Here is a 57,671-nt window from a genome sequence, read left to right as displayed (position 1 = left end):
TGGAAGGCAGTGTCGGCCTGTACATCGACAACGTTTACCTCGGCCGCCCCGGCATGGCCGTATTCGACCTGATGGACATCGAGCAGCTCGAAGTGCTGCGCGGTCCGCAGGGCACCTTGTTCGGCAAGAACACCACCGCCGGCGTGATCAACATCAGCACCCGCGCGCCGACCTTTACCCCTGAACGCAGCATCGAATCTTCGGTGGGCGAGGATGGCTACTTCCAGACCAAGGGCACGATTTCCGGCCCGCTGAATGACGAACTGGCGGGACGTTTTTCCGCGTATCGCACCCGCAGCGACGGTGACATCAAGAATGAATTCGACGGCCACGATTTGAACGGTGGCTCCCGCGAAGGCTTCCGTGGGCAGTTGCTGTTCAAGCCTAACGAGTCGTTCAACTTGCGCTGGATCGGCGACTACAACGAGGAAGACTCCAGCGCCGGCACACGTGTGTTGTACAACACCGGCCCAACCATCAATGGCACCAACCTGTATCAGACCCGGGCCAACGCAGCGGGCGCGACACTGGTCGACGGCACGCACCGCAAGGTCAACCTGAACAACGAACAGCACGTCACCGTGCATCAGGGCGGTACTTCGGTCGAGGCCAACTGGACGCTGCCAAGCGACTTCACCTTGACCTCTATCAGCTCCTATCGCTGGTGGAATTTCACCCCGCGCAACGATGATGGTCTGAACGTATCCGCCTTCCACAACGCTGGCGTTTCGGTGGAGGATAAGCAGTACTCTCAGGAGTTTCGCCTGGCGTCGCCTACCGGTGGATTCTTCGATTACGTGCTCGGCGCCTACTACTTCGGTTCCGACCTGGACAACAAATCCTTCACCTTCTACGGACCGCAAGCGGACATCTGGAGCGGTACACCTAACGGTGCGCTGAACAACATCGACAGCGTCGGCAACGGTCATATCGAAACCAACAGCTTTGCGCTGTTCGCCCAAGGCACCTGGCACCTGACCGAACGCCTGGATTTCACCGCCGGGCTACGTGGCACCTATGAAGAGAAAAACGCCAATGTCACGCGCGAGGCACCGGTCGGTGGCGTTGCGGTAACCGGTGCGGCCGCCGCAGCACGGCGCGGTCGTGCCGGCGCTTTCGATTCCGGCGATCTGAATCAGTACAGCTCCAGCCCTTCGGGTCTGTTGAACCTCAGCTACCGCATCACCGACGACCTGCTCACATACGCCACCTTGTCCCATGGCGAAAAGTCCGGCGGGGTCAATCTGGCGGTAGGTACGGCAGCGGTTGCCGGCGCCGACTCGCTGCTGATCGGCACCGAGCGCGCCAATAACGCCGAGCTCGGTTTCAAGAGCACCCTGTGGGACCGTCGCCTGCAACTCAATGCCAACCTGTTCTGGACCCAGGTCAACGGCTATCAGACCAACGCCTACGACGCCGTCAATCGCGTGCAATACCTGACGAACGCCGGCTCCGTGCGCTCCCGTGGCGTGGAGTTCGAAAGCACCCTGATCCCGCTGCGTGGCCTGACGCTGAACATCAACGGCTCGTACAACGACGTCAGCTACCTCTCCTACAAGGACGCGCCTTGCCCGCCGGAAGTCAGCCTGGCGCCGGGCGCTCCAGCGTCCTGCGACCTCAGCGGCCATCAAGTGGTCGGTGCTTCGAAATGGATCGGCAACGCCAATGGCGAATACAAATGGAACCTGAGCAACGGCTTCGAAGAGTACGTCACCGCCAGCTATGCGTTCCGCTCCAAAGCGGTGGGCACGGTGGAAGATTCCGACTTCGGGCAGATCCCGAGTTATGCGGTGGTCAACCTGTCCACCGGCCTTCGCGGCGACTTCAACCAGGGGCAGTGGGACGTTTCGCTGTGGCTGAAAAACGCCTTCGACAAAACCTACTACACGACGCTGTGGACGGCCGCCAATGGAGGTTATGAAGGCCTGCTCGGCACACCGCGGACGCTGGGCGTGACCGGTCGATACGACTTCTGACGGCGAAAAACCATGCCTTGGATGAATACTTTCAATGCGGGCAAGGCATCGGTTTTTTTCCACTACGCCGGAGCCCTTGAACGGCGGGCTCTGGCGGTGGGTTGATGGTTTTATATATTCGCTTAAGGTCTAAACATAAGTTTAAACATTACTTTCAGAGCTAAGCGTTCAAGCCAATGATTGCTCTACCAGGACGTCGTCGGGGGATGTTCAGCACGACGTTCCGGTAATCCGCAAAGAGACCGCAGGGAGTTAAACAATGGGCAATGTCCAGACCGCCGCCGGTGCACATGAAGTGCTGTGGCGCCAGGCACCCGGTGGTGAGCTGGTCGACCTCGGCCGACCGCACCGGGTGCCCTTGGGTCAGTTGCGTTTGCAGCGCGCGCCAAAAGGCGTCCTTCGCCGACGGGAAACGATCGTGCTGGGCTTTCTGGCGTTGCTGGTGCATGGCGCGGTGATCTATTGGGTCAATCAGCAACCGACCACCGTGCTGCCCATCGTGCCACCGCAGATTCCGCCGATGACCATCGAGTTTTCGCGTCCGGCGCCACCGGTGGTCGAGCCGCCGCCACCGCAACCTGTCCAGCCAGTGGTTGAGCCGCCTGCGCCCGTGGAAGACGAACTGGCTGTGAAGCCGCCGCCACCGAAGCCGGTTCCCAAGCCCAAACCGGTTGCCAAGCCGATACCGAAACCGGCGCCCAAGGCCGTTGAGCAACCACCCGCGCCGCCGAAACCGGCAGCGCCCGTAGCGGCTCCTGCGCCACCTGCTCCCCCGGCTCCAGCTCCCGTGACACCTGCTTCAGCGAACGCGGGCTATTTGAAAAACCCGGCACCGCAATACCCCTCGCTGGCCCAGCGTCGTGGCTGGGAAGGCACGGTGTTGTTGCGCGTGCATGTGCTGGCCAGCGGCAAGCCCGGCGAGGTCCAGATCCAGAAAAGCAGCGGCCGCGAGGCGTTGGACGAAGCAGCGCTGAACGCGGTGAAGCGCTGGAGTTTCGTGCCGGCCAAGCAGGGTGATGTCGCCCAGGACGGTTGGGTCAGCGTGCCCATCGATTTCAAAATTCATTAAACCGAAACCAAATTCGCGCGAAACGTTTACACGAGGAATACATCATGACGTTACTGGCATCTCCACTTGAATCCATCGAAAGCGCGGTGATCTGGCTGCTGGTGGTTTTTTCCGTCGCGACCTGGGGTCTGGCATTGCTCAAGGGCGTGCAGTTCGGTCGCCTCAAGGCACAGGATCGAAAGTTTCATCAACAGTTCTGGGCCGCTTCGAGTCTCGACTCGGCGGCCGAGCTGAGCGAAACCCGGCCCGGAGCGGCAGCCCGGGTTGCACAGGCCGGTTATGCGGCCATCCAGGTGGGCGAGGCGCCGCAGGCGGCGGACCTGAGCCAGGCGATCAATCATCAGGATCGTCTGGAGCGTGCCTTGCGACAGCAGATCGTGCGCGAGCGCCGGTCGCTGGAAACCGGGTTGGCGGTACTCGCGAGCATTGGCAGCACCTCGCCGTTCATTGGTCTGTTCGGCACGGTGTGGGGAATCATGGAAGCGTTGAAAGGCATCAGCGCGGCGGGCTCGGCAAGCCTTGAAACGGTCGCCGGGCCGATTGGTGCGGCACTGGTCGCCACCGGCGTAGGGATCGCCGTCGCGGTGCCGGCGGTGCTGGTTTACAACTATTTTTTGCGTCGTTTGAAACTGACGGCGGCGGACCTGGATGACTTCGCCCACGACTTCTACAGCCTGGCGCAGAAGAGTTCGTTCCGTGTGCTGATCCACCCGACGGCGCACAAAGTGGCGGCCCAGGGCAGCGTGCAGAAAGTGAAGGAGGCGTCCTGATATGGCCTTCTCCACGCAAGACACCGATGAGGTGCTCAGTGAGATCAACGTGACGCCGCTGGTGGATGTGATGCTGGTGTTGCTGGTGGTGTTCATCGTCACCGCACCGCTGCTGACCAACGCCATTCCGATCAACCTGCCCAAGACCGAAGCGGTGGCGCCGGTGGAGCAGAAAGACCCGTTGGTGGTGAGCATCGACGGTGCCGGCAAACTGTTTATCAACAAGGACGAGATACAGCCGGACTTGCTGGAGTTCAACCTCAAGTCGGCGAAGGCCAAGGACCCCGAGGTGCGCGTGCAGTTGCAGGCGGACGATGGGGTGAATTACGGCGAAGTGGCACGGGCCATGGCGTCGATTGAACGGGCAGGGATTACCAGGTTGTCGGTGATTACTGCGCGTTAACGGATTTTCGTTTTCCGGGGCCGTCTCCTTGGCAGGGTGCGGCCCTTTTTTTATGCCTCGATTTTCGCAACGCCGCGGTACCCCTGTGGGAGCGAGCTTGCTCGCGATGGCGGTGGATCAAACGACATCGATGTTGAATGTCCGGACCCTATCGCGAGCAAGCTCGCTCCCACTAGGATAAGTGTTTTATATTCGATATAGATCTTAATAAATAGCTTCTTATTCCTTAACGAATATAAATCCTCTCCCTATACTCGACCTGGAACAGACACGCAGCAGGAGAGCTCCCCCATGCGCAACGAATCAATTCGCTACCTGATTGTGCCGGGCTGGCAAGGATCGCCAGAAGATCATTGGCAAAGCCACTGGCAGAACAGCCTGCCGAATAGCGCACGGGTGGAACAGGCCGACTGGTTGACGCCGCGCCGTGAAGACTGGGTTGCGGCGCTAGCCGAGGCGATTGCCGCCGACAGCACGCCGGTGATTCTCATTGCCCACAGCCTGGGTTGCATCACCGTCGCCCATTGGGCCGCGAGTGCTCCCGTGCAGTTTTTGCGTCAAGTGCGCGGCGCCTTGCTCGTCGCACCGGCAGATGTCGAACGCCCGGCTTGCGCGCCGGCGTTGCGCAACTTCGCACCGATACCGACGGATCTGCTGCCGTTCCCCAGCCAAGTTGTCAGCTCCGACAACGACAGCGCCGTCAGTGCACCGCGGGCCCTGGAGCTGGCGCGTAACTGGGGCGCCGAGGCGGGGATTCTGGCGGGGGCAGGGCACATCAACGTGAAGTCCGGTCACCAGCGTTGGGAGCAAGGTTTTGCCTACCTCTATCGACTGCAAAACCGCATGGAACACCACGCCCTGCGCCGCGCTTGAACACTTTCTTTATTTAACGCCCCCGTCTCCCGGCGGTTTTGGGCGGGAGTCTGCCATGAGCTTTGAAACCTTCGGCCAGCCGCTGCTGACCTTTCCCGATGCGGAAAAAAGTCCCCTGAGCATCCGCGCCAAGGCGCTGGTGTTTGTCGATCCGCGTTCACGACAATTACGTGAAGACCTTGAGCAACTGGCCACGCGTTCAGTGTCAGTGCTTATCCGTGGCGAAACCGGCACCGGCAAGGAGTTGCTGGCCCGCCATATCCACCGTGCCAGTGATCGCGGCGGGTTGTTCGTGTCGGTCAATTGCGGCGCCATCAGCCCGACCTACGCCGACGCCGAATTGTTCGGCTATGCGGCGGGCAGCTACAGCGGCTCGGCGAGCAGCCGCGCCGGGTGGTTCGGTTCGGCCAATGGCGGCACGCTGTACCTGGACGAAATCGGCGACCTGCCGCTGCCGATCCAGACCAAATTGCTCGCTGCCCTGGAGAACCACGAAGTCACCCGCGTCGGAGCCCTTCAGCCGAGCCCGGTGGATGTGCGTCTGGTGGCGGCCACCAGCATCGATCTGGCCCAGGCGGTTGCCGCCGGAAAATTCCATGAACGCCTTTATCACTACCTCAGCGAAGGCCAACTCGAGTTGCCGGCACTGCGCGAACGCACAGGTGACATCCTGCCGCTGGCCGAATACTTCCTCGGTATCTACAGCCAGCGTCTCGACTTGCCAGTGCCGCTGATCAGCGAAGCGGCGCAGCTTGTGCTGGAACGGCACAGTTGGCCGGGCAATACCAGGGAACTGGAGAACGTCATTCACTTTGCATTACTGGTCAGTACGGGTGACGAAATCTTGCCGGAGCATTTGAATCTGCCGGTTGTCCGTCCATCTGCGGTTCTTGTACGAGGATGGATAGATCAACTTATTCAACAAGGGGATGTCGCTGAAGTCCGGGCGCTGAAAGAATATTTCACAAGCATCAATATATAAGCACGTTTGTTGGCGTTATAACGAAACCGGGCAATTGATGGTTGCCTGGTTTTTTTATGGGCGCTGATTGTTGCTGTTATATTTTGTACTATTTGCACTGTGGCTGTAACAATTTTCTGTTTTGTGGGTTGATAGGTTTTGACATATCTTCTTATTTCTCCCTGGATACATTGATATCCGTCATTGTTAAATATCATATGAAAAAGGATTTTTCTGTGAAGTTTGTTGGAAATAATGCTGCGATAGCTCCAGGTGTCGACGATGAGTTGAAAGATATCAATCTCCTTGTCGACGGTTATATGCCTGCTGACCCGGAGATGGCGCCCCAGTCTTTTCAAGAGGCTGATTCTCCTGAGTGGATAGATCTCAAACGACTTCAGGTTTTCTCGACTTCGGGCGGAAACATAATTTACGCCAACGGATACCAGCAGTTGAGATTGATGGTAGTTGTACAAGCTGTCGACGAAGGGCAAAAGGTAGTTGGAATTTCCGAAAGCGAGCTCGACAGCATTCAATTGCTGGATGCCTATTCCGGAAAAGCCCTGCCGATAGACACCATTCGAGACGGCGAGGAACCAGTATGGAAGTGCATGCTGGAGCGAAGTTTGCCGTACGCGCCGTTTCCTCACACGGGTGAACTGCATGGCCCGGTTGTGCGGGGGAAAGGCATCTTTCTCAAGGAGTTCTACGTCAGCAGCAACTCACCCGACCCCGTCAAGCTGATTGCGGCCATTACCCGTTCGGACGGTGAGGTGTTCTATTCGGAAGAAACCTCGGAATTCGGTGAAATAAGCCTGAGGACCGTGCCACCGCCGATCTATCGAAAAGAACAGTTCAGGGTCAAACACCTGTCCGCCAACTGGAAGCCGACAGAGAACGTTGCCAAGGTTGATCGATATGTCCTGGACCTGTTAGTGGACCAGCAGCATATAAAATTCGTCGATTGCTCGATTACCGGCGTGTTGCGGGCACGCAGTGAACATCCTGACTATCTCGGGTACTACGCCGTTGGCTATTTTAATGGGCTCAAGTCTAATGACGGCGCGGAGGCATTGTGGGAAACAGCCGATCAAATTGCGACCTACCATGATGAGCAAGGCAAAATAACTTTTTTGATGCACTTTGCCAGAAAGGGCGGAGAGTCCACAGTTCGATATGATCAATTGTCGGTGAAGATGTTTGTTCGGGATATGTATGGGAACGGGCATGAAGTCGACGTCGCAATGAACACCCAAAGCCCTTCGATGATCGAAGTTGTTTAACTTTACTGTATCTGCAGCGTCAAGGAATGATGATGAGTACAGCTATGCCAGAAGTGGAATCCAGCGCGTTCAATTTTTCTGAGTTTATACAGTCTGGAGTGGACGTCCGTACCGGCTCTTATAGTACCAGCATTAATCTCGCGGGGTGGGTGGCCAACAATATCAACGGTCCGCTGATACCCTTCAGTATTTCATTCGATAGTTTCCGCACAACGGATTTCGGTTGGGGACGCGGTTGGTCATTGGGCTTGAGCTCCTACAATCGAAAGACCCGTAAGCTGACCCTTGCAAGCGGTGTTTCTTACCGTGTCTACATCAGCAGAGGGCAGCTCATCGTCCGGGATAAAAAGCTTCAAGACACTCGGGTCACGCTCGACGGCGACAACCTGGTTGTCAGCCATAAAAACGGTCTGATCGAGAGGTTGGTCAGGCCGGATGAAACTTATGATGAATGGTTGCCCGAACATGTCTTCTCCAACGAAGGGCGCTCGATCAATCTGAAATACATGTTGGTGCGGGGCCGTCGCGTCCTGCACGAAATTCACGATCAGCAACAACGCGTCGTGGCCCTGAGTCATGAAACGAAAGATCAACCCGCCAGCATTACCGTATGGCCTGATCATCCGCCAAGACGCTTGAATTTTGTTTTGCGGGTTCGTGATGGTTGGCTTCGGCAGATAACCCTTGATCACGGTTCTGCCGAGCACCTTGCATGGTCATTCGATTACCAGTTACTCGATGGTTTTCTGGTCATGACGGATGTCCGCGCGCCGGGCGGCAGTGTCGAGCGTATCGAGTACGCTCCTCAGAAGCATCGGTTGCCGCTCGGGGCACCGATCAATGCCTTGCCGGCGGTGCGGCGCAGTGTTCTGGTGCCGGGTACAGGGTTGCCGACGATCACCCGTGTCTATGAATACTCCGACAAAAATTTCCTCGGCTATCAATCGGGACTTCGTTGGGTGCAGAACGGGGACCATCTGCATGGGCACAAAGGACCTTACACCTACTCCTGCACCGAACGCCTGGTTGCGGGGGAGGGTGTTAATGCGGTTGAACTGAGTCGCATCGAAAGAACCTACAACCGCTTTCACCTGATGATCTCGGAAAAGTCCATTGCCAACGGCAAGGTGCAGCACAAAACGATTGTCTATCACGATGTTGACGGTCTGGATTTCTCCGGTCAGCCCGCCCATTTCCAACTGCAGAAAACAGCTGTCGTCAGTTATGTCGATACTTCCGCGAGCGCCACGCGCCGAACCGAAACCACCCATACGACCTATGATGAATTCGGCAATCTGCTAACGCAGATCAATCCGAGCGGAGCCCGGGAGGACTACGTCTATTATCCGGCCGAAGGTGCCGAGGGTTGCCCCCCCAATCCACTGGGCTTCATCACGGCATTGAAGGAGCGATCGGTCACGCCTTCACCTGATTTTGCCCCGGCGCCGACAGTCATTGTCCGTTTTTCCTACATCGATTTGCCCTCCATGCGCGAAGGTGGTCATCGGTTTTTGTTGCCTCAAAGCGAAAGGCTGTTTGACGGCGGGAACAACAAGCCATGCGTGGATACTCGATTCGAGTACATCGATGATGCCAGCGATGAATTTTACGGACGCCTCAAGAGTCGCTCGCAAACCGGGCACAACGGTCACCGCCGTCTCGAATTCAAATATTCAATTGATGGAGATTGGGTAAAAACCCTTCAACGATTGTTCGTGGGTAGTGAAAGGCATGATCGCAATGTCTGGCATGACCGATTTATCGGACAGGAAGTCAAGCTTCGGGATGGGGGCGGCAATGAGTTGTTGAAGAAGTACGACAATCTGAACCGTGTCGTTCGCGAGACAGCGGCATTCGATGGAACGGATATCGCGTCACGCATCACTGAATTCTTCGGCGAAAGCCAGTCAGAGGACGGCGCAACCATCGGCATCACCAACATACGGGGAGTGCTGAGCAAGATTTGGCTCGACGGGGTCGGGCGCACGACCAAGGTCAAGGTTCAGGATTTCGATTCAGCCGACAGACCATTACGTCTGACCTATGAGGCCCACTACGACAATTTTGGGCGACTGGTGAGCGAAGTCAGCCAGGACTGGTCCGAGGGCAAGGCCACCGAGTCAACCACGACCTACAGCCACGACGGCTGGGGGCGCGTATGCAGAACGGTAGGTCCTGACGGTGTCCCGGTAAACGATGTGTTTGACCCGGTTTCATTGACTCGAACTTGCTGGCTCGACGGCGCTGGAAAAACCCGTTCTGTATTGAACGTGTTCGGTAAGCCGGACCGGGAAGAACGCATCGACTCCGAAGGTGCGGTCACTATCACCGCGACTTTTACCTACGACGGACTTGGGCGTTGCCTGACGCAAACCAACGAGGCGGGATTCGAAACGAGCTTCCGTTATGACCTTTACGGGCGTCTGATCGAGACGATTCTGCCGGATGGCACTTCGATAAAAAAAAAGTATGACCCCCTGAGCACGGGTGATCATCCAATCGAAATCAGTGCCGATGACTACGTATTGGGCACCCGGACTTACGACGGTTTGTTGCGTGTCACTCGTACGACCGTCGGCGGCAGAACCGAAACCAGGACCTATGAGGGGGGTGGTGCTCAAGCTTTGCAGCAAGTGACGGCGGCGGGCGATGTTTTCAGGTTCGCCCTTGATCCCATGCTCAACGGGGCAGTGACCGCGCGGATGGGCGGCCACGCGGAATCAGCCAGGCATCGATTTGATCCATTGACCGGGCAACTCGTCGAAACTTCCAGCCCTGCCATTCAGCGCCGGTTTGAGTACTCCAGGTCGGGCAAAGAAAAGTCCCGGGAGTGGATCTCCAGCGAAGGCCGCTTCGGCACTGCCACTACCCGTTCATTGAATGGGCGGCCCATCAGCTTTATCGATGTCAACGATGTAGAAACTGCTTACATCCATGACGCTGCGGCGCGGCCCGTGGAAATACGGCAGGGACCGGTTCTGGCGAAGTACGCCTACGGTGCCCAGGGCCAGTTGCTGACATTGAGTGTCGAGGACACCGCCTCGAAACGTTCGCTGACGACCACCTTGGTTCACGATGAGTTCGGTCGTGAGATTCAGCGTATTTCGCAGTTCGGCGACGGATCTCGCCTGGAGGTCATTCAAGCGTTTGGGGCCGATGACAAACTTCAGCAACGATCGCTGGTGTCCGGTGCGCAGTCACGTACAGAAACCTTCGCCTACGACAGCCGCGGGCGTCTGACGCGCTATGACTGTGAAGGCACGCAGGCACCGATCGATGCCTGGGGAAAACGCATTGATTTTCAGGCGTTCACCTACGACTACCTCGACAACCTGTTGACGGTGCGTACGGGGTTCGATGGGGAGGAGAACCTGTGCAGGTTTTCCTACGATCGTCCTGACAAAACCCAGTTGAGTTCAATGACTCACAGTCACGCGCACTATCAGCCCGGGCAAGTGAGTTTCGAATACGATGCCAACGGTAATCTGCTCAATGATAACCAGGGGCGCACGTTCAGGTATGACACGCTGAGTCGGCTCGAGAGTGTCGCCAGCGCTGGCGGTCGCACGCACTATCAATTCGACGGCGAAGATCAATTGCATGCGGTGGCTGCCGAATCCGCAGAGTTGATCAGGCTTTTCCATAGCGAACATGCGCTGTGCAGCGAAGTGGCGGGTAACCATCGACGCAGTCTGTTGTCAGGCGACGGCAAGTACTTGGCCGAGCAGCAAGGTGACGATGTTGTCTTGTTTGTCACGGATGGTCAGGGCACCGCCCTTGCTCGCCTTGGATCTCAAGACGAATCTGTTTTGTCCTGCCTTCCTTATGGTGATCGCCCCGCATCGAGCGGACTTGGCGCCCTGCTGGGGTTTCAGGGTGAGCGACTGGACCCTTCAACCGGGTGTTACCTGCTCGGCAGGGGGTATCGGGCCTACAACCCCCGATTGATGCGATTTCACAGCCCCGACAGTTGGAGCCCCTTTGAGGGTGGCGGCCTCAATGCCTATGCCTATTGTCTGGGGGATCCGGTCAATCTCAAGGATCCCACCGGGCATATCCCGACCCTGGGATGGGTGAAAATCGGAGTGACTGCCGCCCTGGCCGCCGCCGCGATTGCCCTCACCGTCGTGACCATGGGCGCAACCGCACCACTCGTGCCGATCTCGGCCAACGCCTTGGCCTTTTTAACCCTGGAGGTCATTTCCGCGACAGTTTCAATTGCCTCCGCGGTTGTCGATGAACTGGCCCCGGATAGCCTTGGCGCCCAGATATTGACCTACTCGTCGCTGGCGCTGGGAGTGGTGTCGTTGGGGGCCACCGCGGTTGCAAAAATTGGCAGTAAAGGCATTGGCTTTGCGTTGACGAAAAGTGTCGGCTCCCTGGCAGACGTGGTGGCTGCACAGCGAGGGGCAGCGCGGGTGGCGGTGGGGCGGCGTCTACACGGCGCTGTTTCCACGGCAAATGAGGCATTGAGAAGTACGGTCAAATTACAAAGCCGGCTAAACAACGTGTTGACGGCAAAAACGGTCACCAGTGGGGTGGGTATCGCTGCCAAATCAGCATTCGTGGTCGCGAATTCGGAAAAGTACGCTGCCAAAGCCGACGCATTGCTTCAAGACTACTGGCCATCACTGACTGAGGGTTTCAGTGCCCAGAAATTTCGAAGCGATGCGCTGGACGCTCTGGAGTCATTCACCCATGAGATTGGCGAGCAGATCATCAAGCTGCGCGGTGTTTGAACAACGATGAGCAGAGATCTAGATTATTTCAAAATGGAATATCAACTTGAATAAAAGTTATTGTTCGGGAATAAAAAATCCCGGTATTGTCCGCTTCACGCCAGCGATAGCACTTCACTGGCACTCTCATGTTCAAGCCGTCGCCACAAGCGACTGTGATTTTCGATAAGGACACTGCATGAAAAAGGTTCTGTTGTTCACCGCACTGGCGGCTGCCCTGACCGCGGGCCTGGCCCAGGCTGGCGAGAAACTGGTGGTTGCCGCGACCCCGGTTCCACACGCCGAGATTCTCGAGCTGATCAAGCCAACCCTCGCCAAAGAAGGCGTGGACCTGGAAATCAAAGTCTTCACCGACTACGTTCAGCCGAACGTGCAGGTCGATCAGAAGCGTCTGGACGCCAACTACTTCCAGACCCTGCCGTACCTGAAGAGCTTCAACGAAGGCAAAGGCACTCACCTGGAAACCGTGATCGGTGTTCACGTTGAACCCTTCGGCGGCTACTCGAAGAAAGTCAAAACCCTGGCTGAGCTGAAAGACGGCGCGACCATCGCCATCCCGAACGAAGGCAGCAACAGCGGCCGTGCCCTGATCCTGCTGCAGAAGGCTGGCCTGATCGAGTTGAAAGACCCGAAAAACGCCCTGGCCACGCCGAAAGACATCGCCAAGAACCCGCACAACTTCAAGTTCAAGGAGCTTGAGTCCGCGATGTTGCCGCGTGTGCTGGATCAGGTCGACCTGGACATGATCAACACCAACTACGCGCTGGAAGCGGGTCTGAACCCGGCTAAAGACGCCCTGGTGATCGAAGGTGCCGATTCGCCTTATGTGAACTTCCTGGTGGCCCGTCCGGACAACAAGGACAGCGTTGCCATCCAGAAACTGGCCAAGGCCCTGACCAGCCCGGAAGTGAAAGCCTTCATCGAGAAGAAGTACAGCGGCGCGGTACTGCCTGCGTTCTGATTCGCGAAGCAAACCCCTTCAAGGTTTCAAACGCCGACGGCCGATTTAGCGTCGGCGTTTTTTTATGGGTGCTCGATTTAACTGTGGCGAGGGGGCTTGTCGGGCCGCCGCATCGCCCCGTTCGAATGCGCAGCATTTGCCCAGGGGAGCGCGGGAGATCTGTTCGGGGCCGCTTCGCAGCCCAACGGGGGCAAGCCCCCTCGCCACAGGGAGCCAGTTGACTCTGGATTGCTCAGGCCGGCGTGGCCTTCAAGGCCCTGCGCAACGCCATCAAGAGTTTCAGAATGTCCTGCGGATCCAGCCGTTGCGGCGTTTGTACGTCTGCCATGTTCTCGTCCTTGTGAGATTTTGGCCGGGAGTCTGGCCAAAAGTGGTTCGTCCTTGGAGAGGCGCTTCGAAAAAAAGATCCTTCCTACGGCGCAAGGGAAAATAGACGTCTTCCATCTCCCGTCAAATTACGCGCCGTTCACTCCGGCCAATACCACGCCGGCTCATCCAGCATCCGCTGCCCGACAATCCCGGTCTGTCCGAGATTCTTCTCCAGCACGATGCAATTGCACTCCGGGTCCTCCTGCAGCGCCGAAATCAAACGTCGGGCGTGGGACACCACCCACACCTGACACTGCTCGGACGCGCGGATGATCAAGCGCGCCAGCGCCGGCAGCAGATCCGGGTGCAGGCTGGTTTCCGGTTCGTTCAGCACCATCAGCGTCGGCGGGCGTGGCGTCAGCAGCGCCGCGACCAGCAGCAGGTAACGCAACGTTCCGTCCGACAATTCGGCAGCCGACAGCGGCCGCAACAAACCTTCCTGAAAGAACTCGATGGCGAAGCGCCCACCCGGCAGAGGTTCGATGTTCAGTCGTGCACCGGGGAAGGCGTCGCTGATCGCCGCCCGCAAGGCCTCGGGATCGCCAATTTCGATGATCGTCTGCAAGGCCGCCGCCAGATCGCGTCCGTCGTGGTGCAGCACCGGCGTGCGGGTGCCTAGTTGCGGTTGCCGCGCCGGGGCGTCGGCATCGCTGCGAAAGTGATCGTAAAAGCGCCAGCGGCGGATGAACTCGCGCATCTCCAGCACTTCCGGCGAACTGCGCAGGCTGCCGACCTGATCGAACAGGCTGTCGAAAGTCGGCGTGTGCTGCGCCAATACATCCCACTTTCGATCGGCGCGGGCACGGATCATCGGGCCGTCACGATCGACCAGCAGACTGGCCGGGCGATAGAACGCTCCGGCCCACAGGCATTCGCGTTTGATCTGCGGGTCGAGGCTGAAATAAGACGGTATCGGCGTGCTGCGTCCGGGCAGCATGAAATGGCCATTGGAATCGGGCAGGCCGAGGCTGATCGAGTAGCCGAAATCCTCTCCCGCAAACCCCAGGCGCAGGCGTTTGACGCCCTGGCGCACGGTGGGCTCGATGGCGACTTCGCCAGTGCGCATGCGCCGGGAGATGGTTTCCGGACCGGCCCAGAAGGTCGAATCCAGGCCACCTTCACGGGCCAGGGCATTGACCACCCCGCCGTGGGCGGTTTCCGCCAGCAGGCGCAGCGCACGGTACAGGTTGGACTTGCCGCTGCCGTTGGGGCCGGTGATCAGATTCAGCCGTCCCAGCGGGATCACCAGTTTGTTGATCGAACGGTAATTGGCCACCGCGAGGGTCTTGAGCATTTGGGTTCCTGAGGGGGGATCGACCGGGGCTCATTGTCAGGCATGCACAGGCGTCTATGGCAAGTGTTTCAGGGCTGAAAGAGTGTGAGCTTTTTCTTCATAAGACGCTCGTGCAAGGTTCCAATCCTGTTCTAAGCTCTCTGTCGAGTTGTACATGGAAAAGGCCAAGGAGTTTGCATGGTGGTTCCCGGATTTAAAGTAGTCATGGCCTTGAGTGTCGTCACCCTGCTGACGGCTTGCGACGAGAAAAAACCCGTGCAGGAATACCTGCCACGGGTGTTCGTGCAAGTCGTTAAGCCGGCCGATTACGCGGTCCCGGTTACCCTCACCGGTGATATCCAGGCCCGGGTACAGACGGAGCTGTCTTTCCGCGTGGGTGGCAAGATCATCCAGCGCTCGGTCGACGTCGGTGATCGAGTGACCGCCAAGCAAGTGCTGGCCCGGCTCGACCCCAAGGATTTGCAGACCAATGTCGATTCGGCCCAGGCGCAAGTCGTCGCCGAACAAGCGCGGGTGACGCAAAGTGCGGCGGCGTTCGTGCGTCAGCAAAAATTGCTGCCCAAGGGTTACACCAGCCAGAGCGAATACGACTCGGCCCAGGCAACCTTGCACAGCAGCCAGAGCGCCCTGAGCGCTGCCAAGGCGCAGTTGGCCAATGCCAAGGATCAGTTGAGCTATACGGCGCTGATCGCCGATGCACCGGGGATCATTACCGAGCGCCAGGCGGAAGTCGGCCAGGTGGTGCAGGCGACGATGCCCATCTTCAGCCTGGCCCGTGACGGCGACCGGGATGCGGTGTTCAACGTCTACGAATCGCTGCTGGCCGAGAAGCCGAGAGATCACACCATTGTCCTCAGCCTGGTCGATAACCCTGCGATCAAAACCACTGGCACCGTACGCGAAATCACCCCGGCGGTGTCGGCGCAATCCGGAACCGTGCAGGTCAAGGTCGGCCTCGACAAACTGCCCGACGGCATGCAGTTGGGTTCGGTGGTGAGTGCCACGGCCAGCGGATCGGGCAAGTCGGTCATCGAGTTGCCGTGGTCGGCGCTGACCAAAAACATCAGTGCCCCCGCTGTCTGGATTGTCGACGACAAGGGCAAGGCCCAATTGCATTCAGTCACGGTCGGCCGCTACCTGACCGGCAAGGTCATCATCAGCGGCGGGTTGAAGGACGGGGACAAAGTCATCATCGCCGGCGGACAACTCTTGCACCCGGACATGGAAGTCGAAATTGCCGAAAACACTTACAAGGATCTGACGTGGGGAGCCAAGCCATGAAGCCTTTATGGGCGTTGTCCATCGGGCTGGTGCTGAGCGCCTGTTCCAAAAACGAACCGCCGCCGGCGCCGGTACGGCCGGTGTTGTCGATCAAGGTCCAGACCTTGAGCGAAGAGGACCTGGGCCGCTTCGCCGGTAGCATCCAGGCGCGCTATGAAAGCAATACCGGCTTCCGCGTGGACGGGCGAATCGCCAGCCGTAACGTCGATGTCGGCGCCGAGGTGGAGAAGGGTACGCTGCTCGCCACCCTCGACCCTTCCGACCAGCAGAACCAATTGCGTTCGGCCCAGGGCGACCTGTCGAAAATTCAGGCGCAACTGATCAATGCCAAGGCCAGTGCCCTGCGCCAGCAAGCCCTGTTTGATCGTGGGGTCGGCGCGCAAGCGCAACTCGACGAGGCCAACACGGACCTCAAAACCACCCAGGCCTCCCTCGATCAGGCCCGGGCGGCCGTCAACCAGAGCAAGGACCAACTGGGCTACACCGAGCTGCGCGCCGACCATAAAGCCGTGGTCACCCAATGGAGCGCCGAGGCCGGGCAAGTGGTAACGGCCGGTCAGCAAGTGGTGACTCTGGCGCAACCGGACATCAAGGAAGCGGTGATCGACCTGCCCGATACCCTGGTCGATCAACTGCCCAGCGATGTGGTGTTTCTGGTCGCTGCGCAGCTGGATCCGAGCATCAACACCACCGCCATCATCCGTGAAATCGAACCTCAGGCTCAAAGCGCCACACGCACCCGTCGCGCCCGCCTGAGCCTGGCTGAAACACCAGATGGCTTTCGCCTCGGCACAGCCATCAGCGTCACCCTGAGCTCGGCGATCAAGCCGCGTATCGAGTTGCCTGTCACCGCGCTGCAGGAGGTCGATGGCAAGCCACGCATCTGGGTGATTGATGCACAGAGTAAAACCGTCTCCCCCCGTGACATCACCGTGATCAGCCGTACCGACAGCACCGTGGTGCTGGCTGGCGGCGTGAAGAACGGCGAGCGGGTGGTCAGTGCCGGTGTGAACAGCCTCAAGCCGGGGCAACAAGTGAAAATCGACGAGGACAGTCAATGAAAGGGCCTTTCAACCTCTCGGAATGGGCCCTCAAGCATCAGTCGTTCATCTGGTATCTGATGTTCGTCGCGTTGTTGATGGGTGTGTTCTCGTATTTCAACCTGGGGCGCGAAGAAGACCCTTCGTTCACCATCAAGACCATGGTGATCCAGAGCAAATGGCCGGGGGCGACCCAGGAGGAAACCCTCGAACAGATCACTGACCGGATCGAGAAGAAGCTCGAGGAGCTCGACTCCCTCGACTATGTGAAAAGCTACACGCGCCCCGGCGAATCGACGGTGTACGTGAACCTGCGCGACACCACCAGTGCCAAGGACATCCCGGAAATCTGGTACCAGGTGCGCAAGAAGATCAACGACATCAAATACCAGTTCCCGCAAGGCATACAGGGGCCGTCGTTCAACGACGAGTTCGGTGACGTCTTCGGGTCGATCTACGCCTTCACCGCCGACGGCCTGACCATGCGTCAGTTGCGCGACTACGTGGAACAGGCCCGCATGGAAATTCGCGGCGTGCCGGGGCTGGGCAAGATCGAAATGGTCGGCCAGCAGGACGAAGTGCTGTACCTGAACTTCTCCACGCGCAAACTCGCTGCGCTGGGCATCGATCAGCGTCAGGTGGTGCAGAGCCTGCAAACCCAGAACTCCGTGACCCCGGCGGGTGTCATCGAGGCCGGGCCGGAGCGGATTTCGGTGCGCACTTCGGGGCAGTTCGCTTCGGAGAAAGACCTGGCCGAGGTCAACCTCAAGCTCAATGACCGCTTCTATCGTCTGGCCGACATTGCCGAAATCAGCCGCGGCTACGTCGATCCGGCCTCGCCGGAATTCCGCTTCAACGGCAAACCGGCCATCGGCCTGGCGATTGCCATGCAGAAGGGTGGCAACGTCCAGGCGTTCGGCAAGGCCCTGCACACCCGTATTGACCAGTTGACCGCCGACCTGCCGGTCGGTGTCGGCATTGACAACGTCTCCGACCAGGCCGTGGTGGTGGAGGAGGCCGTTGGCGGCTTTACCAGCGCGTTGTTCGAGGCCGTGGTGATCGTACTGTTGGTCAGCTTCGTCAGCCTTGGCGTGCGTGCCGGGCTGGTGGTGGCTTGCTCGATCCCGTTGGTGCTGGCGATGGTGTTCGTGTTCATGGAATACAGCGGCATCACCATGCAGCGGATTTCCCTCGGTGCACTGATCATCGCCCTCGGCCTGCTGGTGGACGATGCGATGATCACCGTGGAAATGATGGTTACGCGTCTGGAGTTGGGTGAGACCAAGGAGCAGGCGGCGACCTTCGCCTACACCTCCACGGCGTTCCCGATGCTTACCGGCACGCTGGTGACGGTGGCGGGCTTCGTGCCGATCGGCTTGAACGCCAGCTCGGCCGGTGAATACACCTACACCCTGTTTGCGGTGATTGCCTGCGCGATGCTGGTGTCGTGGGTGGTGGCGGTATTGTTTGCGCCGGTGATCGGCGTGCACATTCTCAGTACCAACGTGAAACCCCATGAAGGCGAACCCGGGCGTATCGGCAAGGCGTTCAATGGCGGGCTGCTGTGGTGCATGCGCAATCGCTGGTGGGCTATTGGCATCACCGTACTGTGCTTTGTACTGGCGGTGTTCAGCATGCGCTACGTGCAGAACCAGTTCTTCCCGTCTTCGGATCGGCCGGAAATCCTGGTGGACCTGAACCTGCCGCAAAACGCCTCGATCGACGAAACCCGCCGGGCCGTCGATCGTCTTGAAGCCACGCTCAAGGACGATCCGGACATCGTGCGCTGGAGCACCTACGTCGGCCAGGGTGCCATTCGCTTCTATCTGCCACTGGACCAGCAACTGCAAAACCCGTTCTACGCGCAGCTGGTGATCGTCAGCAAAGGTCATACCCGTGAGGCCATGATGCAGAAGCTTCGCGAGCGCTTGCGCAACGACTTCGTTGGCATCGGCAGTTATGTCCAGGCACTGGAAATGGGCCCGCCGGTAGGGCGTCCGATCCAGTACCGGGTCAGCGGCAAGGACGTCGACCAGGTGCGCCGACATGCCATCGACCTGGCCACTGAGCTGGACAAGAACCCGCACATTGGCGAGATCATCTACGACTGGAACGAACCGGGCAAAGTGCTGCGGATCGACATCGCCCAGGACAAGGCGCGGCAGTTGGGGTTGTCTTCGGAGGATGTGGCCAACCTGATGAACGGCATCGTCAGCGGCCAGTCAGTGACTCAGGTCGATGACGACATTTACCTGATCAACGTGGTCGGTCGCGCGGTGGATTCCGAACGCGGTACGCCGGAAACCCTGCAGAACCTGCAAATCGTCACGCCAAGCGGCACGTCGATTCCGCTGCTGGCGTTCGCCACGGTGCGCTACGAACTGGAGCAGCCGCTGGTGTGGCGTCGCGATCGCCTGCCGACCATCACCATCAAGGCGGCGATACGCGACGAGATCCAGCCGACGGACCTGGTGAAAATCCTCAAGCCGTCCATCGACGATTTCGCTGCCAAATTGCCGGCGGGCTACAAAGTCGCCACCGGTGGTACGGTGGAGGAAAGCGGCAAGGCCCAGGGACCGATTGCCAAAGTTGTGCCGCTGATGCTGTTCTTGATGGCGACCTTCCTGATGATCCAGCTGCACAGCGTGCAGAAGCTGTTCCTGGTGGCCAGCGTCGCGCCGCTGGGGCTGATCGGCGTGGTGATCGCGCTGGTGCCGACAGGCACGCCCATGGGCTTCGTGGCGATCCTCGGGATTCTGGCGCTGATCGGTATCATCATTCGCAACTCGGTGATCCTGGTGACCCAGATCGAGGAATACGAGCTGAAGGGTTATGCACCGTGGGATGCAGTGGTACAGGCCACCGAACATCGGCGCCGGCCGATCCTGCTGACCGCAGCGGCGGCGAGCATGGGGATGATCCCGATTGCCCGGGAAGTGTTCTGGGGGCCGATGGCCTACGCGATGATCGGCGGGATCGTTATCGCCACCTTGCTGACGCTGCTGTTTTTGCCGGCGCTGTATGTGGCCTGGTACAAGATTCGCGAGCCGAAGAAAGACGCTGTTTAAAAAGCGAGCGCTTCGCGCTCATCGCGAGCAAGCTCGCTCCCACAGGTTGACCGCAATCCACTGTGGGAGCGAGCTTGCTCGCGATGGCGTCCGAATGGGCTACACAGCTTTACGCCAGACACTCGCCAACCAGGGCTGCTGCTCCCGCGGCAGCCCTGTCGGCCGGTAGTAATGCTCCAGCTCCACAAACCCCGCCTCGATCAACAAATGCTGCCAGGCCGCCAGGTCGTGATACGACCCATAACGCGGCCCGTTCCAGCCTTCCTGATTCTCGCCACGGGGATTGGAACTGAACAACACCCCACCCGGTTTCAGCGCTCCCCACAACTGCTTCAACACCCGTGGTAATTCCTGACGCGGAACATGAAACAGCACCGCGTTGGCAAAGATCCCGTCGAAACGCTCGGCCGGCAGATCAAGCTTCAAAAAGTCCTGCTGCCAGACCTCGCAACCACTGTCCTCACGGGCCATCTGCGCGAGTTTTTCCGAACCGTCGAGGCCGACAGCCCTGTGGCCCATACGGGTGAAGGTTTGCAAATCCCGACCCGGCCCGCAGCCGAAATCGAGAATGTCGAAAGGCGCATCGCCCTGAATGTGCCGCAGCAGGGCATCGATGTTCTGGCTGACGTCGTGATCGCGGGTGCCTTCACGGAAGTCTTCGGCGACCGCGTTGTAATGGCCGAGGGTCGTGGAGGTGATCTGTTCGAGGTCGTCAGGTGTTTGCTTCATGGTCGGCTGCGCGGGCAAGTGGGATGGGTCGAATATACGCCATCATGCCGGGGGCTGCTTCGCAGCCCATCGCGAGCAAGCTCGCTCCCACAATGATTCGCGCCGTGCACAAATTTGGTCTGCACTGAGGATCAACTGTGGGAGCGAGCTTGCTCGCGATGGCGTTGGTACTGACAACAGATGGCTCAGCCCTTTTTCATCCCCAGACATTCAATGGAGTGATCCACCATCGCCTTGGCAATCTCCAGCAAATGCCAGATCGAGTACACCATCGCACGGTCGGCGCCCTTGAGTTGATCGCCACACTGATACGCCGTGACCGAAGCACAGCGCAGCAGATCGGCCACATACAACTGAGTGTCTTCAAAACTCACGTCGTTGCTGACGTTGTAGAAGCGCATTTCATCGGGCGGTGCGGGTTGCTTGCCGGTGAGGTAGAAATCGATGGCCCGATAAAGCACGGAGCGATCTCTGAGCGGGTCTTCGGTGATGGTTTCGTTGTCGGGATTTTCGGGAGGTGGATCGGGTACGGATTTTTCCATGAGTGTTGCTCCTATTGCTGCATGGGAGCCATCACTTATCGCCTACTAAACGATTGGGTGGCGGCTGTACGCAGGTTAGTAGGCCGGTCAATAGGAAAACCGGTGCACCCGAAGGTGCCCCACGCACAGCCACCATATTCTGCATGCGGCAAAATTTGCCGGACATGAGCATGGAATCGCTATGCGCCTATTGTTCCGGGCTACTAAACCCGATCACTGATGAGCAGTGACGGACGGAGACTAGCCACCGGATTTGGCAGGCGCAAGCGAGCGAAATGATCTAGGAAACTTCCTGCAAAGGAAAGGGAACGGGCCTTCGGAAACGCTGATTTCTTTGTACGAAATATCGCCAGAATCGCCACTCATGTAGGAGCGAGCTTGCTCGCGAAAAACCTGAGGGCGCCACGGGGAATCTGGTTTCCCGCGTTATCGTTGACCTCCATCGCGAGCAGGCTCGCTCCTACAGGGCTACCGCTTGTTGAGACCCCGCGCCAACCGATCCCCACCGAGCTGAATCACCGCCACCAACGCCACCAGCAACACAATCACCGTCAACATGATCTGGCTATCAAACCGCTGATACCCATACCGATAGGCAATGTCGCCCAGTCCACCGGCGCCAATCGCCCCGGCCATGGCCGAGGAGTTGATCATCGTCACCAGGGTGATGGTGAACCCGCCAACAATCCCCGGCAGCGCTTCCGGCAACAACACATGCCAAACGATGTGCCAGCGCCGGCAGCCCATGGCTTGCGCCGCTTCGATCAAACCGTGGTCGACCTCGCGCAAGCTGACTTCGGCAATGCGCGCAAAGAAAGGCGTAGCGGCGATGGTCAACGGCACCACGGCGGCCCACACGCCGTAAGTGGTGCCGACGATGAGCCGGGTGAACGGAATCAAAGCGACCATCAGGATCAGGAAAGGCACCGAGCGGAACAAGTTCACGAACGCCCCCAACACTCGGTTCAGCGCCGGTGCTTCGTAGATGCCGCCCTTGGAGCTGGTGACCAGGATCACTGCCAGCGGAATGCCCGCCAACAGCGCGATCAACGACGACACGCCGACCATCAGGAAGGTGTCGATAAAACCCTGCAGCAGGCGATCAAACCACATAACCCAGTACCTCCACCTGTTGCGCCCAATGAGAGGCGCGCTGACACAACTCCTCGGCATCGAGGGACGAGCCGGTCACCGCCAGCAGCAGTTGCCCAAGCGCATGGCCCTGAATCCGTTCCACGCCGCCTTGCAACAATCGCACGCGGCCTCCGAGGGCGCTGAACAGTGCCGCCAGATCCGGTTCGTCGCGTTGGCTGCCGGTGAACTGCAAGCGCAGGACCACAGCGGCGTCGCAGGCACCCGATTGCGCCAACAGACGGCTTTGCAGTTCTTGCGGCAATGCGTGTTGCAACGGCGCCAGCAATGTCTTGCTGACCTCATGCTGTGGATTGCCGAACACTTCCCACACCGGGCCTTGCTCGACGATTCTCCCGTGCTCCAGCACCACCACCCGATCACAGATCTCACGGATCACCGCCATCTCGTGGGTGATCAGCACAATGGTCAGGCCCAGGCGTTGATTGATCTCGCGCAGCAGGCCGAGAATCGACTGCGTAGTCTCCGGGTCCAGTGCCGAGGTGGCTTCGTCACACAGCAGGATTTCCGGGTCATGCACCAGCGCCCGGGCAATGCCCACGCGCTGTTTCTGCCCGCCGGACAACTGCGCCGGGTAAGCCTTGTGTTTGGCCTGCAAACCCACCAGTTCCAGCAGTTCACGGACTTTGCGCTCGCGTTGTTCCTTGGGCACGCCAGCGACTTTCAACGGCAGTTCGACGTTCTGCCAAACGGTCTTGGCCGACATCAGGTTGAAGTGCTGGAAGATCATGCCGATGCGCCGTCGCAGCGCCACCAGTCGGTCTTCGTCGAACTCGCCGATGTCCACTTGATCGATCAGCACCCGACCGCTGCTTGGCTGTTCCAGGCGATTGATGGTGCGGATCAGCGACGACTTGCCGGCGCCGCTGCGGCCGATGATGCCGAACACTTCGCCGCGCTGGATCGCCAGGTCGATGCCGTGCAACGCGGCCACCGGTCCTTGCTGGCCGTTGTAGGTTTTACCCAGGCCGATGAAGCGTACGTGGGCATGGTTGAGTTCGGGATGCAGCTCAGTGCGCTCTGCGCTTTGCGGCTCTGGAATCTCCAGTCGCCGTTGGATGGCGGCGGTCATGCTCAGCTTTCCCAGCCGGCTTGATAGAGCTTGCCGTGGGCTTTATCCAGTGCGGCGCGCACAGCCGGTGAGTGCTGGTAGATGTCGACGAACTTGATCAGGCGCGGGTCGGTTTTGCTCTTGGGCTGGATCACGAACTGAATCACGTATTCCTTGTGATCGAGGCCATCGAACAGCAGCGCGGAGCCCGCGTCGAAGGTTTTCGACAAGCGAATGTAGGCCGGGTAGCCCTGTACCAGATCGGCATCGTCATAGGCACGTACCAGTTGCACGGCTTCGACCTGGAGGATCTTGATGTGCTTCGGGTTGGCGATGATGTCTTCTTCGGTGGCCTTGTAGCCGACGCCGGGCTTGAGGGTGATCAGCCCTGCCTTGGCCAGCAGCTGCAAGCCACGGCCGCTGTTGATCGGATCGTTGGCGATGGCCACGCTGGCGCCTTGGGGCAGTTCGTCGAAGCTTTTGTATTTCTTCGAGTAGAGACCGACGTTGTTGATGATCCCCGGCGCGAACGGCACCAGATCGAAACCTGATGCTGCCTTGGCGTTTTCCAGGAACGGGATGTGCTGGAAGTAGTTCACGTCGATGTCGCCAGCGGCGAGGCTGACGTTCGGTGCGATCCAGTCGGTGAACTCCACCAGTTCGACCTTCAGGCCTTGTTTGCCGGCTTCTTCGACCGCTGCTTCCAGGGGGATGGCGAAGGCGGCGGTAGTGCCGATTTTCAGCGGGGCGTCGGCGGCGAAGGTCACCGAGCTGAACAGGCCGAGGGCCAGGGCCAGTGCTTTGACTGGGTGGGAGAGGTAGTTCTTTTTCATGATGAGTTATCCAGTCAGTGCATTAAATTTGTGGTGTCTGTTCGGGCCTCATCGCGAGCAAGCTCGCTCCCACAGTGGATCTCGGGTGTTCACACAATCCCTGTGGGAGCGAGCTTGCTCGCGATGCTTTTAGCGTCGGTAAGTCGAGCCGGTATGTTGCTCAGGCAGATGCGCCTCCCGCTGAAACAGCTTTTCGCGCAAGGTCCCGTCGTCGTACGCGGTCTTGTAAGAGCCCCGCCGTTGCAACTCGGGGATCACCAGCTCGATGAAGTCCTCATAGCTTTCCGGCGTGACGATGCGGGTCAGGTTGAAGCCATCCAGCCCGGTCTCGGCGATCCACGATTCCAGTTCATCCGCCACTTGCTGCGGTGAACCGACCACGGTGATGTAGCGACCGCCGAGGGCGTGTTGTTCGAGTAATTTGCGTCGGGTCCAGTCGTTGTTTTGCAGATGCTTGGTGGCGGACTGGATGGCGTTGCTCTTCACGTACTGGATCGGCTCGTCGATTTCGTACTGAGAAAAATCGATCCCGGTGGACGCCGAGAAGTGCGCCACGCCGGCCTCTGCACTGGCGTAGCTCAGGTACTCGGCGTGCTTGGTCCAGGCCAGCTCCTCGGTGGCGCCAACGATCACGTTCAGGCCCATGAACACCTTGATGTCCTCGGGATTGCGCCCGGCTTCGACGGCGCTGGCGCGCACCTTGTCCACCTGCGCCTTGGTCGATGCCTTGGTCTGGCCACTGATGAACACGCACTCGGCATGTCGCCCGGCGAACAGCAAACCGCGATCCGAACTGCCGGCCTGGAACAGCACCGGCGTGCGCTGGGGCGAGGGTTCGCACAGGTGATAACCCTCGACCTGATAGAACTCGCCCTTGTGCTCGACCTTGTGCACTTTGTCCGGCTGCGCGTAGATCCGTTGCTGTGGATCGTTGAGCACCGCGCCATTTTCCCAACTGCCTTCCAGGAGTTTGTAGAGCACCTCCAGGTACTCATCGGCCTGGTCATAGCGGCGGTCATGCTCGACCTGTTCGCTCAGGCCCATGGCCTTGGCGGCGCTGTCGAGATAGCCGGTGACGATGTTCCAGCCGACCCGCCCACGGCTCAGGTGATCCAGGGTCGACAGACGGCGGGCGAACAGATACGGCGCTTCGTAGGTGAGGTTGGCGGTCAGGCCGAAACCGAGGTTTTTCGTCACCGCCGCCATGGCCGAGACCAGCAGCAGCGGATCGTTGACCGGCAACTGGATCGACTCTTTCAACGGCACGTCCACCGAGCTCTGGTAAACGTCGTAGACCCCGACGATGTCGGCGATGAACAGGCCGTCGAACAGCCCACGCTCCAGCAACTGCGCCAGTTCGGTCCAGTACTCGAGGGTGTTGTAGCGGGTTGATGTGTCGCGCGGGTGCGTCCACAAACCGTGGTTGATGTGCCCGATGCAGTTCATGTTGAACGCGTTGAGCAGGATCTTCTTTTTCGCGGCGGTCATCAAATGGTCCCCCGCAGTGGCGGGTTTTCATCGTTGAGGTAGTAATTGCCGACAGCGTGGTACTTCCAGCGCACCGGATCGTGCAGGGTGTGCACCCGGGCGTTGCGCCAGTGGCGATCCAGGCTGTGCTCAATCAGGGTCGCCTGGCTGCCGGCCAGTTCGAACAGTGTGCTGCCGGCGGCCAGGGAGATTTCGGTGCTGAGGGCGCGGGCTTCGGCGACGGCAATCGAGGCGGCCGCGACGGTCTCGGCCTGCGTGTCGGCCTGGGCCTTGTCGAGCAATTCACCGGCACGTTCCAGCAGCGCCTCGGCGGCGTGCAGGCGAATGCTCAGGTGGCCGAAGCTCTTGAGGGTCAGCGGATCGTCCGTGGCTTTTTCGTGGGTGGCGTCGATCCAGGGCCGGGTTTTCGTGCGCACGAAATGCAGCGCATCTTCATACGCGGCGCGGGCGATGCCGGTGTCGATGGCAGCATGGAGAATCTGCGCCAGCGGGCCGACCGGAGTCGGGCGCTCGAAAGCGCTTTGAAAGGGGATCACATCTTCGGCTGCGACGTAGACATCTTCGAACACCACCGAACCGCTGCCGGTGGTGCGTTGGCCAAAGCCGCTCCAGTCGTCGATCACGCTCAGGCCCTTGCTGTTGCGTGGGACGAACGCCAGTTGCTGCACGCCGTTTTGATCCACCACCGAGGTGGGAATGCGCTGGGCGTAGATCGCGCCCGTGGCGTAGAACTTGCGACCATTGATGCGATAGCCGCTGGCGTCGCGAGTCAGGCTCGTGACGCGATCGTGTGCGGTTTTAGTGCCGAGTTCGGCCAACGCATTGCCGAAGCGTTGACCGGCCAAAACTTCGGCGTACAGGCGTTGCTTCTGCTCGTGGCTGCCGTTCACCCGCAATACTTCGAGGGCATAGAAATGGTTTTGCGGGATCTGCCCCAGGGAGCCGTCGGCCCGGGCGATCAAGGCGATGACCTTGGCCAGGGTGACGTTGGAAACGCCGGCGCCGCCATACTCTTTTGGCACGCTGATGCCCCACAGGCCCGATCGGGAAAACACTTCCAGTTCCGGGTGTGGCAAGCGGCGCTCGCGGTCGCGTGTGGCGCTGTCGCGTTTGAAGTCTTCGGCGAGGTCGCTGGCGACGATCAGAGCTTGTTCATCGCTGGCGATGATCGCGACGTGGTGAGAACTTGTCATATGTTTCTCCAGATGTCTGGTCGTCAGATCCAGGAATGGCGATTAGGCAGCGTGCCGTTGAGGCGATAGGCGCCGACCGCGTGATACTTCCAGCGCACCGGGTCGTGCAGGGTGTGCACCCGGGCGTTGCGCCAGTGGCGGTCGAGGTTGAATTCGGCGAGGGTCGCGCGGCTGCCGGCCAGTTCGAGCAGCTTTTCGCTGGCCAGCAACGAAATCTCGGTGGTCAGCACTTTGGCTTCGGCCACGGCAATCGAGGCGCGGGCGGCGGACTCGGCGGTGAGTGGTGCGGCGCTGACGTCATCGAGCACTTGCCCGGCCTTGCGCAGCAGCGCTTCGGCGGCGTGCAGTTCGATTTTCAACCTGCCGATATCGGCGATCACGTACAGGTCATCGCTGGCCCGCTCGACCTTGGCGTCGATCCACGGCCGGGCGCGGGTTTTCACGAAGTCGATGGCGTCGTCGATGGCGCCTCGGGCGATGCCGGCGTCGATGGCCGCTTGAATCAGCTGCGAGACGGCACCCTGGATGTTCGGCGTGTCGTTGATCCGCCAGTTATCCACCACCAGTTCGGGATCGGCCTGCACGTTGTTGAGCAAAATCGTGCCGCTGGCGGTGGTGCGCTGACCAAAACCGGACCAGTCATCGACAATGCGCAATCCCGGTGTGCCACGACGGATGAACGCCAGCACCTGCTTGCCATCGTCGTTCAGCGCTTTGACCGCGACCCAATGAGCGAACAGTGCGCCGGTGGAATAGAACTTCTGGCCATTGAGGACGCCGTCAGCGGTGATGCGCGCCTTCAGTTCCAGGGTGTTTTTGGTGCCGCGTTCCGGCCCGGCATTGCCGATGCGCCAGCCTTCCAGGACGCTTTTGAACAGTTGTTGTTTCTGCGCTTCGGTGGCGCTGCCGAGCACCAGGTTAAGAATGCCGAACTGGTTTTGCGGGATCTGCCCAAGCGCCGGGTCGGCGGCGGAAATGATCGCGAAGACCTCGGCCAGGGTGACGAACGAAACCTGCGGGCCACCGTACTCGCGGGGGATGGAAATACTGCCCAGGCCGCTGCGGGTGAACTGCTCGATTTCCGACCATGGGAGCTTGCGCTGCTGGTCTCGTTTGGCTGCTTGCTGGCGGGCGACTTGCGCCAGTTCGTGGGCCGCCTTGATGGCTTGAGCGTCGTTGCGCAAGATTTGTGCGGGCAACAACAGCGGGGCGATGTCCAGGTCACTCTGGACGATTGCATCTGCCAGACTGGACATCAGTGCCGCTCCTTGGCTGCACGCAATGCCCTGGCGATCTGCACTGGGGTGATTGTGTTCCGGACCATACCTACCTCACATCTTATGGAAGCGCCGCTTGTGGCGGCGCATGAAAACAAGGATGTCCGGTGGTCCGGTGTATATACCCTAAACGCGTATAAATATTTTATGAACTAACTTTTAGGAATATGTATAGAAGGGTGTTCCCATGGGCGAACGCAATCCCTGTGGCGAGGGGGCTTGCCCCCGTTCGACTGCGCAGCAGTCGCAAAACCTTTCTCCACGATTTATTTGAATGGACTCAATTGCAGGGTTTTGGGGGCGCTTCGCACCCCAACGGGGGCAAGCCCCCTCGCCACAGAAGCGGTATTCATTGCTTGCGGGGTTCGGCGGCCTTGAGCACTTTTTTCGGGGGGACTTTCAGATAAGGATTGGCGCAACCGATTTTCAGCGTACGGGCTGGCGCCCAGCGGGAGTTGTTTCCCACCCGGTCGAGAATGCAGTACGTCACTTCCAGCCGCAGGTCTTCACCGGCTTCGAGGATGATGGCCGGCGGTATCCAGACCTGAATCGGCTGACCCACATCGACGGCCTTGAGCCGTGGCAGATCCATGCGCACATCGCCCCAGCGCAGGGTGATTTCGTCGTCGACGGCCATGTTCAGATACGGCTCGATGGTCAAGGGAACACCGCGCTTGACCTGGCTCGGATTGACCCCTTGACGGCGAATCGCTTCGGGAATGCTCACCGGTGCCAGGCACTGGTTTTCATCGCCGCACAGTGCGGAGGGTTGGCCGCCTGGGCAGTCGAGTTTGATCTGCACGTTTCGGCTGGCCGAAATCACCGGGTCTCGACCCACCTGCATGACCCGGTAGTGAATGCGCGAGGTCCCGTTGGCGACAAAACTTTCAGGCACCCGCAGCTGCACCGGTTGGCCGACAGCGCTGGCCGTCAGCACGCGGGAGGCCACGTAGCAGTTGTCCCAGAACAGTTCGATCAGGTCACCTTCGTCCATGGCGGGGTAGGGCGCCACATCGATCAGCAGGTGCGCCGCGCAAGTGACGTTGATGCCGGTCTTGTTGGATTGCGCCAAGGTCGGGGCCACAAGCGCGGATTTGTTCGAGGTGCTTTTCATGAAGTCTCCTTGAAGTCTTGCAGCGAAGTCCGTTTCTGGGAATTCAAAAACTAAATATCGAACAGCAAAACCATTCATTATTTTTAATTGAAATAATGAGTTTGGCGTGAAGAGTGATGTTGGTCGGAGACTAGATAAGAGTCAGGGGGAGCAAGTGTCAATAAGATTTATTAGTTGTGGGTGATGCGTGATGTTATTCAGAAAGTTCCTACGGCGCAAAGTAAGTAAACCATGCCGCTGCGTCGAATTTGTCCGCTGAAAGTGGCTGAAGTCGGGCGGCTCGGCGGGCGTTGTTGGCCAGGTGCTGCGAAAGGAACATGGTGGAGATAGGGGGATTAATTGTTGCGATGCATATATATGTACCGCGCGCGCGTACAAAATATGTATATGGAATAGATGGGTTTAGTTTGGTATTGATGAGGTGTTTTTTTCGGGGGTGTCACTTCCGTCCATGGAAGATGACCATTGTTGAGCAGGGTTGTTAGTTGTGGGCGTTATTCAGGAACTTGCTGAGAAACTGTTTTGTCCGCTCCTCTTTCGGGTTGGCAAACAATGCCTTCGCTTCGCCTTGCTCGACGATCACACCCTTGTCGAAAAACACCACACGGTTGGCCACGTCCCGGGCAAAGCCCATTTCGTGGGTAACGATCACCATGGTGCGCTTCTCTTCGGCCAGGCCGCGGATGGTCGCCAATACCTCGCCCACCAGCTCCGGGTCGAGGGCTGAGGTCGGCTCATCGAACAGGATCACTTCCGGCTCCATCGCCAGCGCCCGGGCAATCGCCACGCGCTGTTGCTGGCCACCGGAGAGGCGACGCGGGTAAGCGTCCTCCTTGCCCGCCAGGCCGACCTTGGCCAAGAGCTTCTTACCCAGGGCAACGGCGTCGGCATGTGGGGTCTTCTTGACCACGATCGGGCCTTCGATGACGTTTTCCAGGGCGGTGCGATGGGGGAACAGGTTGAAGTTCTGGAACACGAAACCTACGTGCTGGCGCAAACGCCGCACCAGGCTCTGCTGCTGGTTCAGGGGACGGCTGGTATCGACCTCGATATCGCCGACCTTGATCCGGCCGCTGGTGGGTTCTTCCAGAAAATTCAGGCAGCGCAGGAAGGTGGTCTTGCCCGAACCGCTAGGGCCGATGATCGCGACCACCTCGCCTTCCTTGACCTCAAGATCGATGCCGTTGAGCACGACTTGACCCTTGAACTGCTTTGTCAGTTTTTCCACGACAATCATCGGGTCAGGACTCCTGGTCGTGCCGATTGACCCGCGCTTCCAACTGGTTCTGCAGGTGCGACAGCACCGTGGCCAGGACCCAGTAGATCAGTGCGGCGGCAAGATACATGGTGAAGATTTCGAAGGTGCGGGCGGTGATCAGCTGCGCCTGACGGAACAGTTCCGGCACCTGGATGGTAGCGGCCAGCGCGGTGTCTTTTACCAGCGAAATGAAGCTGTTGCCCAGCGGCGGCAATGCGGTGCGCATCGCCTGCGGCAGGATGGCCCGGCGCAGAGTCTGCGCGCGGGTCATGCCGATACTGGCAGCCGCTTCCCACTGGCCGCGCTCGATGGAGCTGATCGCGGCACGCAGGATTTCACAGGCGTAGGCGGCCATGTTCAGCGAGAAGCCGATCAGGGCCGCTGGCAGCGGATCCAGTTCCAGACCCAATTGCGGCAAGCCGTAATAGATCACGAACAGTTGCACCAGCAACGGCGTGCCGCGAAAGAACGACACGTAGATGCGGGCGATCCAGCTCACCAGTTTGAAGCGCGACAGGCGCATCAGCGCCAGACCGAACCCCATCACCAGGCCGAAGAACATCCCGCCCAGGCTGAGGATGACCGTGTAATACGCGCCCTTGAGCAGAAAGGGCGCGGAGTCCAGTGCGAGTTGAAAAGCTTCTTCCATTATTGAGTGACGTCAGCGCTGAAGTATTTTTCCGAAAGCTTTTTCAGCGTACCGTCGGCGCGCAGCTTGTCGATGGCTTTGTTCACAGCTGCCAGCAGCTCAGGCTCGCCTTTGCGCAGGGCAATACCGGCTTCCTGACGGGAGAACGCATCACCGGCAGCGGTGGTGTCCTTGGCTTTCTTGGCGTATTCGAGCGCGGCCAGGCGGTCGATCAGAATGGCGTCGATGCGGCCGACACGCAGGTCCTGGAACTTGGTCGGATCATCTTCGTAGGTGCGGACGTCAGCCTTGGGCACATTTTCTTTCACCCACTGCTCGTAGTTGGTGCCCAGGCCTACGCCGACTTTCTTGCCAGACAGGTCAGCGGCGGACTTGATGTTCAGCTCGGCGGCCTTCTTCGTCAGCACCAGCGCCTGAATACCGGAAACGGTGTACGGCTCGGAGAAGTCATACTTCTTCTTGCGCTCTTCGGAGATGGTCACCTGGTTGATCACTGCGTCCAGACGCTTGGATTCCAGGGCCGCGAGGATGCCGTCCCATTTGGTCGGTTGCAGCTTGACCTTCACGCCCAGCTCTTTGGCCAGGGCTTCGGAGAACTCGACTTCGAAGCCGGCCAGTTTGCCGTCGGCGTCGACGAAACTGAACGGTGGGTAGGTGCCTTCCAGGCCGACGTTGATTACGCCTTTGTCCTTGATTTGTTGCAGTTGCTCACCGGCAACCGCCTGGCCAATCAGGCCGGCGCTCAGTGCCAGGCCCAGCGAACCCACCAGCAGATTGCGACGTAGTGCGGAAAAATTCATGACAAGCCCCTGTGTTTTCTTATGGAAGACGCTTTTGCGAAAATTTGGCGAAATCGGGAATTAAGCGACAGCGCTATCCTGCCTTAAAGCAGCGAATGCGTCTCTCGGGAAATTCGCCTGTAGCATGACTATATGATGGCGTTTTTAGATTGGAAAATAATAATTAATCTTCTGGTTATTCCATTTTGGAATAGCTTGTGTTTTTACTGTGGGAGCGAGCTTGCTCGCGATGGTCGTCAACGATAACGCTTGCAACCTGACACCCCGCGGTGCCCTGTCGTCCATCGCGAGCAAGCTCGCTGCTACAGGAAATCCTTGTAGGCAAACAGCGCCGGTGCCCCGCCGGTGTGCAGGAAGATAATCGGCCCCTCGTTGAAACGCTGACGGCCGATACCGTCCAGCAAGCCCGCCATGGCCTTGCCAGTGTAGACCGGGTCCAGCAGCAAGCCTTCCTGACTCGCCAGCAGCTTCACCGCTGCCAGTGTGCCGGCATTCGGCTCGCCATAACGCGGGGCGAAATACTCATCCCACAACTCGACCTTGAAAGCCTCCGGCAGGCTGACGCCCAGCAACTCGGCGGTGCGTTCGGCCAGACCTTGAACCTTTGGTCGCTGATCTGCATCGCTGCGCGAAACCGTCACGCCAATCACTGGCAGATCCGGCAGCGCTTCACTCAAGGCCAGTGCCAAGCCGCTGTGGGTACCGGCGCTGCCCGAGGCCAGGATCACAGCGGCGAACTTCAGGCCGGTGTCCTTGATCTGCTCGGCCAGTTCCAGCCCCGCGCGCACGTAACCCAGGGCGCCCAAGGCATTGGAACCACCGATCGGCACCAGGTACGGCTTCTTGCCGTTGCTGCACAGTCGGTTGGCCAGGGCTTGCAGTTGCTCGTCGGCGTTGTCGAGGTTTTCCACCAATTCGACCTTGGCATCGAACAGGTCGAGCAGCAGGCGGTTGCCGTTGCCGGTGTAATTGCTGTCGTCAGTGCCCAGAGGATTTTCCAGAAGGGCTACGCAGCCCAGCCCCAACTTTGCGGCAATGGCGGCGGTCTGGCGCACGTGGTTCGATTGCAGCGCGCCCGCCGTGATCAAGGTGTCGGCACCCTGGGCCAAGGCATCGGCGGCCAGGTATTCGAGTTTGCGCAGCTTGTTGCCGCCCATCGCCAGCGGCGTCAGGTCATCGCGCTTGACGTACAGGTCGCGGCCCAGCCAGGTCGACAGGCGTTCGAGTTTTTCCAGGGCGGTGGGCTGACCGAGCAGGTCGAGGCGGTTAAAGCGGGCGAGCTGTTGTTTGATCATGAGTCCGTACTGGCGGTTGAAGATCTCAGGACTATAGGCACGCCCAAAAGCCGGGGCAACCGTCAATCGCTTATAGCCAATCGAACTGAGCACAGCACTATTGGTTCTTAATTTGCCTTGCGACCCTTGCCGTAAAGTAATCGCCGTCAGTGCGGCCAGACAGTCCGGCCGCCCGTGAGGAGTTTTTACCGTGAGTGAGCGTTCCAGCCATTGGCAATTGCAGACCATCGTCAGCCAGCTGCGCACGGCACGTGAACAGTGGCGTGCACAAAACGGCCGGGCCAGCGGCGAGCAGGGCGGTCGCGAATTGCCGTCCCGCGCAGCCATGGCGGAGATTCTCGAAGCGCTGTGCGGTGCGTTGTTCCCGATGCGCCTGGGGCCGGTTGACCTGCGCGAAGAGAGCGAAGATTTCTACGTCGGCCACACCCTCGATGTGGCGCTGAATGCGCTGTTGGCCCAAGCGCGGCTCGAATTGCGCTACGCCGCGCGCCACAGTGCCCAGGCCGAGACTGAAGTCGAAGCCAAAACCATCCAGATCATTCAGGACTTCGCCCTCGCTTTGCCAGGGTTGCGCAGCCTGTTGGACACTGACGTATTGGCTGCCTATCACGGTGACCCGGCGGCGCGCAGTGTCGATGAAGTGCTGTTGTGCTACCCGGGGATTCTGGCGGTGATTCACCATCGTCTGGCCCACCATTTGTATCGCGCCGGGTTGCCACTGCTGGCGCGGATCAGCGCGGAAATCGCTCACTCGGCCACCGGCATCGACATTCACCCTGGAGCGCAGATCGGCCGCAGTTTCTTCATCGACCACGGGACGGGTGTGGTGATTGGCGAAACCGCGATCATCGGCGAGCGCGTGCGGATCTATCAGGCGGTGACTTTGGGCGCCAAGCGCTTCCCGGCGGACGAAGACGGTCAGTTGCAGAAAGGCCAGCCACGACACCCGATAGTCGAGGATGACGTGGTGATTTATGCCGGGGCGACGATTCTCGGGCGGATCACCATCGGCCAGGGTTCGACCATCGGCGGCAACGTCTGGCTGACCCGCAGCGTGCCGGCGGGCAGCAACCTGACCCAGGCGAATCTGCAGCATGATGATGGGGCGCAGAAGTAGGCCTCTAAATCTCCACTGATTTCTCAGGCCTCATCGCGAGCAAGCTCGCTCCCACAGGGGGACGCGGTCAACTGTGGGAGCGAGCTTGCTCGCGATTGGATTTCAAGCCGAATCGAGCCAGTGGCCCTGATTTGATCCTGCGCCGAACCCTCCCTTGAGCTAGCGTAATACCAGTACCGCCGAGCCCTGCGATTAGTCCTTAGCCCCCTATTCATGTTTAACTTGAACGTTCATTCAAGTTAAACCGGCGGTTCGCTGCCCGCTCACAACAGGAGGCTTGCCTTTGCTGAGTCCGATTTCTACAGCCACGTTTTACCCCTTCGAGGTGCACCGAACATGAGTGCATCGTCCATCCCTCCAAGCGGTCTGATCCGCATGAATCCGCCGGTGTTCTGGTTCTCGGCAAGCTTCATTCTGTTGTTTGGTGTCGTTGTCATCGCCATGCCCGAGCAGGCCGGTGCCTGGTTGCTGGCGGCGCAAAACTGGGCGGCCAATACGGTCGGCTGGTATTACCTGCTGGCGATGACCCTGTATCTGGTCTTCGTGGTGGTCACCGCCTTGTCCGGCTACGGCAAGATCAAGCTCGGTGCCGACCACGACGAACCCGAATTCAGTTATTTGTCCTGGGCCGGCATGCTGTTCGCCGCCGGGATCAGCATCACCCTGTTTTTCTTCTGTGTGTCCGAGCCGCTGACCCATATGCTGCAACCGCCCCAGGGCGAGGCCGGTACGGCAGATGCTGCGCGCCAGGCGATGCAGATTCTGTTTCTGCACTGGGGCCTGCATGGCTGGGGCGTGTTCGCCTTTGTCGGCATGGCGCTGGCCTACTTTGCCTACCGGCATAACCTGCCACTGGCCCTGCGCTCGGCGCTGTATCCGCTGATCGGCAAGCGCATCAATGGCCCCATCGGCTACGCGGTGGATGGCTTCGGCATCATCGCCACGGTGTTCGGCCTCGGTGCCGATATGGGCTTCGGTGTGTTGCACCTCAACTCGGGCCTGGACTACCTGTTCGGCATCGCCCACACCCAATGGGTTCAGGTCGGCCTGATCACCTTGATGATGGGCGCTGCGATCATCGTTGCCGTATCCGGCGTCGACAAGGGTGTGCGGGTCATGTCCGACATCAACATGTTGCTGGCCTGTGCGCTGCTGCTGTTCGTGTTGTTCGCCGGCCCCACGCAGCACCTGCTCAACACCCTGATCCAGAACCTTGGCGATTACCTCGGCGCCTTGCCGATGAAGAGTTTCGACCTCTACGCCTACGACAAACCCAGCGACTGGCTGGGCGGCTGGACAGTGTTCTACTGGGCCTGGTGGATAGCATGGTCACCGTTCGTGGGCCTGTTCATCGCTCGGATTTCCCGTGGTCGCACCATCCGCGAGTTCGTCTTCGGCGTGCTGTTGATTCCGCTCGGCTTCACCCTGGCGTGGATGTCGATCTTCGGCAACAGCGCCATCGATCAAGTGCTCAACCACGGCATGAGCGCGCTCGGCATGTCGGCCATCGACAATCCGTCGATGACGCTCTACCTGTTGCTGGAAACCTACCCGTGGAGCAAAACCGTCATTGCGGTCACGGTGTTCATCAGCTTCGTGTTCTTCGTCACCTCCGCCGACTCCGGCACCGTGGTGCTGTCGACGCTGTCCGCCAAGGGCGGCAATCCTGATGAAGACGGGCCGAAATGGCTGCGGGTTTTCTGGGGCGCGATGACCGCATTGGTGACCAGCGCGCTGCTGTTTTCCGGCAGTATCGATGCGTTGAAGTCGGCGGTGGTCCTGACCTCGTTGCCGTTCTCGCTGATCTTGCTGTTGATGATGTGGGGGCTGCACAAGGCGTTTTATCTGGAATCGCAGAAGCAGATTGCGCAGATGCATTCCTTGGCACCGGTGTCCGGTTCACGGCGGGGCGGTTGGCGCCAGCGCCTGAGTCAGGCGGTGCATTTCCCGTCGCGGGATGAGGTCTACCGTTTCCTCGATACGACGGTGCGTCCGGCGATTGAAGAAGTGTCTGCCGTGTTCACCGAAAAGGGTTTGCACGTAGCGACACACCCGGACCCGGCCAATGACAGCGTCAGCCTGGAAATCGGCCATGGCGACCAGCATCCGTTCGTTTATCAGGTGCAGATGCGCGGCTATTTCACGCCATCGTTTGCCCGTGGCGGCATGGGTTCCAAGCAACTCAACAATCGCCGTTACTACCGGGCCGAAGTGCATTTGAGCGAGGGCAGTCAGGACTACGATCTGGTGGGCTACACCAAGGAACAGATCATCAACGACATCCTCGACCAGTACGAACGGCACATGCAGTTCCTGCATCTGGTGCGTTGATCAAGGCCTTCACGTTTCGGTGGTCAACACCATGAACAACACCAGCGCCGCCACCGGGACACCGAACACGGCGCTACCGACCACCAGTTCGCTGCTCAATGGCTGGCCGGCATGCACTATGCCGACTGCGCCATTGATTAGCGTTAGCGCCAGCCACAGCAGGATAAAACCGTAGGCCAGGGTCTGGCGGGTGAAGCCGACTTTCTCGCCGATGTAGAGCATCAGCGCCAGGAGAATCAGGCCGAAGGTGATGATGATGGTGGTGTGCATGAACTGTCCCGCCCTTCAGATGTGCATTGCTTTGGAGGCAGCCATCGCGAGCAAGCTCGCTCCCACATTGATCTTGGTTGCTCACAAAATTTGTGCTCAAAGGAGATCCCCTGTGGGAGCGAGCTTGCTCGCGATTGGGGGCGCTGCGGTCTCAGTGTGAACTCAGTTAAACCAACCCGCCATTCACCCGCAAAATCTGCCCATTGACCCAACCCGAATCCGGCCCCGCCAGAAACGACACGACACGGGAAATGTCCTCCGGCTGCCCCAGACGCTCCAGCGGCGCCATTTTGGCGAAGGTCTGGATCTGTTCTTCGCTCTTGCCATGCAGGAACAAGTCGGTGGCCACGGGCCCAGGGGCCACGGCGTTGACGGTGATGTTGCGGCCGCGCATCTCTTTGGCGAACACCTGAGTCAGAGATTCCACTGCCGCTTTGCTGGCGATGTACACCGCGTAGCCCGGCAGGTTCATGCCGACGGTGCTGCTGGAGAAGTTGATGATCCGGCCACCGCTGTTCAGGCGGGTCGCCGCTTCACGCAGGGTATTGAAGGTACCGCGAGCGTGGATGTTGAAGTTCTGCTCGAACAGTTCGTCGCTGTGTTGCGCCAGCGGCAGCACTTTGAGGATGCCGGCGTTGTTCACCAACACATCGACCTTGCCGAACTGGGTTTCAACCTCGTCGAACATCCGGCGTACGTCGTCGGCGTTGGCTACATCGGCCTTGATCGCAAGGGCCTGGCAACCGGCCTGACGCAGCTCCACCACCAGTTTCGACGCTTCGGTGGCGCTGCTGGCGTAGTTGATGGCAACGGCGAAACCTTCGCTGGCCAGTTGTTTGGCGATGACCGCGCCAATGCCGCGGGAGGCGCCGGTCACGATGGCAACTTTCGGAGTTTGATGAGCCATGTTGGTGTTCCTGTTGATGGGGTGTGAAGCCAATTTCACATGTTTACTCAGGGCGATAAATGCACGAGAGTTGCCTTGACTGTTCAATAATCGCCAACAATCGAGTGCCTGGAGTGAGCTGTGGACCAAGTCAAAGCGATGAAGGTTTTTGTGCGGATCTACGAGCGCAGCAGCTTCACGCAGGCTGCCGATGACCTGAACCTGCCACGCGCGACGCTGACCCACACCTTGAATCAGTTCGAGGCCTGGCTGGGTACGCGTTTGTTGGAGCGCAGCACGCGTAAAGTGCGTCCGACGCTGGATGGCGAGGCGTACTACCTGCGTTGCGTGCAACTGCTGGCAGAGCTGGAAGAAGCGGAATTGGCGTTTCGCGGTGTGGCACCGAAGGGGCGGTTGCGGGTGGACTTGCACGGGACATTGGCCAAGCACTTCGTGATCCCTGCTTTGCCACAATTCATGGCGCGTTATCCCGACATCGAGCTGTCCATTAGCGAGGCTGACCGCTTTGTCGACTTGATCGCCGAAGGCGTCGACTGCGTGCTGCGCGCCGGCACTTTGAGCGACTCCGCGCTGATCGGAAAACGTGTCGCCAACCTACGCCAGATCACCTGCGCCAGCCCTGCCTATCTGCGTAAAAACGGCGAGCCAAAAAGCCTCGACGACCTGAAGTACCACCGCGCGGTGAACTACGTCTCACGCACCACCGCCAAGTTGTTCCCGTTCGAATTCATGGTGGACGGCGAACTCAGGGAAGTGACCATCGATGGCGCCGTTTCGGTGTTCGGCGCCGAAATCTACGCAGCCTCGGCCATCGCCGGACTGGGCTTGATCCAGTGCCCGCATTACCGGATGGAAACGCAGATCGCCCAGGGGCTGGTGAAGGAAATCCTCACCGAGACACCGCCGCCGCCAATGCCGGTGTCAGTGCTTTATCCACACAATCGACACATGTCGCCACGGGTTCGGGTATTTGTGGATTGGTTGGGAGAGGTGTTTGCGCAGGCCCGGTAGCTGGTAAATGGGGAGCATGTGAAACGTTTCAGCCATTAGTCGAATCCGGGGTTTTCTGGCGTCTGTCCGGGCGTATGCTGGGCGACTGGCAAAGCAGTCGATACCAGATTCAAGACAGACAAGAGAGGATTCGATGACTTACACCGCTGCCGAAAACCGCTACGACTCCATCCCTTACCGCCGCGTGGGCCGCAGCGGCCTGGTGTTGCCGGCGCTGTCGTTGGGCCTGTGGCACAACTTCGGCGACAGCACGCCGATCGATACCCAGCGCGCGTTGTTGCGCACGGCATTCGATCTGGGCATCAACCATTTCGACCTGGCCAACAACTACGGCCCGCCGTATGGCAGCGCCGAGATCAACTTCGGCCGTTTACTGCGCGAAGACTTCAAGCAGTACCGCGACGAGCTGATCATTTCCAGCAAGGCCGGTTGGGACATGTGGCCCGGCCCTTACGGTCAGGGCGGCGGTTCGCGCAAGTACGTGCTGGCCAGCCTCGACCAGAGCCTGCAACGCCTGGGCGTGGACTACGTCGACATCTTTTATTCCCACCGCTTCGATCCGGACACCCCGCTGGAAGAAACCGCCAGCGCACTGGCCACTGCGGTGCAGCAGGGCAAGGCGCTGTACATCGGCATTTCGTCTTATTCCGGGGTGAAAACCCGCGAAATGGCGACGTTGCTCAAAGAGTGGAAAGTGCCGCTGCTGATTCACCAGCCGGCCTACAACCTGCTCAATCGCTGGGTGGAAAAAGACCTGCTCGATACCACCGACGAACTCGGCACTGGCGTGATTGCCTTCACGCCGCTGGCGCAGGGATTGCTGACCGACAAATACCTCAACGGCGTGCCGACGGATGCACGGGTCAATCGTCCGGGGGGTGGTTCGTTGCAGGCGTCGCACTTGTCCGAGGCCAACATCGCCCAGGTGCGGGCACTCAACGAAATCGCCAGGCGTCGTGGCCAGAGCCTGGCGCAACTGGCGCTGGCCTGGACCCTGCGCGATCCTCGGATCACTTCGGCCTTGATTGGCGCGAGTCGGCCGGAGCAGATCATCGAGAACGTCGGGGCGTTGAAGAACCTGAGCTTTAGTGCAGAGGAACTGGCGGAGATTGACCGGTTTGCCCAGGAGGGCGGGATCAATCTTTGGGAGAAGCCTTCGACGGCGGAGTAACTTGTCGGCGTCAGTTCCGTCCCCATCGCGAGCAAGCTCGCTCCCACAGTGTCCGTGTCGTACACAAAGCCTGTGAACACCGCCGAACCTGTGGGAGCGAGCTTGCTCGCGATGGGGCCATCAAGGTCAGTACAAAAACTGGCTGTTTACCGAAAGAAAGGCACATCCCCCAACACCGTCGCCCGCTGCATCACCCGCCGCGCCGGCCGGTAGTCATCCACCGCGTAATGCTGGGTCACGCGGTTATCCCAGAATGCGATGTCGTCTTTCTGCCAGCGCCAGCGAATGGTGAATTCCGGCCGCGTTGAATGGGCGAACAGGAACTTCAGAATCGCCTCACTCTCGGTTTCCGACAGCTCGTTGATCTTCGAAGTGAAACCTTCGTTGACGAACAGCGAGCGGCGCCCGCTTACCGGGTGCGTGCGGATCACCGGGTGCGACAGCGGCGGATTCTTGCGCCGTGCTTCTTCCCACTGGGCCAGTGCCTGGGGCGTGTTGCCATAGCGCTCCAGCGGAAACGAACGGGTGAAGTCATGGGTGGCGGTCAGACCTTCGAGCAAGGTTTTCAGCGGCGTCGACAGGGCTTCATAGGCGGCAATCCCGCTGGCCCATAACGTGTCGCCACCAAACTCCGGCAGCAGCTTGGCACTGAGCACCGCGCCCATGGCCGGGGTCGGCAGGAAGGTCACGTCGGTGTGCCAGATCGCGTTGTCGCGTACGTCGGTGACGGCGGTGTCGAGGATCAGCACTTCCGGTTGTTCCGGCACATTGGGGTAGATCGGGTGAATGTGCAGGTCGCCGAAATTCGCGGCGAATCGCGCCTGTTGCTGTGGCGTGATCGGCTGGTCGCGGAAGAACAGCACCTGATGCTTGAGCAGGGCCTGTTCGATGGCATCGCGCTGTTCAACGTTCAGCGGCTGACTGATGTCGATGCCGCTGATCTGTGCGCCGAGGGCAGAGCTTAGGGGGACGATGGTCAAGTCACTCATGGTGATTCTCTTGAAATTCGGGGGTGTTGATTACTGTGGGAGCGAGCTTGCTCGCGATAGCGATATGTCAGTCACAACAGTGGTGTCTGACACTCTGCAATCGCGAGCAAGCTCGCTCCCACAGGGTTTCTTACAGGGTAATCATTCAGTGAACCTGACCATGCCACGGCACCAGTTTGCGTTGCAGGGCACGCAGGCCGAGCTCCATTGCGAAGGCGATCAGTGCGATCACCAGAATCCCCAGTACCACCACATCGGTGACCAAAAACTGTGCGGCCGATTGCACCATGAAGCCCAGTCCGCTGGTGGCGGCGATCAGTTCGGCGGCGACCAGCGTCGACCAACCCACGCCGAGGCCAATGCGCACACCGGTCAGGATATCCGGCAAGGCACTTGGCAAAATGACGTGGCGAATCAACTGCACGCGCGTTGCGCCGAGCGACTGCGCGGCACGCAGTTTGGCCGGGTCGACCGTGCGCACACCGGTGGCGGTGGCAATGGCAATCGGGGCGAAGATTGCCAGGTAGATCAGCAGCACTTTCGACAGTTCACCGATGCCGCACCAGATCACGATCAGTGGCAGGTAGGCCAGCGGTGGAATCGGCCGGTAGAACTCGATCAGCGGGTCGAGCACACCACGGGCGATACGGTTGGCGCCGATGGCGATTCCCACCGGCACGGCGGTGAGAATCGCAAAGCCGAGGCCCAGACCGATGCGGCTCAGACTCGCGCCCAGGTGCTGCCACAGGGTTGAATCCATATAACCCGAGGTCGCCAGTAGCCAGCCTTTTTGCAGCACGGCGGAAGGTGGTGGCAGGAACAGCGGCTCGATCACGCCGGTCGCCGTCACGGCCCACCAAATGGCAACGAGAACGACCAGCGTCAGCACACTGATCCAGCGAGTGCTCAAACGGCGACTTGCCGGAACTACGGCTGAGCCTGGCGTTATCGCCGCGACGGGAATTTCGTAACTGCTCATGCGCGCTCCTGCCGCTGGGCGGCGCTGCGTTGGGAGAACACTTTGGCGAGTACGTGTTCGCGGGTTTCGATAAAACGCGGGTCGGACTTGATCGAGCGGGCCGACTCACCGGCGGCATAACGCTGACCAAAATCGAGGCTCAGGCGTTCGACGATTTGCCCCGGGTTGGGCGCCAACAGAATCAGGTCGGTGGCGAGGAACACGGCTTCTTCGATGTCGTGGGTGATCAGGAACACCGGCTTGGCGGTGCGTTGCCAGACCTGCAGCAACAGCTCCTGCATCTGCTCGCGGGTGAAGGCGTCGAGGGCGCCGAAAGGTTCGTCCATCAGCAACACGCGCGGGTCGGCGGCGAGGGCGCGAGCCAGGCCGACGCGCTGCTTCTGGCCGCCGGAAAGCTGCCAGATGCGGCGCTGTTCAAAACCGGACAGATCGACCAGGGCGAGCATTTCCCTGGCGCGAGCTTCGCGTTTTTCCCGGGTGATACCGGCCAGCTCCAGGCCGAACCCGACGTTGGCCAGCACGTCTTGCCATGGCAGCAGCGCGTCGTCCTGGAACACCACACCGCGCTCGGCACTCGGGCCTTTGACGGGCACGCCGTCGAGGGTGATGCGCCCGGCGCTGGGTTCGACGAAACCGGCAATCAGGTTCAACAGCGAAGTCTTGCCACTGCCGGACGGGCCGAGGGCGACCAGCAATTGCCGGGGCCCCAGGCTCAGGGAGATATCCGCCAACACCGGTTCCGGGTTGCCGGGGTACTGTGCGCTGATGCGCTCCAGCTGTAGCAAGGCCATCGCGTTGACTCCCGATCAGTTGGTGATGAACTTGGCGCTGACGTACGGCGCGTAGTCCGGCAGCACGGCCTCGACCTTGCCTTGTTCCTTGAGGAACGCCGCGGTGTCGGTGATGGCTTTGGTGGTCGGCGCGCCGAGGGTGAGCACCTGGTCAGCCGCCAGCGGGTAGACGTTGCCTTGCAGCAGCAATGGAATATCACTGACCTTGGCACCAGACAGTTTTACCAGCTTGTCGACGTTGCCCTGATTGGCGAGCCAGGCTTGCGGGTCTTTGCGGTAATCGGCGTAGGCGTCCAGAGTCACTTTGGCGAACGCGGTGACGATCTCCGGGTGCTTCTCGGCGAAATCCTTGCGCACGATCCAGGCATCGAAAGTCGGTGCGCCGAACTTGGCCAGCTCGCCGGAGGTGATCAGCACTTTGCCGTTTTCCTTGGCGACACCGAGGGCCGGATCCCAAACGTACGTGGCGTCGATGTCACCGCGTTTCCAGGCGGCAATGATCGCGGGTGGTGCGAGGTTGAGAATGGTGACTTTCGACGGGTCGATGTTCCAGTGCTTCAGCGCGGCGAGCAGGCTGTAGTGGCCGGTGGATACAAACGGCACGGCGATTTTCTTGCCGATCAGGTCTTGCGGGGTCTTGATCCCGGAACCGTCGCGGGCGACCAAGGCTTCGGCGGCGCCGATCTGGGTGGCGATGAGGAAGGTTTCTACCGGGACTTTGCGAGTGATGGCGGCGGTCAGGGGGCTGGAACCGAGGTAGCCGATCTGCACGTCACCAGAGGCGATGGCGGCGATGATATCGGCACCGTTGTCGAATTTGCGCCAGCTGATATCGGCCTTGGTGGCCTTTTCGTAGGCACCGTCAGCCTGGGCGACTTTCGCCGGGTCAACGGTGGTCTGATAGGCGACGGTGAAGTCGGCCGCCTGGGCAAAAAAACTCGCGGTAGCCAAGGACGCGGCCGCCAGCAAGCGTAGAGGGAAAGTCAGTTTCATCAGAAAGCTCCTTGTCAGGCGACCGAGTGTCGGCGTGAGAAAGAGACTAAATGATCTAAGAATTCGAAAATAAATAACTTTTTCGAATTAGCTTATGAGAGGACAACTTGAGGAGCGACCGCTACGCGGTCATCGCGAGCAAGCTCGCTCCCACAGGGTTTAATGGTGTTTGCACGATTGTGGTCACACCGAGAATCCACTGTGGGAGCGAGCTTGCTCGCGATAAGATCCGCAGGACCTTCGAAGGTTAGTTACTGATCGCCAGAATGCTCGCCTGATACGCCCCGACAAACACATCGAAATCACCGACTTCGTTCTGCTCCAGCTCAGCCTGCTGAGCCAGCGACGAACGCGCCCGCTCTTCAAACTGCGCCTGTTCCTCAGCCGGCAACGGCTCGCTGCGGAAGAACTCGGCATGGGCCTGGCTCTGGCGCAGGGAGAACTGGGCAAAGCTTTCCTTGTGTTCGGCCATCGCTGCCAATACCTGGGCCGACGGTGTCAGGGACGGGTCCTGGACCTTGGCCATCTGGGCGTCCAGCGCCTTGCTGTGGGCATCGCTGCCATGGCTCTGGTCGAGCATCGCCGCCAGAGGGGCGATTTTTTCCAGCAGCTCGCCGGCCCATTCCTTCAGGTCAACCGACTGGCCATCCCGTTGCAGTTGCAGGCCCGGACGACGACCTTCCTTGACCACGCTGAGGAAGTTCGAAGTCGCGTTGCCGCAACTGGTGCTGGTGAGCAGCGGGCTGTCATTGAGCGCGCAGTACAGCAGGAACGCATCGAGGAAGCGTGACTCGGTAAGGTCGATGCCCATCGGCAGGAACGGGTTGATGTCCAGGCAGCGTACTTCGACGTACTGGATGCCACGGGCCATCAGTGCCTGGATAGGGCGCTCGCCGGTGTAGGTCACGCGTTTGGGGCGGATGTTGGAGTAGTACTCGTTTTCGATCTGCAGGATGTTGGTGTTGAGCTGTACCCACTCGCCATCCTGGTGGGTGCCGACTTCGACGTACGGCGCATACGGCGTGGCCACCGCTTTGCGCAGGCTGTCGGTGTAGCTGTTCAGATCGTTGTAGCACGGTGTCAGGCCAGCCTGGGCGTTGCTCTGGTAACCCAGGTCGCTCATGCGCAGGCTGGTGGCGTACGGCAGGTACAAGGTCTGCGGGTCCAGTTGTTCCAACTGGTGCGAACGACCACGCAGGAACCCGGCGTCCAGTGCCGGCGAGGCGCCGAACAGGTACATCAGCAGCCAGCTGTAGCGGCGGAAGTTGCGGATCAGCGCGATATAGGACGACGACTGGAAGTCGCGGTCGGTGCCGACAAAGCCTTCGGCCTGCTTGAGCAACGGCCAGAGTTTTTCCGGCAGGGAAAAGTTGTAGTGGATGCCGGCAATGCATTGCATGGTCTTGCCGTAACGCAGGGCCAGACCCTTGCGGTAGACGTACTTGAGCTGCCCGATGTTGGACGTGCCGTAATAGGCGATCGGGATATCTTCCTCGGCCGGCAACGGGCACGGCATCGATGGGCTCCACAGATACTCGTTGCCGAGCTTGCTGTAGGCAAAGCGGTGAATGCTGTCCAGGCTCGCCAGCGTATCGGCAGGATCGGGCAGGGCCGGGGTGATGAACTCCAGCAGCGACTCCGAATAGTCGGTGGTGATCTGTTCATTGGTCAGCGCGGAACCCAATTCTTCCGGGTGCGGCGTTTGCGCCAGGCGACCTTCATCGGTCACGCGCAGGCATTCACGTTCGATGCCGTGAAGGCACTGTTCGAGCAGAGAGAGGTTAGCGCGCTCGCCGAGCAGGGCCAGGCGGCGGTTGAGAAGTTCGCTCAAGTTGGATTCCTTCACGCGTCAGTCGCCCCAATATGGGGGTGGGCAAGACGGTCTACAAGGGTGAAGTTAAAACTGGCGTTTTCGCCTGGTTTTGGATCTCGCCGCAATCGATGTGGGAGTGGACCTGTGGCGAGGGGGCTTGCCCCCGTTGGGCTGCGAAGCAGCCCCAAAACCTCTGATGTTCCAAGATATTGTGAGTGCTACGCACTCAAACGGGGGCAAGCCCCCTCGCCACAAGCCCGCTCCCACAGGAAATTCCGACACTGTGGTCACAGCGCTGAAATTAACTCAAATTGATGACGACTAGCTACAGGACAGCGAACGTGCCTTGTGCTTTTGCGACCAGTTTGTCGCCCTGCATCACATCAGCCTCGACCACCAACGTGCGGCGGCCCGGATGAATCACCCGTGCCGTGCACATCACCTCGCCGTCAGAGACGGCGCGAATGTAGTTGATCTTGCACTCGATGGTCGCGCTCTGCTGGTCAAAGCCGTGGGTGCTGGAACAGGCCAGCCCCATGGCAATGTCCACCAGGCTGAACAAGGCCCCGCCGTGCAGCTTGCCGCCGCGATTGCGCAGCTCCGGTTCCAGCCCCAGGGCGACTTGCGCCACCCCGGTTTCCAGGCTGTGCAAGCGGCAGCCCAGCAGCTTGAAAAACGCGCTTTCGGTCAGCCCGGCGGGAATGTCCATCAACGTTTCTTCAGCTGCTTGGCATTGGCGAACAGCGAAGCCATGGCGTTGTTGCTCGGGGCCGCTGCCGTGGTTTCCTTGCGCGGTGCGGTGTTCTGGGATTGGCGTGGCGCCGAACCCGGACGTGCGCCGCGGGCACCGTCGATTTTCTCGCCCGGGGTGTCGCTCATGCGCATCGACAGGCCTACGCGTTTGCGCGGGATGTCGACTTCCATGACCTTCACTTTCACCACGTCACCGGCCTTCACCGCTTCGCGAGGATCCTTGATGAACTTCTCCGAAAGCGCAGAGATGTGCACCAAACCGTCCTGATGCACACCGATATCGACGAAGGCGCCGAAGTTGGTCACGTTGGTCACCACGCCTTCGAGGATCATGCCCAGTTGCAGGTCCTTGAGGTCTTCGACGCCTTCCTGGAACTCGGCGGTCTTGAACTCGGGGCGCGGGTCGCGGCCGGGCTTTTCCAGTTCCTGGAGGATGTCGGTCACGGTCGGCAAACCGAAGGTTTCATCGGTGTACTTCTTCGGATCGAGACGCTTGAGGAACGTGGCATCGCCAATCAGCGAGCGGATGTCACGGTCGGTTTCGGCGGCGATGCGCTGAACCAGCGGATAGGCTTCCGGGTGAACCGCCGAGGAGTCCAACGGGTTTTCGCCGTTCATGACGCGCAGGAATCCGGCGGCCTGTTCGAAGGTTTTTTCACCCAGGCGCGCGACTTTCTTCAAGGCTGCGCGAGTCTTGAATGCGCCGTGCTCATCGCGGTGGCTGACGATGTTCTGCGCCAGGGTCGCGTTGAGGCCGGAGATCCGTGCCAGCAGTGCCACGGAAGCCGTATTCACGTCGACGCCGACGGCGTTCACGCAGTCCTCGACCACCGCATCCAGGCCACGGGCCAGTTTCAGCTGCGACACGTCGTGCTGGTACTGGCCGACACCGATGGATTTCGGATCGATCTTCACCAGCTCGGCCAACGGGTCTTGCAGGCGACGGGCAATCGACACGGCGCCACGGATCGACACATCCAGGTCCGGAAATTCCTTGGAAGCCAGTTCCGAGGCGGAGTAAACCGATGCACCGGCCTCGGAAACCATGACCTTGGTCATTTTCATGGCCGGGTATTTTTTGATCAGTTCAGCGGCCAGCTTGTCGGTTTCGCGGCTGGCGGTACCGTTGCCGATGGCGATCAGGTCCACCGAGTGCTTGGCGCACAGGGCGGCGAGCACGGCGAGGGTCTGGTCCCACTTGTTGTGCGGCACGTGCGGGTAAACCGTGGCGTGATCCAGCAGCTTGCCGGTGGAGTCGACCACGGCCACCTTGCAACCGGTGCGCAGGCCCGGGTCGAGACCCAAGGTGGCGCGCGGGCCGGCCGGGGCCGACAGCAGCAAGTCGTGCAGGTTGTGGGCGAACACGTTGATCGCTTCGGTTTCCGCGCCATCACGCAGCTCGCCCAGCAGATCGGTCTCCAGGTGGGTGTAGAGCTTGACCTTCCAGGTCCAGCGCACCACTTCGCCAAGCCATTTGTCGGCAGCGCGGTTCTGGTTCTGGATGCCGAATTGCTGGCCGATCATGCCCTCGCACGGGTGCATGGTGCCCGGCAGTTCGTCGCCGACTTTCAGCGCGGAGCTGAGGATGCCTTCGTTACGGCCACGGAAAATCGCCAGGGCGCGGTGCGACGGCATGCTTTTGAGCGGTTCGTCGTGTTCGAAGTAATCGCGGAACTTGGCGCCTTCCTCTTCCTTGCCGGCAATCACGCGGGCACTGAGGGTGGCTTCCTGCTTGAGGTAGCTGCGCAGCTTGTCCAGCAGGCCGGCGTCTTCGGCGAAGCGTTCCATCAGGATGTACTTGGCGCCTTCGAGGGCAGCCTTCACATCGGCCACGCCTTTTTCCGCGTCGATGAAGCGTGCGGCTTCGGTTTCCGGGCTCAGGGACGGGTCGTTGAACAGACCGTCGGCCAGCTCGCCCAGGCCTGCTTCCAGGGCGATCTGGCCCTTGGTGCGGCGCTTCTGCTTGTACGGCAGGTACAAGTCTTCGAGACGGGTCTTGGTGTCGGCGAGCTTGATGTCGCGTTCAAGTTGCGGGGTCAGCTTGCCCTGCTCCTGGATGCTGGCGAGGATGCTGATACGCCGTTCGTCGAGTTCTCGCAGGTAGCGCAGGCGCTCTTCCAGATGACGCAATTGCGTATCGTCGAGGCTGCCGGTCACTTCTTTCCGGTAACGGGCGATGAAGGGAACGGTAGAGCCTTCATCGAGTAGCGCGACGGCCGCTTCGACCTGTTGTGGGCGTACACCGAGTTCCTCGGCGATGCGGCTGTTGATGCTGTCCATAAAACCACCTGACAAATTGTGAAAGCAGGCTCGCAGGCGCAGAGATAGGGCCTGGGCGAGTCTGGTTGAGCGGCCTGGCCTGCGCCGCTACCTGGATCAAAAGGTATCCCGTTGACCCGTGAAATCGAACAATTACTGCCGGCTCCATGAAAAAAATGGTGTCCGTCTGTAGTACCTGTCTGATGTTGCCTGACACAAAAGGCCGCGCATTATAACCAGCGTTCCGGCATTCGGGGACATCGCAGGTTGCAGGTGAAATGGCCGGTTTTCTGGCACTAAAGGAAAAATCTGCTAACAATGCACACGGTGCGTATAACGGCAGCTACGCCATAATGCGCGCCGAGATCAAAGGAGCATCCAATGAGCAGCACTGCACAAACTGCTGAAGGCGAAAAAATTCTTATTGTTGACGACGATCCTGGGCTCAGCAGCCTGCTGGAGCGTTTTTTCGTCAGCAAGGGCTACCGCGCCCGCGCCGTACCGAACACTGAGCAAATGGATCGCCTGCTGGCGCGCGAAGTGTTCAACCTGGTCGTACTCGACCTGATGCTGCCCGGTGAAGACGGCTTGACCGCCTGCCGCCGTCTGCGCGGCGCGAACAACCAGATTCCGATCATCATGCTGACCGCCAAGGGCGATGAGCTGAGCCGCATCAAGGGCCTGGAGCTGGGTGCCGACGATTACCTGGCCAAGCCGTTCAACCCCGATGAGCTGATGGCTCGCGTCAAAGCGGTCCTGCGTCGCCAGTTGGCTCCGGTGCCGGGCGCGCCAGGCAGCGAAGACGAAAGCGTGACTTTCGGTGACTATGAATTGTCCCTGGCCACCCGCGAGCTCAAGCGCGGCGAAGAAGTGCACATGCTCACCACCGGTGAGTTCGCTGTACTCAAGGCCCTGGTGATGAACGCGCGTCAACCGCTGACCCGCGACAAATTGATGAACCTGGCCCGTGGCCGCGAGTGGGATGCCCTGGAGCGTTCCATCGATGTGCAGATTTCCCGTCTGCGCCGGATGATCGAGCCCGATCCGTCCAAACCGCGTTACATCCAGACTGTCTGGGGCGTGGGTTACGTGTTTGTACCGGATGGTACCGCCACCAAGTGATTGGCGATTTGTAGGAGCGGGTCACGCGGACAACGGATCAATCGATCCTGTCCGCAGACTCGCGATCCGCAATATGCGAGCATCGCTCGCTCCTGCAAGTGTTTAACGGTTATCCATGAAAACCCCCGTTTGGTTCCCCCAGAGCTTCTTCTCCCGCACCCTTTGGCTGGTGCTCATCGTCGTACTCTTCTCCAAGGCGCTGACCCTGGTTTATCTGCTGATGAACGAAGACGTACTGGTGGACCGCCAGTACAGCCACGGTGTCGCCCTGACGCTGCGCGCCTATTGGGCTGCCGATGAAGAAAACCGCGGCAAGATCGCCGAGGCCGCGACCTTGATCCGGGTGGTGGGTGCCGGCGTGCCGGAAGGCGAACAGCACTGGCCTTACAGCGAGATCTACCAGCGGCAGATGCAGGCGGAGCTGGGTGCCGACACTGAGGTCCGGCTGCGCATGCATTCGCCACCGGCGCTGTGGGTCCGGGCGCCAAGCCTGGGTGATGGCTGGCTGAAAGTACCGCTTTATCCTCATCCGTTGCGCGGCCAGAAAATCTGGAACGTGCTGGGCTGGTTCCTCGCTATTGGCCTGCTGTCCACCGCTTCGGCCTGGATCTTCGTCAGCCAGCTCAACCAACCTTTGAAGCGTCTGGTGTATGCCGCGCGGCAACTTGGCCAGGGCCGCAGTGTGCGCCTGCCAATCAGCGATACGCCGAGCGAGATGACCGAGGTGTACCGCGCCTTCAACCAGATGGCTGAAGACGTCGAACAGGCCGGTCGCGAGCGTGAACTGATGCTGGCCGGGGTTTCCCATGATTTACGCACGCCGTTGACGCGATTGCGTCTGTCCCTGGAGTTGATGGGCGATCACACGGACCTGACCGACGACATGGTGCGTGACATCGAAGACATGGATGCGATTCTCGATCAGTTCCTGGCGTTCATTCGTGACGGGCGCGACGAGTCGGTGGAAGAGGTCGACCTGAGCGACCTGGTCCGTGAAGTTGCCGCACCGTATAACCAGAGCGAAGAAAAAGTGCGGCTGCGCCTGGAGCCTATCCAGCCGTTTCCGCTGCGTCGGGTATCGATGAAGCGACTGTTGAACAACCTGATCGGCAACGCGCTGCATCATGCCGGCAGCGGTGTGGAGGTGGCGGCGTATGTGTCCGGGGACACCAGCGCACCGTATGTAGTGCTGAGTGTCATGGACCGTGGTGCCGGGATCGATCCTTCGGAGCTGGAGGCGATTTTCAACCCGTTCACCCGCGGTGACCGTGCCCGGGGTGGCAAGGGCACCGGGTTGGGATTGGCGATCGTGAAGCGGATTGCCTCGATGCATGGCGGCAACGTTGAGCTGCGTAACCGCTCGGGCGGTGGGCTGGAAGCTCGGGTGCGGTTGCCGTTGGGGTTGCTGCTGCCGCGGGATGCCGTTTAAGGCCTGATTTTTTCAGTGGGGCTGACGGCCCCTTCGCGGGCAAGCCCGCTCCCACAGTGATTTTGGCTAAAACCCTGTGGGAGCGAGCTTGCTCGCGATGGCGGCATCCCTGCCGCCACAAGGCTTGAGGTTTAACCCTTCCCTTTGGTCCGAGTCATATTCGGCCCACCATTCTTCTCCAGATGCTCAATGATGATCCCCGCCACATTCTTCCCGGTGGTGGTCTCAATTCCCTCCAGACCCGGCGACGAGTTAACTTCCATCACCAACGGCCCGTGATTGGAGCGCAGGATATCGACGCCTGCCACCGCCAGCCCCATGACCTTCGCCGCGCGCAACGCCGTCATGCGCTCTTCCGGGGTGATCTTGATCAGGCTCGCGCTGCCACCTCGATGCAGGTTGGAGCGAAATTCGCCGGGTTTGGCCTGGCGCTTCATCGCTGCAATCACCTTGTCGCCGACGACGAAGCAGCGAATGTCCGCACCACCGGCTTCCTTGATGTACTCCTGAACCATGATGTTCTGCTTGAGGCCCATGAACGCCTCGATCACCGATTCCGCGGCCGTGGCGGTTTCGCACAGCACCACGCCGATGCCTTGGGTACCTTCCAGCACCTTGATCACCAACGGCGCACCGTTGACCATTTCGATCAGGTCGGGAATGTCATCGGGGGAGTGGGCAAACCCGGTCACCGGCAAGCCGATCCCGCGACGGGACAACAATTGCAGTGAACGCAGCTTGTCCCGCGAACGGGCAATGGCCACCGATTCGTTGAGCGGAAATACCCCCATCATTTCGAACTGGCGCAGCACTGCGCAGCCATAAAAGGTCACGGATGCACCGATCCGTGGAATCACCGCATCGAAACCCTCCAGCGGTTTGCCGCGGTAGTGGATCTGTGGCTTGTGGCTGGCGATGTTCATGTAGGCGCGCAAAGTGTCGACCACCACCATTTCATGGCCACGCTCGGTACCGGCTTCGACCAGACGACGGGTGGAATACAGACGCGGATTCCGCGACAGCACAGCGATCTTCATGCAACACCTGTGGAGGAGGTAGATACCGGGAACACCGGCTTGTCTTGTACGTACTTGATGCCCGGATTGACTACCAACTGGCCGTGAATCAGGGCTTTGGAGCCGAGCAGCAGGCGATAACGCATGGACTTGCGGCAGGCGAGCGTGAACTCGACCCGCCAGACCCGATCACCAAGGGCCAGGGTAGTGCTGATCACGTATCGCACCTGCGCGTGACCGTTTGAGCTTTTAATGGTTTTCATCGTCACCAGCGGTGCTTCGCAGCGTCGGTGGCGCAGTTGTACGACGGAACCCAGGTGGGCGGTAAAACGCACCCACTGCTCACCATCGCGCTCGAACAGCTCGATTTCGGTAGCGTGGAGGCTTGAGGTGCTGGCACCGGTGTCGATTTTTGCCCGAAGGCCGGCGACTCCCAAATCCGGGAGCGCCACCCACTCGCGCAGACCGACAACGGTCAAATGGTCAAATGTCTTCAATAGTGCTCAACCGGTAGAAACCGCTCGGGCCGCACGCGGCCGGATTCGCGGTATTCACGCAGAATAATGATTAAAAGGCGACAGATATCTACGGCCCGGATTTCCAGCCTCGCAAGGAGGTTATGGAATGTCAGCATTGTAATCCGAGACGGTGAAATTCTTGGTACGTCAGAAACGGTAGTACAGTTCACCAATATTTCAGAATGAGGAAATTCCATGGCACAAAAAAACGAAGAGGACGACAAAGTCCGCCTCGATAAATGGTTGTGGGCTGCACGATTCTACAAAACTCGCGCCCTGGCCAAGGCGGCGATTGAAAGCGGCAAGGTGCATTGCCGGGGTGAACGCTGCAAGCCGGGTAAAGAGCCACGAATCGGCGATGAGTTCGTGATTCGCACCGGTTTCGAGGAACGCACTGTGGTAGTCCTGGCACTGTCGATCGTTCGTCGCGGCGCACCGGAGGCGCAAACCTTGTATGCCGAAACCCTGGCCAGCATCGCCAAGCGCGAAGAGGCCGCAGCGCAAAGAAAGGCCGGAGCCCTGGGCGTGAGCACCGACGGTAAGCCAAGCAAGAAACAGCGGCGGGATTTGTTCAAGTTTCGTGGCAGCAGTAACGACGACTAATACAGATATTGCTCGGGCGAGTGCCGCGCACTCGCCAGGTCTCACCACGCCTTCAGGCTCAGACTTGCAATTGACCCGGTGCGCATCCATATCTGTGCCTGGCCAGCAGTGCATCGCATGGACGATATCGCCGCTCGTCGAAAATCACACACAGTCTCTGATCTGTAGGCCATAACCACATTGCCCGCAGTGCAGGGCGGGAAACGCCCCGGAACCCATCAGCGCTTGTTCCACCTGCTTGGATCAGGCCCGGATTGTTCATAAAATGCCTTTCATGGCTGAACGTTGCGCACCCGAGTGGTCGCGCAAGGTAAATTTCTTGTTTCCTGTAACCATTTTCACTACTTCAGATACCCAGACCTATGACCGATCACGCGGATAACGACTTCACACAACGCTTCATCTTCGATGACAGCGACACCCGTGGCGAGCTGGTCTCGTTGGAGCTCAGCTACGCCGAAGTCCTGGCCAAACACGCCTACCCGCAGCCGGTCGCGCAACTGCTCGGCGAGCTGATGGCGGCCGCATCGTTGCTGGTCGGCACGATGAAGTTCGATGGCTTGCTGATTCTGCAAGCCCGCTCCGAAGGGCCGATTCCGCTGCTGATGATCGAGTGCTCCAGCGAGCGCGACATCCGTGGCCTGGCCCGTTACGACGCGGATCGTATCGCTGCCGATGCCACCCTGGCCGACCTGATGCCTGAAGGCGTCCTGGCATTGACCATCGACCCGAAACAGGGCCAGCGCTACCAGGGCATCGTCGACCTCGACGGCGCCACCCTGTCCGAATGCTTCACCAATTATTTCGTCATGTCCCAGCAAGTCGGCACGCGTTTCTGGCTGTACGCCGATGGTCGTCGTGCCCGTGGCCTGTTGCTGCAACAACTGCCGGCCGATCGTTTGAAAGACGAAGACGAACGCGCCGCCAGCTGGCAGCACATCACCACTCTGGGCGGTACGCTGACCGCCGATGAGCTGTTGAGCCTGGACAACGAAACCGTGCTGCATCGCCTGTACCACGACGAGCAGGTGCGTCTGTTCGATGTGCAGAAGCTGCGCTTCCGTTGCAGTTGCTCGCGCGAACGTTCGGCCAATGCGCTGGTCAGTCTGGGTATGGAAGACGCGCAGCAATTGGTGGAGGAACACGGTGGCAACATCGAAATCGATTGCCAGTTCTGCAACCAGCGCTACCTGTTTGACGCGGCCGATGTCACTCAATTGTTCGCAGGCGCGGGTATCGAGACGCCGTCAGATACCCGTCACTAAAACGGTTCAGCGCAGGTAAATTCACTGCCTTGCGCCGGATTAACGCCGTTACGACAGGAGGGGCCTACTCTTTTTGGGCTTTTCTGGCATAATCCGGCCCACTTTTTTCGCGGTAGTAGTGCACGACTTTCTACTACAAAAACGTTTGGAGCACTCGGCCACTGGCCGACGGGGAACCTCATGACGCAAGCCAACAATGCCGTGTACACCGATCTGAGTGTTGATGATCTGGTTAAAGAAGCCCTCAATCGCGGTGAAGGCGAGCTTGCCGATACCGGCGCGCTGGTTGTTCGTACCGGTCACCGTACCGGCCGTTCGCCAGTCGACCGTTTCATCGTTGAAGAGCCAAGCACCCAGGCTGCCATTGCCTGGGGCCCGATCAACCGCAAGTTCCCGGCCGACAAGTTCGACGCCCTGTGGGCTCGCGTTGAGGCATTCAACAACGCGCAAGAGCATTTCGTTTCCCACGTGCATGTCGGTGCGGCTTCCGAGCACTACCTGGCCGTGAAAATGACCACCCAGACTGCCTGGCAGAACCTGTTCGGCCGTTGCCTGTTCATCAACCCGGCTCAGTACAACCCGGCGGGTCGTGACGAGTGGCAGGTCCTGAACGTTGCCAACTTCGAGTGCGTGCCAGAGCGTGACGGCACCAACTCCGACGGCTGCGTGATCATCAACTTCGCACAGAAGAAAGTGCTGATCGCCGGCATGCGTTACGCCGGTGAAATGAAGAAAGCCATGTTCTCGGTGCAGAACTTCCTGCTGCCGGCTGCCGACGTACTGCCAATGCACTGCGCCGCCAACATCGGCGAAGAAGGCGACGTGACCCTGTTCTTCGGTCTGTCCGGCACCGGTAAAACCACCCTGTCGGCCGACGAAAGCCGTTACCTGATCGGTGACGACGAGCACGGCTGGGGCGAAGGCGTTGTGTTCAACATCGAAGGCGGTTGCTATGCCAAGTGCATCGACCTGTCCGAGAAGAACGAGCCGGTTATCTGGAAAGCCATCAAGCACGGCGCGGTATTGGAAAACGTCGTTATCGACGACGCCAAGCACGCCGACTATGCCGATGTCAGCCTGACCCAGAACAGCCGCGCCGCCTACCCGCTGGAGCACGTTGCCAAGCGTTCCGAGAAGAACCTCGGTGGCGAGCCGAACGCTGTGATCTTCCTGACCTGCGACCTGACCGGCGTACTGCCGCCAGTGTCGATCCTCAACGAAGAACAAGCGGCTTACCACTTCCTGTCCGGTTACACCGCCCTGGTCGGTTCGACCGAAATGGGTTCGGGCAGCGGCATCAAGTCGACCTTCTCCACCTGCTTCGGCGCGCCGTTCTTCCCGCGTCCAGCCGGCGAATACGCTGAGCTGCTGATCAAGCGCATCCGCGGCTTCGGCTCCAAGGTCTACCTGGTCAACACCGGCTGGACCGGCGGTGGCTACGGCGTCGGCAAACGCTTCAACATCCCGACCACTCGTGCCGTGATCGCAGCGATCCAGAGCGGCGCGCTGATCGGTACCGAGACCGAGCACCTGGACACCATCAACCTCGACGTGCCAGTGGCCGTACCGGGCGTTGAGACTGGCCTGCTGAACCCACGCAACACCTGGGCCGACAAGTCATCCTACGACGAAGCCGCCAAAGCACTGGCCGGCCTGTTCATCGAGAACTTCAAGAAGTTCGAAGTGAGCGACGCGATCAAGGCTGCTGGTCCAAAGCTGTAAGCGCTGGATTGAGCTAACGAAAAAGCCGCCCCTCGGGGCGGTTTTTTTGTGCGCGAAATTCAGTATTTCGCGGGCAAGTCAGAATGCATCGGGCCGTTACAGGCCCTCGAGCTCATCCGTGTCCCAGCGTTGGGCCTTGATGGCCCGGTAGAGCATGCCGATGGTCAATGGCATCTTCTCGCCGCGACCCTTGGCTTTTCGCTTTAGATTCACGTCAAAGCCGTCGGGCTGGAAATAGCGATAACTGTCGAAATCCACGAAGTCGATGGCGAAGTAATCCTCCAGGGTTTCGATCAAATGCCGGGCGTCTGCACCGTTGCAGCCCAGGTCGAAATTGATCGAGGTGCCGAGGCTGATGGTTTTGCGTTCGGGCAGACCGAGTTCTTCGTGTAGCAGCTGCATGAGCAGGTGCATGGTGTCGTCGTCGGGGAAGTTGGGGGCGAGGTTCATTGCAGGTGCGTCCGTTGGGGCAGGTGCGGGATTAGGTCCAACCGGTTTGCTCTGTCGGTACTTCGCGAGCGCTTCTTCTCGTGAGGCAAGCGGCTTGTCGATGTCCATCGGAGATGTATCAAATCCGGAGAGGCGCAGGCTGGCCAAGTAGTTTGAACGGCGGACCTTTTCGTAATGAGCTTGTTTTTGTTTGAAGGTCGATTTGCCCATGGGTATTACCAAAATGAATGTCAGGGCCATCTTTGTCTGGCATGAATCACCCTTACCATTTCAACTGCCTTTTCTGTAAAGAGTCGGACGCTGACGAGCGTTCTCAGCTTTCAACTCGAAAATTTCGTCGAGGGCAATCGCCGCTTCAGGGTTGTCCAGAATGATGTGATCCATGATTTTGCTTCGGTCATCAAGCGCCGTCTGACGCCAGATTACCTTCATCAACGCGCCCGCTGACGTATGGCATCACGTTTGGCGGCGAATATTCGGCGGGCCTCTTCGTCGCTCACCGTCGGCCTTGAATCATCAAGCCCAATTTGGACCTGCTCCTTGAACCACTCCTCGTATGCGGCGGCATCGTGTGCTTGTTTCATCGCCTCGGAACGATCGGGACGCGTGTAGGTTTTGATTTGGAGTGGATCATAGTTCGATGCGTCCACGTCGAAGGAGGTGATGCCTACGTCTTGCAGATAAGACACCAACG

General features: G+C 59.7%; 49 protein-coding genes and 1 pseudogene (2 of these 50 cut by a window edge). 21 read left to right on the top strand and 29 right to left on the bottom strand.

What is annotated here, in order from left to right:
• The 9 genes from KW840_RS13140 to KW840_RS13100 all read left to right on the top strand — a co-directional run.
• A protein-coding gene (locus KW840_RS13140; protein ID WP_218495395.1) for a TonB-dependent receptor crosses the window boundary here: on the top strand, positions 1 to 1,976 show its 3' portion. 385 nt of this gene lie to the left of the window's left edge; 1,976 of the gene's 2,361 nt are visible here — the last part of the coding sequence; the start codon falls outside the window, past its left edge; the stop codon is at positions 1,974 to 1,976.
• 259 nt (positions 1,977 to 2,235) lie between these two features.
• Positions 2,236 to 3,045, top strand: a complete 810-nt coding sequence (locus KW840_RS13135; protein WP_218495393.1) for an energy transducer TonB — start codon at positions 2,236 to 2,238, stop codon at positions 3,043 to 3,045.
• A 44-nt stretch (positions 3,046 to 3,089) separates the two neighbouring features.
• A complete protein-coding gene (locus KW840_RS13130; RefSeq protein ID WP_057712499.1) occupies positions 3,090 to 3,815 on the top strand; it encodes a MotA/TolQ/ExbB proton channel family protein in 726 nt (241 codons plus the stop codon).
• A gap of 1 nt (position 3,816) precedes the next feature.
• A complete protein-coding gene (locus tag KW840_RS13125) occupies positions 3,817 to 4,218 on the top strand; it encodes a biopolymer transporter ExbD (RefSeq protein WP_008045412.1) in 402 nt (133 codons plus the stop codon).
• Between the two features lie 291 nt (positions 4,219 to 4,509).
• Positions 4,510 to 5,091, top strand: coding sequence for an alpha/beta hydrolase (locus KW840_RS13120; protein WP_008045411.1), 582 nt, complete (start codon positions 4,510 to 4,512; stop codon positions 5,089 to 5,091).
• 55 nt (positions 5,092 to 5,146) lie between these two features.
• Complete coding sequence (locus KW840_RS13115; RefSeq protein WP_057712498.1) at positions 5,147 to 6,073, top strand: sigma 54-interacting transcriptional regulator; 927 nt, start codon at positions 5,147 to 5,149, stop codon at positions 6,071 to 6,073.
• Positions 6,074 to 6,288: 215 nt separating this feature from the next.
• Complete coding sequence (locus tag KW840_RS13110; protein WP_218495391.1) at positions 6,289 to 7,335, top strand: hypothetical protein; 1,047 nt, start codon at positions 6,289 to 6,291, stop codon at positions 7,333 to 7,335.
• Between the two features lie 44 nt (positions 7,336 to 7,379).
• The gene (locus tag KW840_RS13105) at positions 7,380 to 12,074 is read left to right on the top strand and encodes an RHS repeat domain-containing protein (protein WP_218495389.1); all 4,695 of its coding nucleotides are present in this window, start codon (positions 7,380 to 7,382) and stop codon (positions 12,072 to 12,074) included.
• Positions 12,075 to 12,252: 178 nt separating this feature from the next.
• Positions 12,253 to 13,035, top strand: a complete 783-nt coding sequence (locus KW840_RS13100) for a MetQ/NlpA family ABC transporter substrate-binding protein (RefSeq protein WP_007972924.1) — start codon at positions 12,253 to 12,255, stop codon at positions 13,033 to 13,035.
• A 466-nt stretch (positions 13,036 to 13,501) separates the two neighbouring features.
• Here the strand turns inward: KW840_RS13100 and KW840_RS13095 are convergent, their stop codons facing one another.
• Positions 13,502 to 14,698 carry an AAA family ATPase gene (locus KW840_RS13095; RefSeq protein WP_057712493.1) on the bottom strand — a complete coding sequence of 399 codons (1,197 nt, stop codon included), beginning with the start codon at positions 14,696 to 14,698 and terminating at the stop codon, positions 13,502 to 13,504.
• Between the two features lie 177 nt (positions 14,699 to 14,875).
• On the opposite strand from KW840_RS13095, the gene KW840_RS13090 reads away from it, so the two are divergent.
• From KW840_RS13090 to KW840_RS13080, 3 genes are read left to right on the top strand one after another with little or no spacing between them, the layout of a single operon-like run.
• Positions 14,876 to 15,979 (top strand): efflux RND transporter periplasmic adaptor subunit, encoded by a 1,104-nt coding sequence (locus KW840_RS13090; protein WP_057712492.1) that lies wholly within the window; start codon positions 14,876 to 14,878, stop codon positions 15,977 to 15,979.
• A complete protein-coding gene (locus KW840_RS13085) occupies positions 15,976 to 17,040 on the top strand; it encodes an efflux RND transporter periplasmic adaptor subunit (protein WP_057712491.1) in 1,065 nt (354 codons plus the stop codon). Before KW840_RS13090 ends, KW840_RS13085 begins: the two co-directional genes overlap by 4 nt.
• Positions 17,037 to 20,087: an efflux RND transporter permease subunit gene (locus KW840_RS13080; protein WP_057712490.1), complete on the top strand. Its 3,051-nt coding sequence runs from the start codon at positions 17,037 to 17,039 to the stop codon at positions 20,085 to 20,087. The genes KW840_RS13085 and KW840_RS13080 overlap by 4 nt, the downstream gene beginning before the upstream one ends.
• 99 nt (positions 20,088 to 20,186) lie before the next feature.
• Here the strand turns inward: KW840_RS13080 and KW840_RS13075 are convergent, their stop codons facing one another.
• The 13 genes from KW840_RS13075 to KW840_RS13015 form a co-directional block, all read right to left on the bottom strand.
• Entirely contained in the window at positions 20,187 to 20,816 is a 630-nt protein-coding gene (locus tag KW840_RS13075) for a bifunctional 2-polyprenyl-6-hydroxyphenol methylase/3-demethylubiquinol 3-O-methyltransferase UbiG (RefSeq protein ID WP_218495387.1), read from the bottom strand.
• 185 nt (positions 20,817 to 21,001) lie between these two features.
• Positions 21,002 to 21,358, bottom strand: a complete 357-nt coding sequence (locus tag KW840_RS13070) for a DUF6124 family protein (protein ID WP_218495385.1) — start codon at positions 21,356 to 21,358, stop codon at positions 21,002 to 21,004.
• A gap of 468 nt (positions 21,359 to 21,826) precedes the next feature.
• Positions 21,827 to 22,471: a methionine ABC transporter permease gene (locus KW840_RS13065; RefSeq protein WP_102701880.1), complete on the bottom strand. Its 645-nt coding sequence runs from the start codon at positions 22,469 to 22,471 to the stop codon at positions 21,827 to 21,829.
• Positions 22,461 to 23,582, bottom strand: a complete 1,122-nt coding sequence (locus KW840_RS13060) for a methionine ABC transporter ATP-binding protein (RefSeq protein ID WP_218495383.1) — start codon at positions 23,580 to 23,582, stop codon at positions 22,461 to 22,463. The genes KW840_RS13065 and KW840_RS13060 overlap by 11 nt, the downstream gene beginning before the upstream one ends.
• Positions 23,583 to 23,584: 2 nt before the next feature.
• Entirely contained in the window at positions 23,585 to 24,394 is an 810-nt protein-coding gene (locus KW840_RS13055; RefSeq protein ID WP_057712486.1) for a MetQ/NlpA family ABC transporter substrate-binding protein, read from the bottom strand.
• Positions 24,395 to 24,523: 129 nt separating this feature from the next.
• On the bottom strand, positions 24,524 to 25,882 hold the full coding sequence (locus KW840_RS13050) for an LLM class flavin-dependent oxidoreductase (RefSeq protein ID WP_218495364.1): 1,359 nt from the start codon (positions 25,880 to 25,882) through the stop codon (positions 24,524 to 24,526).
• Positions 25,882 to 27,075 (bottom strand): SfnB family sulfur acquisition oxidoreductase, encoded by a 1,194-nt coding sequence (locus tag KW840_RS13045; protein ID WP_218495362.1) that lies wholly within the window; start codon positions 27,073 to 27,075, stop codon positions 25,882 to 25,884. The genes KW840_RS13050 and KW840_RS13045 overlap by 1 nt, the downstream gene beginning before the upstream one ends.
• 23 nt (positions 27,076 to 27,098) lie before the next feature.
• On the bottom strand, positions 27,099 to 28,331 hold the full coding sequence (locus KW840_RS13040; protein WP_057712483.1) for an SfnB family sulfur acquisition oxidoreductase: 1,233 nt from the start codon (positions 28,329 to 28,331) through the stop codon (positions 27,099 to 27,101).
• Positions 28,332 to 28,701: 370 nt separating this feature from the next.
• Positions 28,702 to 29,466 carry a hypothetical protein gene (locus KW840_RS13035; RefSeq protein ID WP_218495360.1) on the bottom strand — a complete coding sequence of 255 codons (765 nt, stop codon included), beginning with the start codon at positions 29,464 to 29,466 and terminating at the stop codon, positions 28,702 to 28,704.
• 481 nt (positions 29,467 to 29,947) lie between these two features.
• On the bottom strand, positions 29,948 to 30,703 hold the full coding sequence (gene tcyN / locus KW840_RS13030) for an L-cystine ABC transporter ATP-binding protein TcyN (protein ID WP_108216113.1): 756 nt from the start codon (positions 30,701 to 30,703) through the stop codon (positions 29,948 to 29,950).
• A 4-nt stretch (positions 30,704 to 30,707) separates the two neighbouring features.
• Positions 30,708 to 31,373: a cystine ABC transporter permease gene (gene tcyL, locus KW840_RS13025; RefSeq protein WP_007983131.1), complete on the bottom strand. Its 666-nt coding sequence runs from the start codon at positions 31,371 to 31,373 to the stop codon at positions 30,708 to 30,710.
• Positions 31,373 to 32,173 (bottom strand): cystine ABC transporter substrate-binding protein, encoded by an 801-nt coding sequence (tcyJ, locus tag KW840_RS13020; protein ID WP_090452489.1) that lies wholly within the window; start codon positions 32,171 to 32,173, stop codon positions 31,373 to 31,375. Before tcyJ ends, tcyL begins: the two co-directional genes overlap by 1 nt.
• Before the next feature lie 302 nt (positions 32,174 to 32,475).
• Positions 32,476 to 33,468 carry a D-cysteine desulfhydrase gene (locus KW840_RS13015; protein WP_218495358.1) on the bottom strand — a complete coding sequence of 331 codons (993 nt, stop codon included), beginning with the start codon at positions 33,466 to 33,468 and terminating at the stop codon, positions 32,476 to 32,478.
• A 190-nt stretch (positions 33,469 to 33,658) separates the two neighbouring features.
• Here KW840_RS13015 and epsC point away from each other — a divergent pair, with 190 nt between their 5' ends.
• Positions 33,659 to 34,585, top strand: a complete 927-nt coding sequence (gene epsC / locus KW840_RS13010; RefSeq protein ID WP_090452493.1) for a serine O-acetyltransferase EpsC — start codon at positions 33,659 to 33,661, stop codon at positions 34,583 to 34,585.
• A gap of 375 nt (positions 34,586 to 34,960) precedes the next feature.
• Positions 34,961 to 36,916 carry a choline transporter BetT gene (gene betT, locus KW840_RS13005; RefSeq protein ID WP_173677922.1) on the top strand — a complete coding sequence of 652 codons (1,956 nt, stop codon included), beginning with the start codon at positions 34,961 to 34,963 and terminating at the stop codon, positions 36,914 to 36,916.
• 9 nt (positions 36,917 to 36,925) lie between these two features.
• Here betT and KW840_RS13000 read toward each other — a convergent pair whose 3' ends face one another.
• Positions 36,926 to 37,186: a hypothetical protein gene (locus KW840_RS13000; protein WP_150812047.1), complete on the bottom strand. Its 261-nt coding sequence runs from the start codon at positions 37,184 to 37,186 to the stop codon at positions 36,926 to 36,928.
• Between the two features lie 166 nt (positions 37,187 to 37,352).
• Positions 37,353 to 38,093 carry an SDR family oxidoreductase gene (locus KW840_RS12995; RefSeq protein WP_218495356.1) on the bottom strand — a complete coding sequence of 247 codons (741 nt, stop codon included), beginning with the start codon at positions 38,091 to 38,093 and terminating at the stop codon, positions 37,353 to 37,355.
• Positions 38,094 to 38,213: 120 nt separating this feature from the next.
• On the opposite strand from KW840_RS12995, the gene KW840_RS12990 reads away from it, so the two are divergent.
• The gene (locus tag KW840_RS12990) at positions 38,214 to 39,104 is read left to right on the top strand and encodes a LysR family transcriptional regulator (protein ID WP_218495354.1); all 891 of its coding nucleotides are present in this window, start codon (positions 38,214 to 38,216) and stop codon (positions 39,102 to 39,104) included.
• 133 nt (positions 39,105 to 39,237) lie between these two features.
• On the top strand, positions 39,238 to 40,275 hold the full coding sequence (gene mgrA, locus KW840_RS12985) for an L-glyceraldehyde 3-phosphate reductase (RefSeq protein WP_218495352.1): 1,038 nt from the start codon (positions 39,238 to 39,240) through the stop codon (positions 40,273 to 40,275).
• Positions 40,276 to 40,421: 146 nt separating this feature from the next.
• On the opposite strand, the gene tauD is transcribed toward mgrA, so the two are convergent.
• The 7 genes from tauD to KW840_RS12950 form a co-directional block, all read right to left on the bottom strand.
• Complete coding sequence (tauD, locus tag KW840_RS12980) at positions 40,422 to 41,264, bottom strand: taurine dioxygenase (protein WP_218495350.1); 843 nt, start codon at positions 41,262 to 41,264, stop codon at positions 40,422 to 40,424.
• A 145-nt stretch (positions 41,265 to 41,409) separates the two neighbouring features.
• Complete coding sequence (gene tauC / locus KW840_RS12975; protein WP_218495348.1) at positions 41,410 to 42,243, bottom strand: taurine ABC transporter permease TauC; 834 nt, start codon at positions 42,241 to 42,243, stop codon at positions 41,410 to 41,412.
• Positions 42,240 to 43,034, bottom strand: coding sequence for a taurine ABC transporter ATP-binding subunit (tauB, locus tag KW840_RS12970; RefSeq protein ID WP_218495345.1), 795 nt, complete (start codon positions 43,032 to 43,034; stop codon positions 42,240 to 42,242). Before tauB ends, tauC begins: the two co-directional genes overlap by 4 nt.
• A gap of 15 nt (positions 43,035 to 43,049) precedes the next feature.
• Complete coding sequence (gene tauA, locus KW840_RS12965; protein ID WP_218495343.1) at positions 43,050 to 44,027, bottom strand: taurine ABC transporter substrate-binding protein; 978 nt, start codon at positions 44,025 to 44,027, stop codon at positions 43,050 to 43,052.
• A gap of 247 nt (positions 44,028 to 44,274) precedes the next feature.
• Complete coding sequence (gshA, locus tag KW840_RS12960) at positions 44,275 to 45,858, bottom strand: glutamate--cysteine ligase (protein WP_218495342.1); 1,584 nt, start codon at positions 45,856 to 45,858, stop codon at positions 44,275 to 44,277.
• A gap of 307 nt (positions 45,859 to 46,165) precedes the next feature.
• Positions 46,166 to 46,549 (bottom strand): PaaI family thioesterase, encoded by a 384-nt coding sequence (locus KW840_RS12955; protein WP_218495341.1) that lies wholly within the window; start codon positions 46,547 to 46,549, stop codon positions 46,166 to 46,168.
• A complete protein-coding gene (locus KW840_RS12950; RefSeq protein WP_057712467.1) occupies positions 46,549 to 48,873 on the bottom strand; it encodes a Tex family protein in 2,325 nt (774 codons plus the stop codon). Before KW840_RS12950 ends, KW840_RS12955 begins: the two co-directional genes overlap by 1 nt.
• Positions 48,874 to 49,233: 360 nt before the next feature.
• Between KW840_RS12950 and ompR the strand changes: the two genes are divergently transcribed.
• Both ompR and KW840_RS12940 read left to right on the top strand, forming a co-directional pair.
• Complete coding sequence (gene ompR / locus KW840_RS12945; protein WP_218495340.1) at positions 49,234 to 49,974, top strand: two-component system response regulator OmpR; 741 nt, start codon at positions 49,234 to 49,236, stop codon at positions 49,972 to 49,974.
• A 115-nt stretch (positions 49,975 to 50,089) separates the two neighbouring features.
• On the top strand, positions 50,090 to 51,403 hold the full coding sequence (locus tag KW840_RS12940) for an ATP-binding protein (RefSeq protein WP_057712466.1): 1,314 nt from the start codon (positions 50,090 to 50,092) through the stop codon (positions 51,401 to 51,403).
• A 131-nt stretch (positions 51,404 to 51,534) separates the two neighbouring features.
• Here the strand turns inward: KW840_RS12940 and rimK are convergent, their stop codons facing one another.
• Positions 51,535 to 52,440, bottom strand: a complete 906-nt coding sequence (gene rimK, locus KW840_RS12935) for a 30S ribosomal protein S6--L-glutamate ligase (RefSeq protein WP_007972871.1) — start codon at positions 52,438 to 52,440, stop codon at positions 51,535 to 51,537.
• Entirely contained in the window at positions 52,437 to 52,898 is a 462-nt protein-coding gene (locus KW840_RS12930; protein ID WP_174245532.1) for an ATP-dependent zinc protease, read from the bottom strand. Before KW840_RS12930 ends, rimK begins: the two co-directional genes overlap by 4 nt.
• A gap of 234 nt (positions 52,899 to 53,132) precedes the next feature.
• On the opposite strand from KW840_RS12930, the gene KW840_RS12925 reads away from it, so the two are divergent.
• The 3 genes from KW840_RS12925 to KW840_RS12915 all read left to right on the top strand — a co-directional run bounded on the left by KW840_RS12925 (position 53,133) and on the right by KW840_RS12915 (position 56,527).
• Positions 53,133 to 53,540 carry an RNA-binding S4 domain-containing protein gene (locus KW840_RS12925; protein ID WP_090452521.1) on the top strand — a complete coding sequence of 136 codons (408 nt, stop codon included), beginning with the start codon at positions 53,133 to 53,135 and terminating at the stop codon, positions 53,538 to 53,540.
• Between the two features lie 362 nt (positions 53,541 to 53,902).
• Positions 53,903 to 54,805, top strand: coding sequence for an Hsp33 family molecular chaperone HslO (gene hslO / locus KW840_RS12920; protein WP_218495339.1), 903 nt, complete (start codon positions 53,903 to 53,905; stop codon positions 54,803 to 54,805).
• 180 nt (positions 54,806 to 54,985) lie between these two features.
• A complete protein-coding gene (locus tag KW840_RS12915) occupies positions 54,986 to 56,527 on the top strand; it encodes a phosphoenolpyruvate carboxykinase (RefSeq protein WP_218495338.1) in 1,542 nt (513 codons plus the stop codon).
• 96 nt (positions 56,528 to 56,623) lie between these two features.
• Here KW840_RS12915 and KW840_RS12910 read toward each other — a convergent pair whose 3' ends face one another.
• From KW840_RS12910 to KW840_RS12895, 4 genes and pseudogenes are all read right to left on the bottom strand, one after another.
• A complete protein-coding gene (locus tag KW840_RS12910; RefSeq protein WP_218495546.1) occupies positions 56,624 to 56,977 on the bottom strand; it encodes a DUF1493 family protein in 354 nt (117 codons plus the stop codon).
• 48 nt (positions 56,978 to 57,025) lie between these two features.
• A pseudogene (locus KW840_RS12905) lies at positions 57,026 to 57,187 on the bottom strand (YhfG family protein); the annotation flags it as partial.
• A gap of 60 nt (positions 57,188 to 57,247) precedes the next feature.
• Positions 57,248 to 57,409, bottom strand: a complete 162-nt coding sequence (locus KW840_RS12900; RefSeq protein WP_256353270.1) for a hypothetical protein — start codon at positions 57,407 to 57,409, stop codon at positions 57,248 to 57,250.
• Positions 57,409 to 57,671, bottom strand: the 3' portion of a protein-coding gene (locus KW840_RS12895; protein WP_218495337.1) for a hypothetical protein. 181 nt of this gene lie beyond the right edge of the window; the window shows 263 of its 444 coding nt (coding positions 182-444); its start codon lies beyond the right edge, outside the window; the stop codon is at positions 57,409 to 57,411. The genes KW840_RS12900 and KW840_RS12895 overlap by 1 nt, the downstream gene beginning before the upstream one ends.

Source organism: Pseudomonas sp. PDM30 (assembly GCF_019218985.1).
Lineage (GTDB): Bacteria > Pseudomonadota > Gammaproteobacteria > Pseudomonadales > Pseudomonadaceae > Aquipseudomonas > Aquipseudomonas jessenii.
This window is presented reverse-complemented; position numbering and strand designations above follow the sequence as displayed.

Bases quoted from the DNA above. Each gene is read 5' to 3' on its own strand.
- KW840_RS13135 (WP_218495393.1), top strand. From the start codon at position 2,236: ATGGGCAATGTCCAGACCGCCGCCGGTGCACATGAAGTGCTGTGGCGC.
- KW840_RS13130 (WP_057712499.1), top strand. From the start codon at position 3,090: ATGACGTTACTGGCATCTCCACTTGAATCCATCGAAAGCGCGGTGATC.
- KW840_RS13125 (WP_008045412.1), top strand. From the start codon at position 3,817: ATGGCCTTCTCCACGCAAGACACCGATGAGGTGCTCAGTGAGATCAAC.
- KW840_RS13120 (WP_008045411.1), top strand. From the start codon at position 4,510: ATGCGCAACGAATCAATTCGCTACCTGATTGTGCCGGGCTGGCAAGGA.
- KW840_RS13115 (WP_057712498.1), top strand. From the start codon at position 5,147: ATGAGCTTTGAAACCTTCGGCCAGCCGCTGCTGACCTTTCCCGATGCG.
- KW840_RS13105 (WP_218495389.1), top strand. From the start codon at position 7,380: ATGCCAGAAGTGGAATCCAGCGCGTTCAATTTTTCTGAGTTTATACAG.
- KW840_RS13100 (WP_007972924.1), top strand. From the start codon at position 12,253: ATGAAAAAGGTTCTGTTGTTCACCGCACTGGCGGCTGCCCTGACCGCG.
- KW840_RS13095 (WP_057712493.1), bottom strand. From the start codon at position 14,698: ATGCTCAAGACCCTCGCGGTGGCCAATTACCGTTCGATCAACAAACTG.
- KW840_RS13090 (WP_057712492.1), top strand. From the start codon at position 14,876: ATGGTGGTTCCCGGATTTAAAGTAGTCATGGCCTTGAGTGTCGTCACC.
- KW840_RS13085 (WP_057712491.1), top strand. From the start codon at position 15,976: ATGAAGCCTTTATGGGCGTTGTCCATCGGGCTGGTGCTGAGCGCCTGT.
- KW840_RS13080 (WP_057712490.1), top strand. From the start codon at position 17,037: ATGAAAGGGCCTTTCAACCTCTCGGAATGGGCCCTCAAGCATCAGTCG.
- KW840_RS13075 (WP_218495387.1), bottom strand. From the start codon at position 20,816: ATGAAGCAAACACCTGACGACCTCGAACAGATCACCTCCACGACCCTC.
- KW840_RS13070 (WP_218495385.1), bottom strand. From the start codon at position 21,358: ATGGAAAAATCCGTACCCGATCCACCTCCCGAAAATCCCGACAACGAA.
- KW840_RS13065 (WP_102701880.1), bottom strand. From the start codon at position 22,471: ATGTGGTTTGATCGCCTGCTGCAGGGTTTTATCGACACCTTCCTGATG.
- KW840_RS13060 (WP_218495383.1), bottom strand. From the start codon at position 23,582: ATGACCGCCGCCATCCAACGGCGACTGGAGATTCCAGAGCCGCAAAGC.
- KW840_RS13055 (WP_057712486.1), bottom strand. From the start codon at position 24,394: ATGAAAAAGAACTACCTCTCCCACCCAGTCAAAGCACTGGCCCTGGCC.
- KW840_RS13050 (WP_218495364.1), bottom strand. From the start codon at position 25,882: ATGACCGCCGCGAAAAAGAAGATCCTGCTCAACGCGTTCAACATGAAC.
- KW840_RS13045 (WP_218495362.1), bottom strand. From the start codon at position 27,075: ATGACAAGTTCTCACCACGTCGCGATCATCGCCAGCGATGAACAAGCT.
- KW840_RS13040 (WP_057712483.1), bottom strand. From the start codon at position 28,331: ATGTCCAGTCTGGCAGATGCAATCGTCCAGAGTGACCTGGACATCGCC.
- KW840_RS13035 (WP_218495360.1), bottom strand. From the start codon at position 29,466: ATGAAAAGCACCTCGAACAAATCCGCGCTTGTGGCCCCGACCTTGGCG.
- tcyN (WP_108216113.1), bottom strand. From the start codon at position 30,703: ATGATTGTCGTGGAAAAACTGACAAAGCAGTTCAAGGGTCAAGTCGTG.
- tcyL (WP_007983131.1), bottom strand. From the start codon at position 31,373: ATGGAAGAAGCTTTTCAACTCGCACTGGACTCCGCGCCCTTTCTGCTC.
- tcyJ (WP_090452489.1), bottom strand. From the start codon at position 32,173: ATGAATTTTTCCGCACTACGTCGCAATCTGCTGGTGGGTTCGCTGGGC.
- KW840_RS13015 (WP_218495358.1), bottom strand. From the start codon at position 33,468: ATGATCAAACAACAGCTCGCCCGCTTTAACCGCCTCGACCTGCTCGGT.
- betT (WP_173677922.1), top strand. From the start codon at position 34,961: ATGAATCCGCCGGTGTTCTGGTTCTCGGCAAGCTTCATTCTGTTGTTT.
- KW840_RS13000 (WP_150812047.1), bottom strand. From the start codon at position 37,186: ATGCACACCACCATCATCATCACCTTCGGCCTGATTCTCCTGGCGCTG.
- KW840_RS12995 (WP_218495356.1), bottom strand. From the start codon at position 38,093: ATGGCTCATCAAACTCCGAAAGTTGCCATCGTGACCGGCGCCTCCCGC.
- mgrA (WP_218495352.1), top strand. From the start codon at position 39,238: ATGACTTACACCGCTGCCGAAAACCGCTACGACTCCATCCCTTACCGC.
- tauD (WP_218495350.1), bottom strand. From the start codon at position 41,264: ATGAGTGACTTGACCATCGTCCCCCTAAGCTCTGCCCTCGGCGCACAG.
- tauC (WP_218495348.1), bottom strand. From the start codon at position 42,243: ATGAGCAGTTACGAAATTCCCGTCGCGGCGATAACGCCAGGCTCAGCC.
- tauB (WP_218495345.1), bottom strand. From the start codon at position 43,034: ATGGCCTTGCTACAGCTGGAGCGCATCAGCGCACAGTACCCCGGCAAC.
- tauA (WP_218495343.1), bottom strand. From the start codon at position 44,027: ATGAAACTGACTTTCCCTCTACGCTTGCTGGCGGCCGCGTCCTTGGCT.
- KW840_RS12955 (WP_218495341.1), bottom strand. From the start codon at position 46,549: ATGGACATTCCCGCCGGGCTGACCGAAAGCGCGTTTTTCAAGCTGCTG.
- KW840_RS12950 (WP_057712467.1), bottom strand. From the start codon at position 48,873: ATGGACAGCATCAACAGCCGCATCGCCGAGGAACTCGGTGTACGCCCA.
- ompR (WP_218495340.1), top strand. From the start codon at position 49,234: ATGAGCAGCACTGCACAAACTGCTGAAGGCGAAAAAATTCTTATTGTT.
- KW840_RS12940 (WP_057712466.1), top strand. From the start codon at position 50,090: ATGAAAACCCCCGTTTGGTTCCCCCAGAGCTTCTTCTCCCGCACCCTT.
- rimK (WP_007972871.1), bottom strand. From the start codon at position 52,440: ATGAAGATCGCTGTGCTGTCGCGGAATCCGCGTCTGTATTCCACCCGT.
- KW840_RS12925 (WP_090452521.1), top strand. From the start codon at position 53,133: ATGGCACAAAAAAACGAAGAGGACGACAAAGTCCGCCTCGATAAATGG.
- hslO (WP_218495339.1), top strand. From the start codon at position 53,903: ATGACCGATCACGCGGATAACGACTTCACACAACGCTTCATCTTCGAT.
- KW840_RS12915 (WP_218495338.1), top strand. From the start codon at position 54,986: ATGACGCAAGCCAACAATGCCGTGTACACCGATCTGAGTGTTGATGAT.
- KW840_RS12910 (WP_218495546.1), bottom strand. From the start codon at position 56,977: ATGAACCTCGCCCCCAACTTCCCCGACGACGACACCATGCACCTGCTC.
- KW840_RS12900 (WP_256353270.1), bottom strand. From the start codon at position 57,409: ATGAAGGTAATCTGGCGTCAGACGGCGCTTGATGACCGAAGCAAAATC.